Annotated in this window: 43 protein-coding genes and 1 rRNA gene (1 of these 44 running past the window's edge); 25 read left to right on the top strand and 19 right to left on the bottom strand. The window is 36.8% G+C overall.

Features of this window, described 5'->3' with window-relative positions; genetic code table 11:
- Window positions 1-1,740, top strand: the 3' portion of a protein-coding gene (locus C1631_RS07460) for a methylmalonyl-CoA mutase family protein (protein ID WP_109711531.1). The gene continues 1,608 nt to the left of window position 1, outside the view; 1,740 of the gene's 3,348 nt are visible here — the last part of the coding sequence; its start codon lies off the left edge, out of view; the stop codon is at window positions 1,738-1,740.
- 143 nt (window positions 1,741-1,883) lie between these two features.
- Complete coding sequence (locus C1631_RS07455; protein WP_103247959.1) at window positions 1,884-2,594, top strand: Dph6-related ATP pyrophosphatase; 711 nt, start codon at window positions 1,884-1,886, stop codon at window positions 2,592-2,594.
- 36 nt (window positions 2,595-2,630) lie between these two features.
- Here C1631_RS07455 and C1631_RS07450 read toward each other — a convergent pair whose 3' ends face one another.
- Window positions 2,631-4,040: a pyridoxal phosphate-dependent decarboxylase family protein gene (locus C1631_RS07450; RefSeq protein ID WP_109711529.1), complete on the bottom strand. Its 1,410-nt coding sequence runs from the start codon at window positions 4,038-4,040 to the stop codon at window positions 2,631-2,633.
- A gap of 166 nt (window positions 4,041-4,206) precedes the next feature.
- Here C1631_RS07450 and C1631_RS07445 point away from each other — a divergent pair, with 166 nt between their 5' ends.
- Window positions 4,207-5,316 carry a serine hydrolase domain-containing protein gene (locus C1631_RS07445; protein ID WP_103247961.1) on the top strand — a complete coding sequence of 370 codons (1,110 nt, stop codon included), beginning with the start codon at window positions 4,207-4,209 and terminating at the stop codon, window positions 5,314-5,316.
- 28 nt (window positions 5,317-5,344) lie between these two features.
- Complete coding sequence (locus C1631_RS07440) at window positions 5,345-5,872, top strand: 2'-5' RNA ligase family protein (RefSeq protein ID WP_103247956.1); 528 nt, start codon at window positions 5,345-5,347, stop codon at window positions 5,870-5,872.
- Between the two features lie 36 nt (window positions 5,873-5,908).
- Here C1631_RS07440 and C1631_RS07435 read toward each other — a convergent pair whose 3' ends face one another.
- Both C1631_RS07435 and C1631_RS07430 read right to left on the bottom strand, forming a co-directional pair.
- Window positions 5,909-7,270 (bottom strand): T9SS type A sorting domain-containing protein, encoded by a 1,362-nt coding sequence (locus C1631_RS07435; protein ID WP_103247955.1) that lies wholly within the window; start codon window positions 7,268-7,270, stop codon window positions 5,909-5,911.
- Between the two features lie 2 nt (window positions 7,271-7,272).
- Window positions 7,273-7,764 carry a hypothetical protein gene (locus C1631_RS07430; protein WP_123966622.1) on the bottom strand — a complete coding sequence of 164 codons (492 nt, stop codon included), beginning with the start codon at window positions 7,762-7,764 and terminating at the stop codon, window positions 7,273-7,275.
- Window positions 7,765-7,866: 102 nt separating this feature from the next.
- Here C1631_RS07430 and ruvC point away from each other — a divergent pair, with 102 nt between their 5' ends.
- Entirely contained in the window at window positions 7,867-8,421 is a 555-nt protein-coding gene (gene ruvC / locus C1631_RS07425) for a crossover junction endodeoxyribonuclease RuvC (RefSeq protein ID WP_103247951.1), read from the top strand.
- A gap of 30 nt (window positions 8,422-8,451) precedes the next feature.
- Here the strand turns inward: ruvC and C1631_RS07420 are convergent, their stop codons facing one another.
- Entirely contained in the window at window positions 8,452-10,374 is a 1,923-nt protein-coding gene (locus C1631_RS07420; protein WP_103247950.1) for a zinc-dependent metalloprotease, read from the bottom strand.
- Window positions 10,375-10,594: 220 nt separating this feature from the next.
- Here C1631_RS07420 and C1631_RS07415 point away from each other — a divergent pair, with 220 nt between their 5' ends.
- From C1631_RS07415 to C1631_RS07395, 5 genes are all read left to right on the top strand, one after another.
- Window positions 10,595-11,665, top strand: a complete 1,071-nt coding sequence (locus tag C1631_RS07415) for a DUF4407 domain-containing protein (protein WP_103247357.1) — start codon at window positions 10,595-10,597, stop codon at window positions 11,663-11,665.
- Window positions 11,666-11,679: 14 nt separating this feature from the next.
- Complete coding sequence (locus tag C1631_RS07410; RefSeq protein ID WP_103247356.1) at window positions 11,680-13,542, top strand: AAA family ATPase; 1,863 nt, start codon at window positions 11,680-11,682, stop codon at window positions 13,540-13,542.
- 132 nt (window positions 13,543-13,674) lie between these two features.
- A complete protein-coding gene (locus tag C1631_RS07405; protein ID WP_103247355.1) occupies window positions 13,675-14,268 on the top strand; it encodes a phage tail protein in 594 nt (197 codons plus the stop codon).
- Between the two features lie 6 nt (window positions 14,269-14,274).
- Window positions 14,275-14,958, top strand: coding sequence for a T9SS type A sorting domain-containing protein (locus C1631_RS07400; protein ID WP_103247354.1), 684 nt, complete (start codon window positions 14,275-14,277; stop codon window positions 14,956-14,958).
- A 55-nt stretch (window positions 14,959-15,013) separates the two neighbouring features.
- Window positions 15,014-15,211 carry a KTSC domain-containing protein gene (locus tag C1631_RS07395; RefSeq protein WP_103247353.1) on the top strand — a complete coding sequence of 66 codons (198 nt, stop codon included), beginning with the start codon at window positions 15,014-15,016 and terminating at the stop codon, window positions 15,209-15,211.
- Window positions 15,212-15,262: 51 nt separating this feature from the next.
- Here the strand turns inward: C1631_RS07395 and C1631_RS07390 are convergent, their stop codons facing one another.
- From C1631_RS07390 to C1631_RS07350, 9 genes are all read right to left on the bottom strand, one after another.
- Window positions 15,263-17,146, bottom strand: coding sequence for a zinc-dependent metalloprotease (locus tag C1631_RS07390; RefSeq protein ID WP_103247352.1), 1,884 nt, complete (start codon window positions 17,144-17,146; stop codon window positions 15,263-15,265).
- A gap of 327 nt (window positions 17,147-17,473) precedes the next feature.
- Window positions 17,474-18,934 carry an IMP dehydrogenase gene (gene guaB, locus C1631_RS07385; protein WP_103247351.1) on the bottom strand — a complete coding sequence of 487 codons (1,461 nt, stop codon included), beginning with the start codon at window positions 18,932-18,934 and terminating at the stop codon, window positions 17,474-17,476.
- Between the two features lie 197 nt (window positions 18,935-19,131).
- Window positions 19,132-19,836 carry a hypothetical protein gene (locus C1631_RS07380; RefSeq protein ID WP_103247350.1) on the bottom strand — a complete coding sequence of 235 codons (705 nt, stop codon included), beginning with the start codon at window positions 19,834-19,836 and terminating at the stop codon, window positions 19,132-19,134.
- A gap of 28 nt (window positions 19,837-19,864) precedes the next feature.
- Window positions 19,865-20,365 carry a DUF4252 domain-containing protein gene (locus C1631_RS07375; protein ID WP_103247349.1) on the bottom strand — a complete coding sequence of 167 codons (501 nt, stop codon included), beginning with the start codon at window positions 20,363-20,365 and terminating at the stop codon, window positions 19,865-19,867.
- An 11-nt stretch (window positions 20,366-20,376) separates the two neighbouring features.
- A complete protein-coding gene (locus C1631_RS07370) occupies window positions 20,377-21,657 on the bottom strand; it encodes a DUF4252 domain-containing protein (RefSeq protein WP_103247348.1) in 1,281 nt (426 codons plus the stop codon).
- Window positions 21,658-21,717: 60 nt separating this feature from the next.
- Window positions 21,718-22,392 carry a hypothetical protein gene (locus tag C1631_RS07365; RefSeq protein WP_185144654.1) on the bottom strand — a complete coding sequence of 225 codons (675 nt, stop codon included), beginning with the start codon at window positions 22,390-22,392 and terminating at the stop codon, window positions 21,718-21,720.
- The gene (locus C1631_RS07360; RefSeq protein ID WP_027375401.1) at window positions 22,367-22,876 is read right to left on the bottom strand and encodes a GFO_1088 family ECF-type sigma factor; all 510 of its coding nucleotides are present in this window, start codon (window positions 22,874-22,876) and stop codon (window positions 22,367-22,369) included. The genes C1631_RS07365 and C1631_RS07360 overlap by 26 nt, the downstream gene beginning before the upstream one ends.
- Before the next feature lie 98 nt (window positions 22,877-22,974).
- Entirely contained in the window at window positions 22,975-24,135 is a 1,161-nt protein-coding gene (locus tag C1631_RS07355; protein ID WP_109711525.1) for a putative sugar nucleotidyl transferase, read from the bottom strand.
- Between the two features lie 287 nt (window positions 24,136-24,422).
- A complete protein-coding gene (locus C1631_RS07350) occupies window positions 24,423-24,674 on the bottom strand; it encodes a type B 50S ribosomal protein L31 (RefSeq protein WP_002976190.1) in 252 nt (83 codons plus the stop codon).
- A gap of 184 nt (window positions 24,675-24,858) precedes the next feature.
- Here C1631_RS07350 and C1631_RS07345 point away from each other — a divergent pair, with 184 nt between their 5' ends.
- From C1631_RS07345 to C1631_RS07325, 5 genes are all read left to right on the top strand, one after another.
- Complete coding sequence (locus C1631_RS07345; protein ID WP_103247346.1) at window positions 24,859-26,268, top strand: hypothetical protein; 1,410 nt, start codon at window positions 24,859-24,861, stop codon at window positions 26,266-26,268.
- Window positions 26,268-26,594 carry a nucleotide pyrophosphohydrolase gene (locus C1631_RS07340; protein WP_034731670.1) on the top strand — a complete coding sequence of 109 codons (327 nt, stop codon included), beginning with the start codon at window positions 26,268-26,270 and terminating at the stop codon, window positions 26,592-26,594. Before C1631_RS07345 ends, C1631_RS07340 begins: the two co-directional genes overlap by 1 nt.
- 166 nt (window positions 26,595-26,760) lie before the next feature.
- On the top strand, window positions 26,761-27,984 hold the full coding sequence (locus tag C1631_RS07335; RefSeq protein WP_103247345.1) for a 3-phosphoshikimate 1-carboxyvinyltransferase: 1,224 nt from the start codon (window positions 26,761-26,763) through the stop codon (window positions 27,982-27,984).
- A gap of 83 nt (window positions 27,985-28,067) precedes the next feature.
- On the top strand, window positions 28,068-28,748 hold the full coding sequence (locus C1631_RS07330; protein ID WP_103247344.1) for a hypothetical protein: 681 nt from the start codon (window positions 28,068-28,070) through the stop codon (window positions 28,746-28,748).
- 240 nt (window positions 28,749-28,988) lie between these two features.
- Window positions 28,989-29,960, top strand: a complete 972-nt coding sequence (locus C1631_RS07325) for a phosphatidylinositol-specific phospholipase C (protein WP_103247358.1) — start codon at window positions 28,989-28,991, stop codon at window positions 29,958-29,960.
- A gap of 89 nt (window positions 29,961-30,049) precedes the next feature.
- Here C1631_RS07325 and C1631_RS07320 read toward each other — a convergent pair whose 3' ends face one another.
- The 3 genes from C1631_RS07320 to C1631_RS07310 all read right to left on the bottom strand — a co-directional run bounded on the left by C1631_RS07320 (window position 30,050) and on the right by C1631_RS07310 (window position 36,406).
- Window positions 30,050-31,876 (bottom strand): alkaline phosphatase, encoded by a 1,827-nt coding sequence (locus C1631_RS07320; RefSeq protein ID WP_109711523.1) that lies wholly within the window; start codon window positions 31,874-31,876, stop codon window positions 30,050-30,052.
- Between the two features lie 109 nt (window positions 31,877-31,985).
- Window positions 31,986-33,491, bottom strand: a complete 1,506-nt coding sequence (locus C1631_RS07315; protein WP_103247470.1) for a RagB/SusD family nutrient uptake outer membrane protein — start codon at window positions 33,489-33,491, stop codon at window positions 31,986-31,988.
- A gap of 26 nt (window positions 33,492-33,517) precedes the next feature.
- Entirely contained in the window at window positions 33,518-36,406 is a 2,889-nt protein-coding gene (locus tag C1631_RS07310; protein WP_103247471.1) for a SusC/RagA family TonB-linked outer membrane protein, read from the bottom strand.
- A 319-nt stretch (window positions 36,407-36,725) separates the two neighbouring features.
- On the opposite strand from C1631_RS07310, the gene C1631_RS07305 reads away from it, so the two are divergent.
- The 10 genes from C1631_RS07305 (at window position 36,726) to C1631_RS07255 (ending at window position 52,270) form a co-directional block, all read left to right on the top strand.
- Window positions 36,726-37,514 (top strand): SDR family oxidoreductase, encoded by a 789-nt coding sequence (locus C1631_RS07305; RefSeq protein WP_103247472.1) that lies wholly within the window; start codon window positions 36,726-36,728, stop codon window positions 37,512-37,514.
- A gap of 146 nt (window positions 37,515-37,660) precedes the next feature.
- Window positions 37,661-39,265 (top strand): autotransporter assembly complex protein TamA, encoded by a 1,605-nt coding sequence (locus tag C1631_RS07300; RefSeq protein ID WP_109711521.1) that lies wholly within the window; start codon window positions 37,661-37,663, stop codon window positions 39,263-39,265.
- 373 nt (window positions 39,266-39,638) lie between these two features.
- Window positions 39,639-42,797 carry a SusC/RagA family TonB-linked outer membrane protein gene (locus C1631_RS07295; protein WP_109711519.1) on the top strand — a complete coding sequence of 1,053 codons (3,159 nt, stop codon included), beginning with the start codon at window positions 39,639-39,641 and terminating at the stop codon, window positions 42,795-42,797.
- Between the two features lie 17 nt (window positions 42,798-42,814).
- Complete coding sequence (locus C1631_RS07290) at window positions 42,815-44,335, top strand: SusD/RagB family nutrient-binding outer membrane lipoprotein (RefSeq protein ID WP_103247474.1); 1,521 nt, start codon at window positions 42,815-42,817, stop codon at window positions 44,333-44,335.
- A gap of 82 nt (window positions 44,336-44,417) precedes the next feature.
- The gene (locus tag C1631_RS07285) at window positions 44,418-46,763 is read left to right on the top strand and encodes a phosphocholine-specific phospholipase C (protein WP_109711516.1); all 2,346 of its coding nucleotides are present in this window, start codon (window positions 44,418-44,420) and stop codon (window positions 46,761-46,763) included.
- 196 nt (window positions 46,764-46,959) lie between these two features.
- Window positions 46,960-47,538, top strand: a complete 579-nt coding sequence (locus C1631_RS24350) for a hypothetical protein (protein ID WP_103247476.1) — start codon at window positions 46,960-46,962, stop codon at window positions 47,536-47,538.
- Window positions 47,539-47,632: 94 nt separating this feature from the next.
- Entirely contained in the window at window positions 47,633-48,433 is an 801-nt protein-coding gene (locus tag C1631_RS07270) for a WxL protein host-binding domain-containing protein (RefSeq protein WP_103247478.1), read from the top strand.
- The gene (locus tag C1631_RS07265; RefSeq protein ID WP_109711510.1) at window positions 48,426-51,170 is read left to right on the top strand and encodes a COG1470 family protein; all 2,745 of its coding nucleotides are present in this window, start codon (window positions 48,426-48,428) and stop codon (window positions 51,168-51,170) included. The genes C1631_RS07270 and C1631_RS07265 overlap by 8 nt, the downstream gene beginning before the upstream one ends.
- Entirely contained in the window at window positions 51,167-51,688 is a 522-nt protein-coding gene (locus C1631_RS07260) for a hypothetical protein (protein ID WP_103250084.1), read from the top strand. Before C1631_RS07265 ends, C1631_RS07260 begins: the two co-directional genes overlap by 4 nt.
- A gap of 9 nt (window positions 51,689-51,697) precedes the next feature.
- Complete coding sequence (locus C1631_RS07255; protein WP_109711508.1) at window positions 51,698-52,270, top strand: hypothetical protein; 573 nt, start codon at window positions 51,698-51,700, stop codon at window positions 52,268-52,270.
- Window positions 52,271-52,354: 84 nt separating this feature from the next.
- On the opposite strand, the gene C1631_RS07250 is transcribed toward C1631_RS07255, so the two are convergent.
- From C1631_RS07250 to rrf, 3 genes are all read right to left on the bottom strand, one after another.
- Window positions 52,355-54,250, bottom strand: coding sequence for a SusD/RagB family nutrient-binding outer membrane lipoprotein (locus C1631_RS07250; protein WP_109711506.1), 1,896 nt, complete (start codon window positions 54,248-54,250; stop codon window positions 52,355-52,357).
- Window positions 54,251-54,265: 15 nt separating this feature from the next.
- A complete protein-coding gene (locus C1631_RS07245; RefSeq protein WP_109711504.1) occupies window positions 54,266-57,166 on the bottom strand; it encodes a SusC/RagA family TonB-linked outer membrane protein in 2,901 nt (966 codons plus the stop codon).
- Between the two features lie 433 nt (window positions 57,167-57,599).
- Window positions 57,600-57,671, bottom strand: a 5S ribosomal RNA gene (gene rrf / locus C1631_RS25095); the annotation flags it as partial.

Here is a 57,671-nt window from a genome sequence, read left to right as displayed (position 1 = left end):
TATAACGATTGGGGTGATTTGATCAAATGGAAAGGACAGGAAAATCTTCCGGGAGGATTCCCTTATACAGCAGGAATTTATCCTTTTAAAAGAACAGGTGAAGACCCTACAAGAATGTTTGCCGGAGAAGGAGGTCCTGAAAGAACAAACAGAAGATTCCATTATGTTTCTGCAGAAATGGACGCCAAACGTTTATCTACAGCCTTTGACTCTGTAACTTTATATGGACAAGATCCTGCTTTACCACCTGATATTTATGGTAAAATCGGAAACGCGGGAGTTTCTATTGCTACTTTGGATGATGCTAAAAAGTTGTATTCAGGATTTGATTTGGTGAATGCAATGACTTCAGTTTCTATGACCATCAACGGACCTGCTCCAATGTTGTTAGCATTCTTTATGAATGCTGCCATCGATCAGAATGTTGAGAAATATATTGCTGAGCACAACCTTGAAGCCAATGTTGAGAAAGCTTTAAAAGCAAAATTCGATGATAAAGGTTTAGAAAGACCAAAATATAATGGGGAATTGCCTCCATCAAATAATGGATTAGGTTTAAAATTATTAGGTTTAACGGGAGATGAAGTAATTCCTGCTGAAGCTTATGCTGAAATTAAGGCTAAAACCATCGCAACTGTTCGTGGTACGGTTCAGGCAGATATTTTAAAAGAAGACCAGGCTCAGAACACTTGTATCTTTTCCACTGAATTTGCCTTGAGATTGATGGGTGACGTTCAGGAATATTTTATTACTGAAAAAGTAAGAAATTTCTACTCCGTTTCCATTTCGGGTTATCACATTGCAGAAGCCGGAGCCAATCCAGTTTCGCAGTTGGCGTTCACACTGGCTAATGGATTCACCTACGTGGAATATTACTTAAGCCGCGGAATGAACATCAATGATTTTGCACCCAACTTATCTTTCTTCTTCTCCAATGGGATTGACCCTGAATATTCAGTAATCGGGCGTGTAGCGAGAAGAATCTGGGCAAAGGCCATGAAGTTAAAATACGGAGCGGACGAAAGAAGCCAGATGTTGAAATATCATATTCAGACTTCGGGACGTTCTCTGCATGCTCAGGAAATTGATTTCAATGACATCAGAACTACTCTTCAGGCATTATATGCGATCTACGACAACTGTAATTCGCTTCACACCAATGCATATGATGAAGCTATTACAACCCCTACTGAACAGTCTGTAAGAAGAGCAATGGCCATTCAGTTGATCATTAATAAAGAATTAGGATTAGCTAAAAATGAGAATCCACTTCAAGGTTCATTTATCATTGAAGAATTAACAGATCTGGTAGAAGAAGCTGTATATGCTGAATTCGACAGAATTACAGAAAGAGGTGGCGTTCTTGGTGCCATGGAAACCATGTATCAACGTTCAAAAATTCAGGAAGAATCTATGCATTATGAATGGTTGAAACACACTGGAGAATATCCAATCATTGGAGTAAATACTTTCCTTGGAAAAGATGGTTCGCCGACGGTTCGTCCGGGAGAAGTTATCCGTTCAACTGAAGAAGAAAAGCAGGTTCAGATTGAAACGCTTCATAATTTCCAAAAATCTAATGAAGAGAAATCAGAAGCTGCCTTAAAAATGTTACAACATGCAGCAATCAATCAGCAAAATTTATTTGCCGTGATGATGGATGCTGTAAAATATTGTTCTCTGGGACAGATCACCAATGCTTTATTTGAAGTGGGTGGTAAATACAGAAGAAATATGTAGGAAGGTTATATCCTCTAAATATGTACAAACCTAACAGGATTCAGAACAGAATCTTGTTAGGTTTTTTTATTTATCTTCACAGCAAATAAATTTTGCCTGTACAAATATTCTAGCTTACAGACATTCAAAGTCGTAAAATTTAAATGAGACCAAAAGCCCTATTCAACTGGAGCAGTGGAAAAGATTCTTCTCTTGCCCTTTATAAAATATTACAGGACGATCAATATGATGTCGTCACCTTATTCACAAGCATTAATAAGGAATTTCAAAGGATCTCTATGCACGGTGTTCATGTATCTCTTTTAGAACAACAGGCTTTCAGTCTTGGCATTCCTCTCATCAAAATGGAACTTCCCAAAGAACCCTCCATGGAGGACTATCAGGAAATAATGAGCAACGCAATGTCCGGAATAAAAGCCCAGGGAATTACTCATTCCATTTTTGGAGATATCTTTCTGGAAGACCTGAGAAAATATAGAGAGGAACAACTCAATGCTATAGGCATTCAACCCGTATTTCCTCTGTGGAAACAAGATACATTAAACCTCATCCATGAGTTTCTGGATCTTGGTTTTAAAACCATTGTAACCTGTGTCAATGGTTCTTATCTGGATAAAAGTTTTGCAGGTCGTATTATTGATCAAGATTTCATTAAAGATTTGCCTGAAAATGTAGACCCTTGTGGCGAAAACGGTGAATTTCATACTTTTACTTTTGATGGTCCTATTTTTAAATCTCCTGTATCATTTAAAATTGGAGACACCGTGAAGAAAACTTACCCCAAGCCAAAAACAAGTGCTGATGAAGATACAGAAGAATATGTTTTCTGGTTCAGCGATCTGATAGCAAAATAAGCCTGGGAATACCATTCCAACGGGCTTTATAATGCATTACTTTATTTCTTTTACAACTTCATTCATCGTATCAAAAATCAGTTGAATATCTTTTTCGGTGCTCATCCAATTCACAAAGGCAGCACGAATACCCTTCTTTCCGTTATAAAAAGTAGGAGTCATGAAAACCTTTCCGGTATTATTAAGAGCCTCCAGGAACTTTCCGACCTCATCCTGCTTTTCATCATCCTTTAATGAGAAACAAACGGTATTCAGACGTACCGGAGCCAATAGTTTAAAATCATTACTGTTTTCAAGCCAATGCCCTAATTGTTTTGCTAATGATATATTACCATCAATAATAGATTGATACCCTTCTTTACCATATGCCATAATTGAAAACCATGCCGGAAGAGCTTTGAGTCTTCTTGAGTTCTCCGGAAGAAAATTCAAATACCCAAAGTTCTCCAGGGGATCACCCAGATAAGGAGCATTGGAATTCTGGAAAGTTTCGACCTGCAGCATTTTATATTGTTCTTTGATCAAAAACACCGCACTTTCATAAGGAACGTTGAGCCATTTATGACAATCTACGGTAATACTATCCGCATACTCCCAGCCTTCCACAAGATGTTTATAAGCATCTGAACAAGCTGCGAATCCTCCGAATGCAGCATCAATATGCCACCAGAAATTATAGATTTCTTTCAATCTTTTGATTTCTTTAAAATCATCAAAGTCCACAGTATTTACCGTCCCTCCGCTGGAAATTAAAATAAATGGGAGCCCGTTAAGCTGAGTAATTTCATTTTCCAGATCCATCACATCAATAGCCTCACGATCACCTTCAATAGTCTTAACCCTTATAATATTATTGCTTCCCAGCCCTAAAACCGATAAAGACTTTATTGACGAGGAATGCGGAGTAGCACTAAGTATCTTCATCGTTCCGGAAATTCCTTCTTTAGCAATATCCCTCCCCTGCTGTTTACCCAGCCATTGTCGCGCAACCGCCAGACACGTAAAATTAGACATGGTCGCTCCCGTTACAAAACCACCCAGAAAACTATGAGGAAGTTCTAAAAGCTCTAATATTAAATGTATCGATTCTAATTCTATGTTAGCTGAAATGTCCCCCTGCCCTTTTGTTGACTGAGTATTCTGGTCATAAATCGTAGTCAGCCAGTCCCCCGCAATGGAGGCGGGAGTGGTTCCCCCGGTTACAAATCCCAGATATCGCGGACCTGATGATCCTACTATGGTTGGTTTAAATCTTTGATTAAAAATTTTCAGGGCCTCTTCAGTTCCATGACCAGACTCAGGTAATACTTGTTTTTCCCAAACCGGAATATCATTCACAGATGTTGGCTGTTCAGCTATAGAATTCAGATATTCAACCCCTTGCTTCTTTATAAGATCTAACAGATAGTCAATTTGAGCTAAGTCGCTTTTCAGATGTTCTTTCATGATTTTTGATGATAAATAATCAATATCAAAATTATCAAATACTCTTTTACGACGTATTGCCTATTTATCATGATAGAAAAAACCTATTCTAGCATGGATTTTGCATATTTTAAGACTTTTTAAGATTTCATTATCTTTAAGAGTACAACTTATTAATAAAACACCCGTGATTAAAAATTTAGCGTTCCTACTGTTTTTTTGTGTATTATTTTCATGTAAAACCGAAACACCTCAGGCCCCTCCCGTTGATAAAAATACAATTATTGACTCTACGATTACTGCTTTTCAAAAAACGTTGTTACAACAACAACTGGATTCTGTATTTAAAAAGTATCATTTTAACGGAAGTATTGCGGTATTTAAAGATTCATTACAGCTTTACAAGAGAGAGAATGGTTATTCGGATTTTAATAAAAAAACAAAAATTGATAGCAGTACCATTTTCGCCATAGGCTCTGTCAGTAAACAGTTTACAGCGGTCCTGGTTCTTCTTCAGATGGAGCAGGGAAAATTGAGTATTAATGATAAAGCTTCAAAGTATCTTAAGGAATTTCGAAACAAGGAATATGAAAATATCACTATTCATCAACTTCTGAATCATACTTCAGGACTAAACCTGATGGGTGGTAAGCTCATGTTTAAAAGCGGGGCAGATTTTTTCTATTCGAATGACGGGTTTAATACTCTAGGCAAAATTGCAGAGACCGTAACCGGAAAATCATATGATGATAATGTAACTGAACTCTTCAAAAAAGCCGGAATGTCCAATTCATATACAGGAGACACCTTCAACGGATCTCATTTTGCAAGTGCTTATCTTGGAAATCCGGCAAAATTTCAGGAGGTATCCAATATGCCCAAAAGATTAGGCGGAAAAGATATTGGAACTCCCGCGGGAGGAATACTCTCTACCATCCAGGATCTTCATACATGGAACAATGCTCTTTACGGAGGAAAAATTATAAAGCCAGAAACCCTGAAGCAATTTATGGCTAAAAGTGCTGAGAGGCGGCATGCTATTTTTGGAAAGATGGGATATGCCTATGGAATCATGTTGAACATTGGTAAACCCGGTTCATATTTTCACAGTGGATATATAAAAGGATCCCCTTCATTAAACATTTATTATCCGGACACAAAAACATCCGTGATTATCTTATCTAATATTGCTGATGAAGAAAAAGGTAAAGCTTACATCTTCAAACCGCATATTGAAGTAAAAAAGATTACCGATCATCTTGAAAACACATTGACACAGATGAAGGAAAAAAAATAAGTACCTTTACGCTGATCATTTAAAAAGCATGAAAAAATTATATTTTATTGCCATTTATCCCCCAAAGGAAATCATAGAAGAAGTCAAGGTTTTCAAAAGGGATCTGGCAATTTATTATGATAATTCAAAGGCTTTAAAAAATGAGGCACATATTACACTTTTTCCTCCCTTCTCACGAGAAGTTGAGCTGGAGAGTGATATTCACATTGCTTTTCAGAAAATCAATACCGCAATGGATCCTTTTGATATTGAACTGAATGGCTTTGGAAGTTTTCCCAATCCTAAAAGTCCCGTACTATTTATTCAACCAGAAGAAAGTATACATTTGACAGAGCTTTATCACAGCGTAAAGCAACAGTTTAATTTTGCAAAATATTCTTTCACGCCCCATATGACGGTAGGATATAGAGATTTGACCTGGGAAAATTATCTCAAAGCCTGGGAAAAATATAAAGAACAGGAATATCAAACTAAATTCTTAGTTGATAAAATTTTATTGCTGCGACATGAGGGAAGGTGGGTTCCTATTGCGGAAAAGAAATTAGGAGCTAATTAAAAAAAATCGGCCTTATGAGCCGATTCTAAATAAAATTTATTCCTTTATGATTTTCTGCGAAATAATCGGTTGATCATCCTCTACAACATTCAGTATATACGAACCTGAGGAAGCACTTTTGATATCGACCCATAAAGTGGAAGAATCCTTTAACTCAGACCTTGCGGGAATCAGTCTACCAGAAGCATCATAAATTTCAATTTTGATATTTTTTGAAAAATCCTGTTTTCCTCTGATATAAAATACCCCGTCTGTAGGATTAGGGTAAATACTGAATCCTTTTTCTCTGGCAACAACTTTAGAAACTTTAAGCCCTGATTTATTAAGCGTCCAGCTAATATTGGTAAAGTGTAGCGTACTGTGATTATTTACTTTTAACAGAGGGCTGTTATCTGTTACCGAAAAAAGCAATGTATTATTTCCACTGTTAAGCTGACCGGGAGTGATCGTTATGGTATTAGCCGTTGCGCTCAGAGCGGTTCCGTTCAGTTTCCATGAATTAACAAGCGTATTGGGATTGGGGAGAATTTCATTCACGGTAAAAGTGATATTGGAATTGGCATTTAATGTTGCATTATTAGCCGGAGTATAAGAATCTACCGGAGAAACTAAGGAATGAATTTTCTCCACAATAGCTTCTTTACAAACTGAACAAAACTGTTGATTAAGATATCTCATCTCACAGCTCTGATGTGGTCTGAACCAGCTGGGGCTTTCCGTGTAAGGATATACTCCAACACTGTTTACTCCAACCCAGTTTTTCCATTTTACAGTGGCAGTATTAGAGTTCTGTGTCTTATTGGGAGATTCCCCGGAACCCGCGAACCAATATTCATCGGCCAGTTTTCCAAAAGAATGTCCCAGCTCATGCACTACAATTTCATTGGAAGAACTATTAAGAGAGGCAAAGGCATATGCACCACCACAACCTCCATATTCAGTAGAATTTCCCAGAACATAGGTAATGTCATAATCCGGAACATTAGCCGCTAATACTTGCCCTACTTTATTTGTTGTACTGCTGTAAATACATCTGTGAACGCCAGTATCAAAACTCGACCCGAGATAATTAGTGGGATTAGAAACCGGTATTACAGGCTCTGTAACATCTGTAGCTGTCCCCGGATGCTTCACTCCGGATTGAGTAGAAATCACTTTAACCGCATAAGCATTAAAATAATTTTTATATTCTTTGTAAGGCGTTTTTGTAAAAAGATAATTAACCGTTGACTGAGCTGACGAAACAAAAGATGCTTGTTGTGCACTTGTAAAGCCATCTCCTAAAACAGCAATAATGATCCTTTTATCATTCGCACCACTTTGTAAAAGAGAAACTTTGTCAAATACCTGTGCGAAGCAGTTGCTACCGATAAGAATGGATAATAAAATTTTTTTCATGATTATAGTTTTTGAGTGAATAATAATTGTACACCGTCTTCTGCAACTTTTTCAATTTTTACAGATTGGATATTTTCAGAATAAGCAAACCTGATACTGAATTCAGCATTCGGAAGCGAAGCTTTTTGCCTGGAAATACCTTCCTTCTCGTACACTTCCAGCTCAGGATGTAAAGGGTCTTTGATAAGTTGTTTGGAAATTTCTTTTCCACCTGCTTCCTCAACAGTTACAATAAAATCTCCTTTTTGGACTTCATCTCTGTTAAAGGAAGGAGTAACTTTCAGTCTTCCGTTCAGAATTTTGCTTTCCTGCAGAACAATTTTTTCACTTCCGAACCGGTCTTTATCTGCCTTAAAAAACAAATACATAATCCGATCTCCTTTGTATACGCTGTTTTCTATGGCCACCCGCTCATTTTGAGTTAATTCACTCTCTTTCTGAAAACTACAAAACAGAAAGATGGGAACACTTAATACATTAATTAAATTTTTCATGATCATTTTTTATTAAAATTAAGAAAGATTTCAACACAAATCACCATTCTTTGATTTTTTTTCATTATTAAAAAAGATTTAGAAAAACCTATCTTTGCAGCAATGATTTCAGAGAAAATAATTTTAGGTATTGACCCAGGCACCACCATCATGGGATTTGGTATTATTTCCGTTAAAAGAGGTAAAATGGAGATGGTATCCATTCATGAACTTATATTAAAGAAGTATCCTAACCATGAAACAAAACTCAAGTATATTTTTGAAAGAACACTATCACTTATAGATGAGTTCCATCCTGATGAGGTAGCATTAGAAGCTCCTTTCTTTGGTAAGAATGTACAAAGTATGTTGAAACTGGGACGTGCCCAGGGGGTAGCAATGGCCGCCAGCCTTTACAGAAATATTCCCATCACAGAATATTCTCCGAAAAAAATCAAAATGGCAATCACCGGCAATGGTAATGCCAGTAAGGAACAGGTGGCAGGAATGCTCCAAAACCTCCTCAATCTAAAAGAGTTCCCAACAAAATATTTAGATGCATCCGATGGGCTTGCTGTTGCAGTATGTCATCACTTTAATTCCGGAACGATCACTGATACAAAATCTTATTCCGGTTGGGAAAGTTTCCTGAAACAAAATCCTGATCGGTTAAAATAAAAAAAGCCCTTTTTCAAGGGCTTTCAAATTTTAGTTATTTAAGAATTTCTTGGATTCTTTTTTAGTTTTATCAGAGTAATTGATAATAAATGCTCCCTTAGGAAGCTCTCTTTCTATCTGAACTTCATTTGTTTTCGAATTTCCTTTTTGGATGAGCTTACCACTCAGGTCATAGATTTGGTAATCTCCAAATATCTCATTTTTATTTCCGCCCAATTTTAGTTTATTCTCAGATTTAAGGTATACTAATTTTGACTCTGCAGCATTGTTTTTACTATCTGAAGTCCCCAAAGAACCAACAAGTTTTACAGCATAATCTTCCATTTGTCCATATTGCAATTGAGAGCAAGGAGTAATGTCGGGAAGAGTTGTACCACCATATGTAGCAGCATCTACAGCAACTCTCATTCTTAGGTAAGTATCAGTAACAGCCCCGGCAGGAGGCGTAATAGCAGCAGTGACAGTAGTTCCTGCTCCCGATGCCATGGCGGTCGCTGAAGTATTATTGATTACCAACTCAGCTTCTTCAAAAGATCCGTTGTTATTGTAATCTATCCAAACTTTTGTTTTGAATTTTTCAGCCTGTGAAAACCCGTTTTCAAGATATACTTTCAGATCTGTACTGGTATTCATCGGAATGTCAGTATAATAAGCAGGTCTTATACAAGTCGCCGCAGCATAATCTTCATAAAATTTCGGAGCCGGTTCATCTGAGTCATATCCGTTTGTCATACTGGCAATTCCTCCAAACTGAACTTTTGTTGGTCCGATGGCAAAATTATTATTGGTAGGATGCGCAGTTCCTGTCGGATTACATTGTGAGGCTGCAATAGTAACAGGAGATGGTACTACCACAGACGGATCCTGACCGGCTGTAGAGTTTAGCAAATTCTTTCTGTATTCCATCATCAGCATAATGGCTCTGTCTCTTTGCCCTGCTGTGAATTTTCTGTTTGTATTGGAATAGTTCATAATATTATACTGAACTCCCTGATAATTGACCCCTGTACATGGATTGATAGCCGAATTTGACGGTGCCGGGAACTGATAATAAGCAGCACCGGACACTTCTGTATCACAAACCTTATCATTATCTACAGTACAATCGGTCTGCGCTGGTGGGCAATATCCCGTCGTTCCACTCTGAGCAGCATAATTTCCTCCCTGAAAAGTATGATATAATCCAAATGAATGTCCTAACTCATGGGTAAGCGTGGTGTCATTCTGATTGGTAATCGTTGCCACTTTCATGAAACTTTCATAAAAATAATCATAGGTCTCCGGAAATCTTGCGTATCCCATCAATCCACCTGAACTTTGTTGCTGACCATTAAATCCAATAACAACGTAAATATTAAAATATGAAGTTTCCGGCCAATGGGGTGCTAATGTTTTAATATCAGCATCACTTGCACCGCTTCCACTTGCTCCCTGTTTTACCCCACTTGTATCATAAGAAGTAAGAGTACTTCCATTATATCTCACAATACCTGTAGTGGCAGTACATTGTGGATTTCTTTTTGCCAGCACGAGCTTAAAGGGAACAACATTTCCCCCATCAACCCCGGGGCCTTCCGGATAAAATCCGTTTCCATAAGTCGTTGCATACATTTTATTAGCCCTGTCAATCCAATCTTTAATCTGCTGATCGGTTAATTTCAAATTGGCATTAGCTGTAGCGTTGGATTCAATAACATGTACAACTACCGGTATTTCGTACACCTGACCGGCATATAATCCGTTCCAGGAAGTTCCCCCGCCTACTTTATTCAGATAAGACTGCTTATCAATATTTCTCAATTTTTGTTCTACTTCTTCTCTTCTTTTCTTCAACTCAGGGAATCTTGCGTCCATACTTCTTAAGTCTTCATCAAAACCACAGTAACGTTCCTGAACCTGAGAAAAAGCATTAATACATAGTAAAACTCCTAAAACAGTAGTAATTCTTTTCATTTTTAATATTTTTTTTAATTAGAATTCAGCAAAAGTATTATTTTGCAATCAGATCATCAAAGAAAAATATATTTTTTTTTGATTTTTTAATGATTTGCTTTAGTTTAAACAACATTTTACACAGTTGATTAAACTCATCAATATAGTTACTTGGTAAAACATATTACTATCTTTTACATTGGTATGATTTTTAATGCTACCTTTGTATAAATTTTCAATTATGAAAACAAACCAACAAACTATAAATCAAACGAATCATAAAATAAACTGGTTCCAGAAGTTTCTGATGGTATGTTCCGGAGGAAACATTCATATTTTACGAAAAACACCAAGCGAATGGAATAAATTTTCAGGGATTGGGGGAATTGTACTTTTTACGGCAGTTTTTGCAACTCTTTCTGCAGGATATGCCATGTACACCGTATTTGATAATATTTGGGCAGCCACCGGGTTCGGAATCCTCTGGGGATTAATGATCTTTAATCTGGACAGATATATTGTTTCTTCAATAAAAAAAACCGGAACATGGTGGAATCAAATCCTGATGGCTATTCCCCGTTTGGTATTGGCCACATTTTTAGGAATTATTATTTCTAAACCTCTGGAGCTTAAGATATTTGAAAAAGAAGTCAACAAACAATTGAATACGATCATTCAAAGGAATAAAAAACAACTTCAGGGTGAGATGAACGGAAGAATTCTCCAACAAAGCGGACCGTTTGAAACAGAAAAAAAACAAATATCTGAAAAGATTGCCCAGTACCAGATGGCCTACGACTCTGCTTCTGTAGAACTTGAAAAGGAAATCCTTGGGAAGCAGTCAGGATTAACCAGTGGTAAGGAAGGATTCGGCTCGAATGCTAAACGTAAACAGGAATTAAAAGAACAACGAAGACAGGATCTTGAGAACTTCAGAAAAGAATCTGCCCCCCGATTGGACTATCTGGATAAAGAAATTTCTAAGGTATACACCAACCTGGAAACAGAAAGAAAATCTACAGAAACTTTTGAAGATAAGTTTAATGGATTTGCTGCAAGGCTCCAGGCTTTGGATGAGCTTGGCAAAAATTCGGCAATCATAGGTCTGGCAGCTGCATTTATCATGGGACTATTTATTTGTCTGGAGATTTCCCCTGTTTTGGTAAAACTGATTTCTCATGTGGGACCTTATGACTATCTCCTTGAAAAAACAGAAAACGATTTCAGGTTATATTCTAAAGAAAAAATTGAAAAAGGAAATGTGTTAACTGATTTCCGCATTGAAGATTTTAAAGATAATTTAAAAAAATAGTGTATTTTTCACACATGATTATTAACAAAGAAGAAATCAAGAAGAAAAAGAAGAAACTGGATGATTGCAAAACCTTTCTGAAGAAGGAATTCATCGGGATTGATAAGATCATTGATGATATTATGGAATACACTCAGATTTGGTATCTTATGCCTGAGATCCTGACACGTCCGGTTGTGATCAATCTATGGGGAATGACAGGTGTAGGAAAGACAGATCTGGTAAGAAAACTGGTTCGTTTTCTCGAGTTTCAAAATCGTTTTGTAGAAATTGAACTCAGTAATACAGATGAAACTTCCTGGAGCAAAAGTGTTGCAGACATATTCCAAAGCAATGGCCTGAGTGACGAAAAACCCAGTATTGTTCTTTTTGATGAAATTCAACGTTTTAATACTATTGATCCTGATGGTCTTCCGGTTCCTCAGACCAAGTTCACAGACTTCTGGGAACTTTTGAGTGACGGACGTTTAAGCAAGCGGGAACGAGAGGATCTTGAACATTATCTTTTCTCTTATCTTTTACGTAAAAAGGAGAATGACAGACGCAAATTAGGTGGTGAAACAGGGCTGGACGAAAATCCTTATCTTAATCTATGGGATGCAAAAGAGCTCAAAAAATACCTCAGCATGGAAGATGATGTGATGAGCATTATCGACATGAAAGAGGAAGATATGATTAAGTTGATCCGTAAAAAACAAAAAGAGAAGAAAATTTACGAGCCTGTGAATTACAGCAAAATGCTGATCATCATCAGTGGAAATTTAGATGAAGCTTTTCAAATGTCTAAAGAAACCAGTGAAGCAGATATCGATGCCAATATCTATCACGCTTTTACTAAAAAAATAACGGTTGTAGATATTAAGAATGCCTTATCCAGAAAATTCCGCCCCGAGCAGGTCGCCCGATTTGGTAATATTCATTTGATTTATTTTTCATTAAAAACAGAAGACTTTGAAAAGCTTATCCAAAGGGAGATTAATAATCTGAAACATAGTACAAAGACAAAGTTTGGGGTAAGCTTAAAAATAACCAAGAATATCAATCACCTTATTTACAGAAATGGTGTCTTTCCTGTACAGGGAGTTCGCCCTGTATTCAGTAGTGTTGTTGATATTCTGGATACCAACTTAAGTAAGTTCCTTTTTGAGGCAATTATTCATGAAGACTTGTCTATAGAAATTGATTATTCTGATACTCAAAAAGTCATTTCAGGAAAAATCGGAACCCGGGTTATTGAAATTCCTTATCTCGGAAAGATTGATAAAATACGTCAATCTAACCTTGAGGATGCAGTCGCCAACATCAGTGTTCATGAATGTGGCCATGCCGTTTCATATATGCTGTACACAGGTTTTGTTCCCTTACAGCTTAAAAGTAAAGTAGCCAGCAGCTATGCAGCGGGATTTACATTTCCACACCAAATCCACGACACTAAAGAAAGTATCCTGGACAGAATCAAAATTTACCTGGCAGGAGGAATTGCCGAAGAGATTATATTTGGTGAAAAACATGCCAGCATCGGGAGAAGCCATGACCGTGAACAAGCCACCGCACTTGCTATAGACTATATCCGAAAATATGGCTTTGAAGATGTTTTTCAAACTACCTATAATCTTGAAGACTATGCCCACAGAATGCAGCAGCATATCACTGACGAAAGCATTGAAAATTTAATGCAACAACTTGCCCGAAAGACCAGAGAAGACCTTATTCTTCATTTTGATTTATTAAAAACCATGAGTAAAATACTTAGTGAAAAAGGTAGTTTACAACCTAGAGAAATATATGATATAGCCACTAAGCATCAATTAAAAGTAAGTATTAAAGAAGAAGGTTTTTTGCATATTTCCAACTATCGTTCCTTACTTAATGATTAGAGAAAAAATCTATAATAAAAAGAATATCCATTAATAAAATCTAACCTTTTAGTTAAAACTAGAAGGTTTTTTGTTTTTATTTACTATTATATATGAATATTTCATAATTTTATAGTACTAAAACTTCCCATCATGAAAAATTTACTTTTTGCATGCACGCTGCTTATCTGCAGTGCATTTGCCCCTACCCTAAAAGCTCAGGGATCAGATCCTTTCTTAGGACAAATTGCATTCGTTCCTTATACTTTTGCACCAAAAAACTGGGCAGAATGCAATGGACAGATACTTCCAATAGCACAGAATCAAGCACTTTTTTCTCTATTAGGAACCACTTATGGCGGAAATGGCACCACAACATTTGCCCTGCCGGACATGAGAGGCAGAGTCCTTATTCACAATGGCCAGACCTCCGGAGGTGGAACAACCTATACCATGGGAGAAATTGGAGGTATTGAAAATGTAACTCTAACGATAACACAAATGCCAGCCCACAGCCACACTGTAAATGCTGTAACCGCTGAAGGAAATCAGAATTCACCGACAGGAAACCTTCCTGCAGACACTAAAGCTCTTGATAAGGAATATTCAGACACTGCAGGGAATACCACCATGAAAAGCACCATGATCAATCCTGCAGGAGGAAGCCAGCCTCATGAAAACAGACAACCGTTTATCACCTTGAAATGCATTATTGCATTAGCAGGAATCTTTCCATCCCAAAATTGACAGGCTATGAAGCTATTTTACCTCTTAAGTCTGATTTTCGGAAGCTCAGTTTTCGGACAGACTATAACGTTTAACGGATGTCATAATTTATTTGATAATCAGAATTTTATCTTCAACAAAACAGGCGTTGACGCTAACAATAAGAATATCTATATAACGACACCTATCGACGGGCAGCCTTGTGGAGGGTTAGGAACCTGTGAATTTAAAATTCAATGGAATAATACATTAACAAGGTGGGAATTTCTTGCTGATGAAGGCAATGGAACATTCACAAGCCCCTATCTCATGTATTACAATTCTACAGGAACCAATACTCTTTCAATACCTCCGGGTAATAATGTGGGATTATGGGTTGAAAACACATCAATTACCACGGGACAATGTGGAGGCAACCTTAGTATTGGCAATTCTACCATGACAGGCGATGTACAGAGTCCTTCTCTGGGAGTTTCTGAAATCAGCAAAAGTAAAATCCAGATTTTCCCTAATCCTGTTTCAGAGATCATCCGGATTTCAGGAATCGAAAACGGACAGACTGTTCAGATTTTTGATGCCAATGGACGGCTTATATTATCTGAAGCATTCGATTCTAAAATTAATGTTTCACAACTTACATCTGGAATGTATGTTATGAAAGTTACGACTAAGGATCTTCAGCATCATGAATTTAAGTTCATAAAAAAATAAATTCCGAAAGCTTATTCATAAAATTTTGGGGAATATTTTTTGCTGTCATTTCAATATGCCATCAAGTGTAGTTAATCATTTTATCTATTTTCCTCAAACTGAAATATTAAGGATTATATATCAGTCTGGATCTGTTTATGATTATCTTCAAGTACCAGCTGATATTGTTGAAAAATTTGCAAAAGCAAGATCCAGAGGTTCTTTTTTAAATAAAGTAATCAAGCCCGGATATAAATATATCAAAATATCATAAAAAATGCCTCCATTTTTTGGAGGCATTCTTGTTTTATTGTATGATCAGAAATTACTTAATAATCAATTTAGAAGTTTTGTTTTCTTTTCCGTTAGAAACCTGAACCATATAAACTCCTTTTTCAAGTTGTTGGTTTACTTTGAAAATTCCGTTTCCTTCTTCAGTTACAGACGGGCTTGCTACTAATCTTCCTGACATATCAGAGATAGAAACTTTTAAGTTTTTAGCATTTTTAGCCTTAATGAAAACTTTATCTCCAGTAGCTACCGGGTTAGGATAGATTACCAGATCATCCTTATCCGCTTTCACTTCAGTTGTCGCAAGGTTTTGTACTAATCTTACAGAATAGTCTTCGATCTGTCCGTACGTCAATTGTCCACATGCTGCATTTGCACCTCCCATATCAGCAGAAACTCTCATACGAAGTGGAGTATCCTGTACAGCCGTTACCGGAGGTATAAAGTTAGCGGTGAAGTTTCCATATCCTCCTGCTCCAGCCGGAACGTTATCACCTGAAGCTACTAATTCATTTGCTTCAAAAGCCCCGTTATTGTTATAATCGATCCATACTCTTATCGATTGATCTGCGTTGGTAGCTTTTAAGAATCCAACCTGAACAGTTTGTTGTTGCCCTACTACTAATGGTGTATAAGAATTAGCAAGACAAGCTTTGGTAGTATAATCTACATAGAATGCAGGAGCCCCCGGCCATGTTGCGGCAGAAGAATTATTGATCTCGCCTAATTTAACAAATGTAGGTCCTGCAAGATATGCGTTTGCAGTACTAGGGTTAGCAACTCCTGTAGGATTACATGTAGCAGCAATAGGAGTAGTTGATACTGATGTTCCAGAAGGGGCAGTAGCTCCTTTAGAAGTTGTTAAGCTGCTTCTGATGAGCATGAAGAAATCTTCAATTCTATTTCCTTGTCCGGCAGTAAACTTCTGAGCAACGGTATTTGTATAGTTCATCATATTATACTGCACTCCCTGATAATTTACACCAGTACATGGATTGATAGTCGAATTGGAAGGAATAACAGGCCAGAATGTATAAGCACTTCCTGCTCTTTCAGTATCACATACCTCATCATCATCCTGGTCACATTGTCCTGTTGTTGGTGGGCAATAGTCGTTATCACCCGGAACAGCGTCATATCTGCCTCCGTCAAAAGTATGATATAATCCCATCGCATGTCCAAATTCATGGGCGAATGTCGTATCATGAAGATTGGTTACAACTCCTGTCTTCATAAAAGATTCGTACCCTGCATCACTACTGTTCGGGAATGCAGCAAACCCCATAAGACCTGCATTGGGAGTATTACTTGCGTCAAAGGTAGTAATTACATAAATATTAAAGTATGATGTCTCCGGCCAGTGAGGTGCTAGTCCTTTGATAGCCGCTCTGGTCGCTCCATTTGTTGTCTGATAAGCCATCCCGGAAGTAGTATACCCTGGTAATGAAGTACCATTGTATCTTACAATACCGGTAGATGCATTACAGTTAGGATCTCTTTTTGCTAAAACAAGTTTAATCGGGAAAACTGCTGAAGTTCCAAAATCAGCGGGAGTACCTGCTGCAGGCCAAGGATATGTACCTGCGTACATTTTATTAGCATTGTCCAACCAGGTCTGGATCTGAGCATCTGTTCTTGTATAAGAGGCATTATTCCCTTCAATTACATGAACTACAACAGGAATTTCATAAACTCCATTTACATTTTTACCTGTAGCAGATAGCGGATTCGCTTTTTTTTCAGCTTGTATTTTTTTGATTACTTTATCAAAAACCTGTCTTAGGCCAGGATTTTCCCGATCCTGTATTTTTAAAGCTTCATCAAAACCACAAATTTTTGACTGTTGTTGCTGTTGTTGTGCAGTCAGAGAAAGCGAAAGCGATAATAGCGCCGCTCCATAAAGGAAAGTTTTCTTCATTTCATTAATTTTTAAAAAGTTTTTAAATTTTCAATATTTTTGGTTTTCCCTATACTTGCTTTTATTTCATCACACATAAAAAGCAAATAGAGATTAAAATTTCAATAGTTAGTCGAATAAACTACATTTTCGTTACATACATAGATTTATTTTTTTTATAAAATTTCAAATCACCAAGCTTAAATTCATCAACTAAAAAACTAATTTAAATCAAAATACATAATTTCACCACATTCCAACTTAGCCATAAGTATGAAAAAGACAGCATTATGGCTAATAAAAAAAGCCATACACGTATGTATGGCTTCTTTATTATTTTAGTATTGCTTATAAAGAATAATTCGGAGCTTCCTGTGTAATGATTACATCATGAGGGTGAGATTCTTTCAAACCGCTTCCTGTAATCATAACCAATTTGGAATCTTGTTGCAGAGCCTGGATATCTTTAGCTCCACAATATCCCATACCAGCTCTTAAACCTCCTGTTAACTGGAAAATCACATCTTCCAATTTTCCTTTGTGAGGTACTCTTCCTTCAATTCCTTCCGGAACAAATTTTTTAGCCTCACTTTGGAAATATCTTTCTTTTCCTCCTCTCTTCATGGCAGAAAGACTTCCCATTCCCTGATAAGACTTGAATTTTCTTCCCTGGAAAATAATTTCCTCACCCGGGGCTTCATCAGTTCCTGCCAAAAGTGACCCTAGCATTACTGCTCCTGCACCACTGGCAATTGCTTTTACAATATCACCTGAAAGCTTGATTCCTCCATCAGCAATTACAGTTACATTTTGAGACTTCGCATACTCATATACATTATAAATAGCGGATAACTGAGGAACTCCTACTCCGGCAACAACTCTTGTTGTACAGATAGAACCAGGTCCGACTCCTACTTTCAGAACGTTTGCACCTGCTATAATAAGGTCTTTTGCAGCTTCAGCCGTTACAATATTACCTCCTACAATATCCAGATCCGGGTATGCTTTTCTGATTTCAGAAATTTTGTCTAAAACTCCCTTAGAATGCCCATGTGCAGAATCAATTGCTACAATATCTACTCCAGCTTTCACAAGAGCTTCAATTCTATCTAAGGTATCTTCACCAACACCTACTCCGGCACCTACAATAAGACGACCATTTTGATCTTTATTGGCATTAGGATACTCTAACTGATTGTCGATATCCTTGATGGTGATTAAGCCTACAAGTTTGTTGTCTTTATCTACAATAGGTAATTTTTCTACTCTGTTTTTAAGAAGAATTTCTTTTGCTTTTTCAAGATTGGTATCTTTATCAGAAGTGATCAGATTATCTTTGGTCATGATCTCTTCTACTTTCATACCAAGATTTTCCTGATATTTTACATCTCTGTTGGTGATGATTCCGATTAAAACGTTATCAGCATCTACAACCGGTAAACCTGAAATTTTATATCTTGACATCATCTCTTTAGCCTCTCCTAAAGTATGATCTTTGGAAAGGGTTACCGGATCAGAGATCATTCCGTTTTCGGAACGTTTAACTCTGTTGACCTGAGCAGCCTGCTCAGCGATTGTCATGTTTTTGTGAATGAAACCTAAACCACCTACTCTTGCCAGAGCAATCGCAAGATCTCCTTCAGTAACTGTGTCCATCGCAGCAGAAACTATCGGAACATTCAGCGTGATTTTGTCGGTAAGTCTTGATTTTAATGATACCTGATTAGGTAAAACTTCTGAATAAGAAGGGACTAGAAGAACGTCATCGAAAGTGATGGCTGTCTCTACAATTTTGTTATGAATAGACATCTTTACTTTCTTTGCAAAATTAGGTTATTTTGACGACATATGAAAATCCTTTTTAATAGTTTACATAAAATTTAATAATCAATAAGTTAAATCGAAAAAACCGTTCATTTTCATGAACGGTCACTGTACAAAATAAATTTAGTTGTATAGAAACTACTTATTAGGTTTTAGTTTTTATCCTTAGTATATATGATTGGTTATTGAACCGGATTGCCATTTTCATCCAATTTCTCGATGTGAGTCTGGTTATTTTTATCAACGTATAATTTTAATCTTACTTTTCCTTTGGTATCGCGGATGAATACTCCTACATCTCCATTTGCTGTTTTTCCTGCGAAAAATCTTTCATTTCCAAGCTTTCCTTCCTCTCTCAGTTTGGCATATGCTTTTTTACTTATATCGGGATTATTAAGCTTCTTAAGCGAATCATCAAACTTAATAAGGGTCTCTAAAGGAAAATCGTCCGGACGATCCCAAAGTTTTAGGCCGTAAACTCTGTTTTTTTCCTTTCCGGATTTTTCAAAATATTGCAGCTGCATAATCTGATCAGTTTTTCTTTGATCTACAGAATATACCATTCCGGATTCTTTTTCATTGGCATCATAGACAAGTCCTCCACATTCATCACCTAATGAATTGAAAAAAATAAGCCCTGCTTCTCTTTCCCTGGGTTTCAAATCTTTATGATTGAGACTTCCCGGATGTTGGCGTTCTTTATTACTAATTACCATTTTTAGGGTACCATCTTTTTCAACAATATTGATTCGTTCTACGTCTATTTCTTTAAAACGCTCATTGGAATACTGATTTTTAAAGGCAAGAAAAAAAAACAGAATGCACACGAATGTAAGCGAAGCTGCATATATTTTAAGAATTCGTACTTCTCTTACTAGTTTTTCCATAGCAATATTAGTTTTTATTGTTGGGAGATTATTTATCTGAAACGGAATTGATCATTTGGGAAATATCGTTGGCCGTGAAATTTCCCTTCACATCTACAAATACCAATTCTTTATTTGAATTGACCGTGATCAGCATATTTTTAATAGCGTCACCATCTTGTTTTACCCGTACATTTACATTATCCCCGTCATGTTTTATAGTAGCCCAGTCTTCGTAATGATTATTATTAAGATATCTGGCATAATCACTCAACATTTCCCTGCTTCCATTTTCAACGGTGAGAATTTTTATTTTTGAAATTTTCTTTACAAGAGCAATGAGTTCCTCACTTTCTCCATCTTCTTTTAAAGCTTTCTTAATATAGGGCTTAGCCAGAAGCATAGGTACATTAAAACTTGTAAATTTAGCTCCTTTGAAATCATATTCTGAGTCAGAGAAAAAACCCATATTCGGCTTTTCTGAAACGATACAGGATTGAATCATACTGATCATCAGAATAGCAAGGAAAATGCTTTTTAAAGTTTTCATGGTACGTTTTTTTATTCAATTGGCCTTAGACTTCCTCCTGAAGTTTTACTGATATTGGATTCTATCTCCGGTCTTCCTCTATATTTTACCAACCCTCCTGAAGAGGCTCTTACTTTTAATTTATCCGATACGCTTATTGAAAGATTCCCTCCAGATGTTGCTTCTGTTTCAAGATAGCTCAACTTCAGATCTTCAGCTTTACATACTGCTCCACTGCTGATATCAATAGTTCCGGAATCAGCTTTCCCGTTCAGACTCATACTGGAACCGCTTGAACTTTTCACTGCAATATTTGCTGTTGTAACTCCTGCTCTGATATTTGCCCCTGAAGATGCAGAAATTTCGGTAGCTCCGGCAATTTTAAAATCACCTGTTACATTTGCTCCTGAGGAAGCTTCAATTCTCATATCTCTTTCTGAAATAGAATTCACTACAGTAAAGTTTGCACCGGATGACACATCAACACTGCTCATTCTCGGAGAAGAAACATTAACGCTTAGATTTTTAAATCTTAAATTTCTCACTCCTTTATTATCGATATAAATTCTCAATATTCCGTTTTCTACTTTTGTAATGATGTATTGCAGCTTATCAGAATCTGCAATAACTTTTACAGTGGTTGGATCTTCCTGCTTGAATACTACATTCACTCCTGTGCTCACCTGAATTCCTGAAAACTTTCCAACATTTCTCGCTTCACCATTCAAATAGGAAGAATGTCCTTCTGATGTCACACTGCTTCGTGTAGTGCTAACGATATTCTTTTTAGTTTCACTGGAACTGATAATTTTACTCACATCATCCATCGAAAGTTTTCCGTCAAGCATTACAAAAATGCTTTCTCCGCCTCCACCATCAATACTTAGCAGGAGATCATCTAAAATACCATTCTTTGCTTCTGCGGAAAGGAATTTTATTTTGGCACCTGAATTATTCACAGACATGATTTCGTTATAATTGAGATTTTTCAGATAGGAAGAAATATCCTTGCTTAGCTGAGATAAATTACTCTGAACTCTACGCCCATCAGAAGTATTTGATTTTTCAGGATTTTCTGTAATCAGAATTTTCAATCCGTTAATTTTGGATAACAACGGTTTAATCTGATCAAGTTGTGAATCATCAATATTCAAACTGCTTAACATACCGAACATCGGCTTGGCTATTTTAATAGAAGTTACACCTTCTACTTCCTGATATTTTTCGAAAAGCTGGTCAAATTTATCTTTTTGCCCATATACATTAAAGAAATGGGAAAAAGCGAGTGCGAATATTATGAATAGTTTTTTCATGAGTCAATTTTATTTTTTTAAATGATGATGGTTTACAGATCAGATGGGTCTCTTTTTCTGCTAATAATCATCGTCCACCACTTTAGGTTGTACCAATTTTTCACTAACGTTATTTGCAAATATCTGGAATGAATACTTAGTCACATTGATTGCTTCTTCTACGTTATCGATTCTTTTGCCATTTACTATAACATAAGAATTTTCATATCCTGTAGAATCTTTTGAAGTTTTATTTTTAAAAGAGGAATTATCCACATATCTTGGTTTTCTCTCTTTTTTCAGTCTTCCTCTTTTGGGAAGAATCTCATCCAACACATCTTTTTCAGCGACATGATTCTCCTGGAAGATTGAGTCTTTTTTAGTTCCTGAAATGGAATCGGTATGATTAACAGCTACCTGAACCTGATGATCATTATTCTCTTTTATAAAATCAGATTTTTGTCTCAACACCTCATCTTTTACCAGTTTTTCTGTCCCCTGAGCGCCTGTTTTCGTATCGTTATTGTAAAAGAGAAAACCGATACTGAAAAGCAGCAATACGCTGGCTGCCATCCAGAACCATTTAGGGAAGGAGGGCCTTTTATTTTCTTCTAATGGAATAATTGGGGTAGCATCATTTTCAGATTCTTTACCTTCTGTCTTCTGAAGAAAGTCTTCGAAGCTCCAATCCATTTTATCTTCCCTGATATCCCGAAAGATTTCATCGTATTTATCTTGTAATTGATCTTTTTTCATAGCTCATCAGTTGTGAGATTTGTTCTTTTACTTTTTGTCTTGCCCGCATAAGGTTTACCCTTACTGCATTTTCCTCCATTTCCAGCATTTCAGAAATTTCGGAAACATCGTACTCTTCTACATCTTTCAAATGGATAACCATTTTCTGCTTTTCCGGGAGCTGATTGATAAATCCTACAATATGTTCTTTAAGGTTATCCACTTCCATACTATAAAGCTCTGACCGGTGAAGCTGCATATCTGCAAAACCTATCTTCACATCGTGATGTTTCAGCCGGTTGAGACATTCGTTCTTAACAGATTTAAGCGCATAGGATTTAAAATTTCCGAATTGCTCTAATTCATCTCTCTTCTGCCAGAATTTCATCATCAGATCCTGCACAACATCTTCTGCTTCATCACTGCTCATGACGAACCTTTTCGCAAAACGATACATCTCGTCTTTGAGAATAAACACCGTATTCTTGAAAGTTTCTTGGGTCATGAGTTTTGTTTCTTATAGGTAAGACAACTGCTGTTTCAAATCTATTACATCAAAAATAAAAAAAACTTCAATTTTTTTTGAAGTTTTTTATTTTTCGCTTAATAGGTATCAAAAATATGTTTCAGAATCGCTTTATCCTGCTCTGTTAAAGCCACTTTCCTTCTGGCCATTGCCCGCTCTGCTACTTCATATACTTTATCGAGTCTGAATCTTTCATCATCCTTTAGCCCACCCCATGAAAAGTTTTCTACAAGATTGGGTGGAAATCCCGGTTTGAAAATATTGGAAGCAACTCCTACAACAGTTCCTGTATTTAACTGGGTATTGATTGCCGTTTTGGAATGGTCCCCCATAATCAGTCCTGCAAATTGCAATCCGGTATCTTCAAAAGCTTTGGTCCTGTAATTCCAGAATTTCACATGTGCATAATTATTTTTCATATTGGAAGAATTGCTGTCTGCTCCGAAATTACACCATTCTCCGATCACGGAATTCCCGACAAAACCTTCATGTCCTTTGCTCGAGTAACCAAAAATAATAATATTATTCACCTCTCCCCCTACTTTACAGTGAGGTCCCACCGTAGTGGCTCCGTAGATCTTAGCACCTAAATTAAATTTAGATTCATCACACAATGCGATAGGACCGCGAAGGTGACAACCTTCCATAATTTCTGTATTTTTTCCGATATAAATTTTACCGGTTTTTGTATTGATTGTTGAAAATTCAATAGAAGCACCTTCTTCAATAAAAAGATCTTTTTTATCACCTAAAAAGCCATTTGTTGAAGACAATTCCTGTGAAGTTTTCCCCTGAGTCATCAAATCAAAATCAAAATTGATAGCATGGTGATTATAGGTAAAAAGGTCAGCCGGTTTTTTAAAGAAAATAAGATCTTCTTTAATATCAGTCATTTTTTCAATCTGATGTAAAGAAAACCCTTTCATATTAATCTTTGCTGCTACTAATTCATCTTCATACACCAATGCTTCTCCCTGCTTCAGCTCTTTAATTTGTTGAATAACGGTTTCTGTAGGTAAGAAATTAGGAACCAGAAAAAGGCTTTCTTTTTCTTCAGGAGCATTGAATTTATCCTGAAGATATGTTTCTGTAAAATAAGAAACTTCTGTGTTTTCAAGAATTTTTTGCCATCTTTCAGAAAATGTCAGAATTCCGCATCGCATCGCAGCAACGGGTCTGGTAAAAGTAAGCGGAAGAAAATCTTCCCAATATTGTGCGTCTGAAAATACTAATTGCATTTTTTGATTTTTTAACTGGAGATTTTATACTCCGGGAGTTACATTTGGTTTCTAAATTGTGTCTTGAACAAAAATACAAAAAGATGGGAGAAGTTGAGATAGAAGATAAGAGATAATAGACAGACAACTCTCAATATCTATATTCCGGCAAAATACTAGGTTTGGGCTAAAGCCAGTGGAATTTTTATTTATTGTAAGTGGACTAAAGCCCATTTCTATTGAATTTAAAACAACAAAAAAGTCTTCCAGAAAATTGGAAGACTTCTATATTTTTAAGTTACAAAAAATTACTTAGCGAACTTTTTGTATTTGTTCATGAACTTATCAACTCTACCTGCAGTGTCAACTAACTTAACTTTACCAGTGTAGAAAGGGTGAGAAGTTGAAGAGATTTCCATTTTGATTAGTGGATACTCTTGTCCTTCGTACTCGATAGTGTCTTTTGTTTCTGCAGTAGACTTGCAAAGAAACACCTCGTCGTTACTCATATCTTTGAAAACAACAAGTCTATAATTTTCTGGGTGAATTCCGTTTTTCATAATACTATTTTTAAAAAAATTAAAGTTTGCTTTCGAAATAGTAATGGATATTTCTCTGCTAATTTTAGGTTGCAAAAGTACAACTTTTTTTCTAATTTCCAAATATGGATTTCAATATTTTTTTAAAGATAAGAAATTCAAAGTATTTTCGTTAAATTTGGAACTTACTTAAACTTTAATTTCAATGAAATTCAAATTATTACTGGCTTTTTGTTTCTGGATACTACTTGTAACAGTATCATGTAATAAGGATGATATTACTTTTGATGCGCCTTCACAGCAATTAAGATTTTCAAAAGATACGGTATTTTGTGATACGGTATATCATCAGGTACGTTCAGAAACCTACGTTGTAAAAGTATATAATAATGAGGATAAGGATATTCTGATCCCAAGAATCAATCTTGAACAGGGAGCTACTTCATTATATAGAATCAACGTAGACGGAAAACCTGGATATGATTTTAAAGATGTTCCTTTAAGAAAAAAAGACAGTCTTTTTATTTTTGTTGAAATTTCTCCTCAAGCTACAGGACCTGAAGCGATTGCTGAAGACAAAGTTGTTTTTTCCGGCCCTGCCGGACAACAGCATGTGACGTTATTTTCCGTAGTTCAGGATGCGGAGTTTTTTATTCAGACCCCTACAAATCCTAATGTCATCAGTAGTTCCACCACCTGGAATAACAATAAGGCTAAGATCATCTATGGGAATCTTACCGTCAACCCTAATGTAACATTGGATGTAGACCCGGGAACGAAGATATATTTCCACAAAAACAGTGGGATGAAGGTAGCCTCCGGAGGGGTTTTAAACCTTAATGGAACAATGGATCAACAGGTTATCATTCGCGGAGACCGAAATGATACTAAATATGATACGGTTCCTAAAAACTGGAATTCTATCAAAATGGAGCCAAGTTCTATCCTTAATATGAATCATACGAGACTTTTCGGAGGAACTAAAGGACTTGAGATGAAGCAAACCACGGCAACCATTACCAATTCATTTATCCATACGTTCCTTGATTACGGAATCTATGCGGTAGGATCTACTGTAAAAGCCAATAATTTAGTAATGAATAATTGTGGATTGGCATGTATAGGTATATTCCGAGGAGGAAATCACACGTATACGCATGCGACGATAGCGAACTATTCTAAGTCAATGAGCCAGTTTGACAGAAATGGAGTTTTTGCTACCAACGAATGGAAAAATGATGCAGGACAAATAGAGCAAGGGGCTTTACAACAATTGAGTATAAAAAACAGTATTGTATATTCTGACAGAGATAATGCAGTACAGGTTGAGCCGACTTCCGGTCAGCAATTTGAGTTTTTAATTCAGAACTGCCTTATTAAATATTCAGGAAAATCGGAATCAGGTTATACTTTTGATAACAGCAGCAACGTGGTACAAAGTATTAAAAATGAGGATCCGCAGTTTGTCAATTATTTCATGGCTAAAATGAATCTTCGGGTAAAATCAACTTCTCCGGCAAGAGGAAAAGGAAATGTGGGGATAGCAGGAACGGTACCAGTTGATATCGTAAATGTATCCAGAACAACCAATCCAACTCTGGGAGCTTATCAATAATGGAAATTACACAATTACAGCAACAGGTCGATGAGTGGATCAAGACCATCGGCGTACGATATTTTAATGAACTCACCAATATGGCGATGCTGACAGAAGAAGTCGGTGAAGTTGCCAGAATCATAGCGAGAAGATATGGTGAACAAAGTGAAAAGGAAAGTGATAAGAGCAAAGATTTGGGAGAGGAACTGGCAGATGTACTTTTTGTAACCTTATGTCTGGCCAACCAAACCGGAGTGAACCTGCAGGAAGCTTTTGATAAAAAAATGAAAATAAAAACTGATCGCGATAAGGAACGTCATCAGAATAATGAAAAATTGAAGTAGAGACTTCAGATACCAGAGATCAGACATCAGACTTTGACAGCTTGTAATCTGACATTTAAACACTGGATCTTAAAAGAATAATAAAATTGAAGCAGAGATTACATTGCTGATTACAGACAATGACCGTCTGGAATCCTATGTTTGAAATCTGAAATCTAAAGAAATAATGAAGCTAGAAAAATCAACATTACTTGGAAATAAAACAGTACAGATCAGCGGTTCGAAGAGTATTTCGAATCGTTTATTGATTCTGGAAAGTCTGTTTAGCAATATAAAAATCGGGAATTTGTCTAATTCTCAGGATACGCAGTTACTGAAAAAAGCACTGTCTGAAAATACAGAAACTGTAGACATTCATCACGCGGGAACTGCTATGCGTTTTCTTACTTCTTTTTATTCTATTCAGCAAGGAAAAACGACAATTCTTACCGGATCTAAAAGAATGAAGGAAAGGCCGATTAAAAATCTGGTTAATGCTTTAAAGGATCTTGGGGTAGACATCGAATATCTTGAAAATGAAGGATTTCCTCCTTTAAAAATTACCGGAAAAAAGATCACTCAAACCTCAGTGAATGTTCCGGCCAATATATCAAGCCAGTTTATCACTTCTCTTTTGCTTATTGCAGGAAAGCTTGAAAACGGACTGGAAATTAATCTTGTGGGCGAAGTAACATCAAGGTCTTATATTGAAATGACTCTTGATATTTTGACAAAATTTGGAATTATAAACAGTTTCGTAGGTAATACCATTAAAGTAGAACCTTTCAATTCTGAAGACCAACCTTCCGCAATGTCTTATGAGGTAGAAAGTGACTGGAGCTCTGCTTCTTATTTCTATTCAATCTCCGCACTGGGAAGAAAAACAATTCATTTGAAAAGCTTTTATAAAGCATCTACTCAGGGGGACTCTGCGATTGCAAAAATCTATGAGGATTTCTTTGGGATTACCACTACTTTCTCTGAGGATGAGCATAAAATCACCTTAGAACCTCAACAGAATTTTTCTTTCCCTGAAAAAATCATTCTGGATATGAACAACTGCCCGGATATTGCACAAACATTATGTGTTACTGCAGCTGCTTTACAAATTCCTTTTGAAATCTCGGGACTGGGAACCTTAAGAGTAAAAGAAACCGACAGACTTCTTGCTTTATACAATGAATTACAAAAACTGGGAACTGAAACGGAGATCACAGATTCAACGATCAGGTCGATCAGTTTTGGAGAACCACAGGATCATATTTCCATTAAGACGTATCAGGATCACAGAATGGCCATGAGTTTTGCTCCTTTCTGCCTGATCAAAGAACTTACTATTGAAGAGGAGGAGGTTGTTGAAAAATCTTATCCGATGTTTTGGAAAGACCTTGCCAGTGTGGTGACGAATTAATTTGAAAACTTGAAGACTGGGTAATCTGAAAATGAGTTGATGAACCTTTTTAGGGTACCCTGTCTTTCCTATATATTGTTTCCATGAAATCTCCTTTTTCTTTTCTTGTTCTTTTATCCGTTACAGGACTTTATGCTCAAAGTCTTAAAGATTTTTCAATACCGAAAGGATATACAAAGATTGCGGAAGTAAAAGGGGATCTGGATAAAGATGGAAGGGACGAAATTATCCTGGCATTTGATACTAATATAAAAGTATCTGAACAGGAAAGCTCTCCAGGTCAAAAAAATAAGCAGCGAGTTTTTTATATTTTGAAAAATGAAAATAATCATCTCAAGGCCTGGAAAGAGAACTCTACTATCCTTTTATCTAGTGGAACAGGCTTTTCTCCGGAATACAACAGGCTTGAACTTTCCATTAAAAACAATTGTCTGATTGTTGTACAGGAGTATTCCACCAATTCTCGGCATACACAAGGTTATAAACATACTTTCAGATTCCAGAATGGTGATTTTTATTTGATAGGTTCTGAGGATATGTTTGAAGATACCTGTGAATTTAATTTCATACATGTCATCAATTTTTCGACTGGTAAAGTATTGATCGACAAAGAGTATTCCTCTTGTGACGAGGAAACAAAAGTACCTTCCAGTGAGCATAAGGAGTTCATCCATAAACTCAAGCCTCTTATCAAGATGAACGATTTCAAAATCGGAGAGCATCAATTCAGGATTCCCGGTTCAAAAGAGAATTTTGTTTTTTAAAGATGAAAGATGCATGCTTGATGGACTATCATGTAAGCTGTCAGTTTTTACAGAATACTTACTGAAATACTGATACCTATCTTGGGATTGCAAGAACTCTCTGTTTCCATCTTCTGACTTCCCACCTCCTATGCTCAACAACTTAATCATCTCTTAAAATTAAATTAACTCCTTATCATTTGATATATTCTTATTTTTAGATTACAATAAAAATATGAAAAAACTATGTTCAAATTAAACATGAGACGTATAACGTCCATTACTCTTGGTATTGCTACCGCAAGTCTATTCTTTTCCTGCTCAAACGACAGTATCATTGAAAGAGATTCTAATGAGGTTTCTTCAAGGTTTAGCAATAAAGCTTCTTTGCTTCCTATTGAAATGAACAGCTGGATGTCTGGTCTTCAGGATAACATTTCAATTTCAAAAATTTCAATTCCCGGAACGCATGATTCAGGAGCACGTATAGATGCCCCTGTTGTATCTGGTACAGCAAAAACACAAGACCTCAGCATTGCTGAACAGCTGAACGCCGGTGTTCGTTTTCTGGACGTCCGTTGCAGGCACATTGATAATTCTTTTACCATTCATCATGGAGCAATCTACCAAAAATTAAATTTTGATGATGTGCTTAATGCATGTTATGCTTTTTTGAACAGTCATCCATCAGAAACAATTATCATGTCTATAAAGGAAGAGCATGATCCTTCAAATAATACCAGAAGTTTTGAACAGACTTTTGATTCTTATATTCAGAAAAATCCATCGAAATGGGATCTGGGTACCAACATTCCTACATTGGGAGATGTAAGAGGAAAAATTAAACTATTGAGAAGATTTTCTGCAGGAACTGCAAAGGGAATCAATGCTACTTCATGGGCAGATAATACAACGTTTGATATCAACAATCCGGGAGCTGCATTAAGGGTTCAGGATTATTATAAAGTAACCAACAATGATGATAAGTGGAGCGGGATTTCCACCCTTCTTAACGAAGCTAAAAATGACAGCAGTAACAAACTTTTCATCAATTTTACCAGTGGATATAAACCGGGGATCTTTGGAATTCCAAGCATTCCTACGGTTTCCAACAATATTAATCCAAGACTTAAAACATTCTTTCAGAATAACACAAGGGGGTCTTTTGGGATAATGCCGATCGACTTTGTAAGCGCAGAATTATCTGAGCTTATTGTGAAAACCAATTTCTAAGTTAATTAATTGCTAGATATTTTCAAACACAGGCTACCTCATTTCTGGGTAGCCTGTTTTATTGACAATACGCTTGAGTAAATAGGTTATTATTTCTCAATCCCGTAAGCAGCAAGGATTTTATTAAAGATTTCTGTGTTTTCAAATAGTCCTGTAAATTCTTTAGAATTTGGCCCATAGGCGAAAACACTTGACGGGATTGAAGTATGGTCATTGGTGCTGAAATTTCCAAACACCCAACCTTCTTTAAGGCTTCCGTCGAGAAGGGTTAGACCTCCTGTTTCATGATCTCCAACAACCACTACCAGCGTTTCTTTATTTTCATCGGCAAATTTCATTGCTTTTCCTACTACATGATCGAAGTCTAACAATTCGGTAACCAGTTGCTCTATATTATTGCTGTGTCCACCACCATCGGTTTGGGAAGCTTCTATCATCATAAAGAAGCCTTTTTTACTAGATTTAAGATCATTGAGAGTAAGATCAAAAGCGTCAGCCAGCCAGTTTCCTCTTCCATTGCTTACTCTTTGTGAGGCTAAAGGATCAATGATCAGAGTACGGTTATTTATTTTTGCTGCAGATTTCAGATCATGAAGAATCTCTACTTTGGATTCTTTCAATTTTTGTTCAGTTTCCGGAGTCAACCCGTTTGTTGGACCGCCGATCAGAATTTTTGTTTTGGAAGTGGCAAAATCTTTCAGAATAGGTTCTGAACTGTTTCTGTTGTCTGAGTGTGCATAGAAGTCCGCGGGAGTAGCATCTGTAACATCTCCGGTTGAGATTAATCCTGAAACCATACCTTTAGCAGCAATAATATCTGGAATTTGTGCTAAAGCTTTCCCCAAATTATCTACTCCTACAAACGTGTTTTTGGTTTTCACCCCGGTTGCAAATGCCGTAGAACCAGGTGCAGAATCTGTAATATAGGCATTAGATGAATTGGTTTTAGACAAACCTGTAGCCTTCATGTTGAATACATTTAATTTTCCTTTATTGGCTGTAAATGCAGCATAATATTGTGGTAAAGAAGTTCCGTCGGGAATCAACAATATTACATTTTTCACTTTTTTGCTTACACCATCGGTCTTATAAGTGGGAGTATATGTCACATATTCCTTAGTATTCTTGTAGAAATTCTTTGGAATTGTGTTCATGAATTTTTTAAGATCCGGGATATGATCTGTATTGATGTAGTCTACTCCCATATCCATGAGATTTACCCATGCATTGGGAAAATCAGGAGCTCCATAAAAACGCATTGGTTTTTGCTGTGTATGAGCCCGCTCAACAAATGCTTTTATTTTTGCGGTTTCTTCATCTCTTGGAATTCCTTTTCCGTTCCATTTGACTATTCCAGGTAAATCGGCACTGAACATTCCGATTCTTTTCAACTCATTAGCGCTGTAGTTTTTATCAAAATCTCCATCAAAATACAGGTAATTAGGATAGTTTTTAAAATCAACCGGCTGAGGTCTTCCTCCGGTTATCACAATTTTAATTCCTGAATTTTCTGTAATCTCAGGATACTTTTTTAAAGTGGCGACCAATGCAGCCAGCGATGTTTTATAATCCTGTTTGATATCAATCAGCAATTGCAGTTTTTTTGTCTTGTCAGGATATATACTCCCCTTATTCAGTTTAATCTGCTTTGAGATATTGTCCAGATAAAGACTTTCCAATGTTCTGTCCGGTGAAAGTTCCTTTTCGGTATGAGCCACCCATAATTTCCCTTTTACAAGAAAAACATCTGCCTCGATAGATCCGAAATTAGCATAGTAAGCTTGCCAGAAAGGGATTTCCTGCATATAATCATTGTGGGAATGTGCATTTCCTACATGGTAATTCAAATAATTCTGTGCCTGATTTTCAGTAAAAACGGCTAAGGCCAGTACCGTTATTATTTTTGATAATTTCATTCGTTTATCTTTTATTGTCTATATGCTCTAATGCTTTATAGTACCAAAAAAACTATATCATCACAGAGATTCTGCAATGATATAGAGGATAATATATTGGGCTAATTTTTTACCAACCTTCGTTTTGTTTAATAATTCCGTAGCTGTTTACAATTTCTGCTTGTGGCACTGCCCAAACATTATGTACGGTAGGATTAAAGTTTCTCGCCGCCCATACTATCTGGCCGTTAATACCGTGTAAAGGTTTTGCATAAGTAGCCTGAGCATCGCCCCAACGTACAAGGTCTCTGTGACGATCCGCCCATTCACCGGCCAGTTCGCAACGCCTTTCGTGCTTCAGGTCTGCCATAGTACATCCGGTTTTGGGAGTCAAGCCTGCACGGATTCTGATTATATTAATTTCCTGATCAGCATTTCCTCCCGACATTAACAAGGCTTCGGCTTTGATAAGAATGACCTCAGCATAACGCATAATCGGAACGGCAAGATCCGTACACGGATAATCTCCATTGGCACTTACGTGGCCACTGCTCAATGGATATTTGAAAGCATCCATATATTTATTGAACTGATATCCTGTCAAAGAATTAGAAGAGGCATACGTTCTTTCAGTTCCATTAAACGTAAATTTATCACCCAATTTCAGGATCGTTGCACTTCTTCTAAGGTCTCCGGTTTCATATTCATCATATAATTCTTTTGTTGGCTGGAAATATCCCCATCCGTTATATTCTCCCCAGCCTTTGTTTTCTAACATTACTCCAGGAAGGATGCTTCCTACAGAATTAAATTTGGGGGTACTCGGAACTGACCATATATATTCTGAACTATAGTTATTTTCAGCTTTGAAGACATCCGCATAATTGTTCAACAGATTTCGGTTTCCCTTAGTCATAACTTCATTCGCCCAAAAAGCAGCATTTTGCCAGTCTTTCATGAATAAATATACTTTTGCTAAAAGTGCCCAGGCTGCGGCTTTATGAGGTCTTCCGTAATCTTTGGCAGGAAGTTCTGCCTGGTTTGGTAATAACTCTGCAGCTTTTTTAAGGTCTTCAACAATGTATTTATAGTTTTCCATGACGTTGGCTGCTCTCGGAGCCGGACCCTCCGGTTCTTTCGTACGGTCTATAATAGGAACACCAGCTTTTTCGTTCCCGTAGCTGTATGCCAGCTCAAAGTACATTCTGCTGCTCATAAACAACGCTTCCCCTAAATACTTATTTTTGACAGCCTGTGAAGCCTGAATATTATTCACGTTACGAATAACACGGTTTGCGACTCCAATCACCGTATATCTTTTGTTCCATTGGGTTTCCAGATCTCCTGCTGCAATATAGTTGCTGCTAAAGTTCTTTACATTATCAGCTTCGCTCTTTGATCTTCCTGTTACCATATCATCACTGGCATTGATAAACCAGAAAAAACCTCTTCCGTAAAACTCACTGTCGGAAAGGGGCTTGTACATCGCATTAGCTCCGGTAATCAGATCATTTTCAGTTTTCCAGAAACTGGCTTCAGTAGGTGTACCTTCCGGTTGAATATCCAATTCGTTTGTGCATGACAACGCAGAAATAGATAATCCTGTTATTAATAGTATTCTATTGAAAATTTTCATCTTTTTACTTTTAAATTTATATTAGATTAAAACCCGACTTCAAGACCGAAAATAAATGAACGGGCCTGAGGATATCTTCCGGTGTCCACACCATAGGTTTCCATTCCTACTTCAGGATCAAAGCCTGTATATTTGGTAATGGTAAACAGGTTATTGCTGGTCACATACACTCTGATTTTATTCACATCAAGCTTCTTGTAAAGTTCCTGTGGTAAAGAATATCCTACGGTAAGGTTTTTCAGTCTCAGGTAAGAACCGTCTTCAACATAGAAATCTGATACCTTGGAATAATTACCACTTGGATCCCCTTGCACTACTCTCGGAATATGGGAATTTGTATTTTGAGGAGTCCAGGCATTAAGGATATCCCTATCCATATTGTAATTCTGTCCTGTTCCCCCCGGATTTAATGAAATAAATTTCAATCCGTTAAATATTTTGTTTCCATAAACTCCCTGGAAGAATATGTTAAGGTCAAAGTTCTTCCAAGTCATATTGTAGGATAATCCGTAAGAGAATTTAGGATATGGATTTCCAAGATTTACGAAGTCATTGTTATTCAATGGTCCGGTATTTCCGTCTTTCTTAAGGAATTTAATATCTCCAGGCTTAGCGTTGGGCTGAATAAGATTTCCATTGGAATCTTTATAATTATCAATTTCCGCCTGAGTCTGGAAAATTCCGTCAGTTCTATATCCATAATATGAATACAGAGATTCACCTACTTTTATACGGGTAGGCTTCAGGACTCCTCTTACATTATTGCTATTGACAAAGATCTCATCCACACCAGCTAATTGCTTCACCGTGTTTTTTAGTTGACTAATAGTCGCTCCGATCGAATAAGTAAAATCGCCTTTGCTTCTGCTGTTATAATTGATTCCCAGCTCAAATCCTTTATCCTGAAACAACCCGGCATTGACATATCGGTCGATATAGGTTTCGGTGCTTGAAAGGTTGACATTAAAAATCTGATCTGTTGAATTTTTAACAAAATAATCAAATTGTAAGGAAAGGCTGTTATGCAGAAAAGAAGCATCTACTCCAAAGTTGGTTTGCTCTGATTTACCCCATTTCAAATTAGAATTAGGCTTTGTTGTGGCGTAATAAGCAATATTTTGTGTCGGATCCTGTCCAAAAATAATATTATTGTCCCGTACCATCAATGGATTCACTGCCTGATAGGATATCCCACCAAGGTTTCCTAAGATTCCGTAGCTGCCCCTCAATTTCAGATTGGAAAGCCATGAAATTTCATTCAAAAAATTTTCTTTGGAAACCACCCATGCTCCCGAAACGGAATAATAATTGGCAAACTGATTTTGCTTAGAAACCAAAGAGGTCCCATCTCTTCTTCCCAGCAAACTGATGATATACTTTCCTGCATAGTCATAATTAACTCTTGCCAGATAAGATATCAGAGCTTGTCTGTATTTGTAGCTGTATACTTCTTTATTGGTATCTGCGGCATTTTGAAGATACCTGAAGGCTTCCGCTTCACTTCTGAAATCAAAAGCTTTTGCTCTGAACCCATCTTCGGTTGTTTTCTGAAAGGTAAAGCCTGCAAGGGCATCAATATTATGTTTACCAAACGCAAATTTGTAGGTAAGGAGCTGCTCGGCAAGAGAAGTAGATATGTTGTTGGACTGATATTCTAAACTATTGGTATCAAATATTTTTCCTACTTCTAATACTCTGGATGTAAATTCCTTGATATTTCCCAGTTTAAATGTCTGGGAAAAATTGGAACGGAATTTTAAATCTTTTGCCAAAGAAACTTCGATGTAAGGATTGATCAAAATCTCATGAGTAGGATTCTGAATGCTAATCCTTTTAAGATAAGCAACAGGATTGATCATATCTCCGTATCCGCCTGCCACATCGATCGGAAGACCGGAAAAAGCACCTGTTGGACTATATACAGAAACATTCGGCGGATAATACATGGCTGCTACCAGAGCTCCTGTATACCCGTTCTTTGTATTTGCAGTATTTCCATCAGAGTAATTGTAGTACATATTCTCCCCGATGGTCAACCAGTCTTTCACTTTATGTTCAGAATTTACTCTGAAATTATATCGTTTTGCCTGAGTATTTAACAGGATACCTTCAAGATTTCTGTGATTCATTCCCACGAAGAATCTGGATCTTTCACTTCCTCCACTCAGATTTACATTGTATTCCTGAATGGTTCCCGTACGGAAAATCTCTTTCATCCAGTTGGTGCGGGTAATTCCTCCATCAGAATATTTATCTGCATTGAAAGCTAGTGGAAGGCTGCTTAGTTTTCCAGCATTTTCATAGGCCTGACGCATTACATCCTGGAATTCTGCTGCATTCAAAGACTCTTTTAACCTCCAGGCCTGGTTAATTCCGTATTTAACATCGAAATCTACTGTTAAAGCTCCTTTTTTACCTCTTTTTGTGGTAATAAGGATAACCCCGCCTGAAGACCTTGCTCCATAAATTGCTGCTGAAGCATCTTTAAGTACCGAGATATCCTGAATATCGTTAGGGTTAATATTCGGTGTTCCGTTAAAAACCACCCCATCCACGACATATAAAGGAGTTTCTCCATTTACTCCTCCGAGACCGCGGATATTCACTTTGGGAGAACCGTTTGGATCCCCACCTTCGTTTACCACCGTTACGCCGGGAGCTTTGCCCTGAAGGACTTCCCCCACTCCGGATAAAGATCTTGAACTGAGCTTATCTAATGAAGCCTCCGCAACAGCACCGGAGACCTTACTTTTTTTCTGGGTTCCGTATCCAACAACGACAACCTCATCGATGGATTTTTCTTTAATACTGTCTTTTTTTTGAGAGAGGAACATCGGTGAAACTGATATTGCACCAATAAGTAATACCCTGCCAGTGAGATAAGTCACTGAGACCGGGACTTTAAATACATTCATGACATCCTGTTTAGATTAGGTGCAAAATTAGAACAGCCTCTCCCCGGACTTCATTAAGGTTCTCTTATGTTTTTATTAAGAAATTTTAGCTTTGTTCAAACAAAACCTACCACTTTACAAAAATAAATAACTGTATTTCAATACGATAAACAAATAAAGTAATCATTCTTATTTGATCAGGTATTTTATTTCATATTAAGTTTGTTTTAAGTTTATAATCAACTGGGATAATAATGAAGAGTATATTTTCAGATATAATAAATAACAGAGTTCATTTTTCTTTTTTTACATTTGCTGAAATTAAAATCATACAGATTACATGACCATTATCATCACAGGAACCTCATCAGGAATCGGATTTGTGCTCGCCGAATATTTTGGTAAAAAAGGGCACCAAGTATATGGTTTGAGCAGAAAGCGTACGGAAAGTCAATATTTCAAATCTATCCCTACAGATGTGACCGACAATACGGCTGTTCAGAATGCCATTGCAGAAATTTTACAAACAGAGACCAGAATTGATGTTCTTATCAACAATGCCGGTATGGGTATGGTGGGCGCCGTGGAAGATTCTAGCAAAGAGGATATTTTAAAACTATTTAGCCTGAATCTGGCTGGTTCCGTTCAGATGATGAGTGCGGTAATGCCTAAAATGCGAGAACATCAATTTGGAAAAATCATTAATATTTCCAGTATCGGAAGTGAAATGGGATTGCCTTTCCGTGGATTTTATTCAGCCTCTAAATCAGCTTTGGATAAAGTGACGGAAGCCATGAGGTATGAAGTTTATCCATGGAATATCGAGGTGTGCTCTCTTCATTTGGGTGATATTAAAACCAATATTGCAGAAAATAGGGTAATTGCCAAGGTTTCTGAACCCTATAAAAATATCTTCAATAAGGTATATTCCCTGATGAATTCTCATGTAGACGACGGAACTGATCCCGTTGAAGTAGCTGTATATATTGAAAAGCTTTTATCAAAGAATAAGTGGAAAGCCCATTATTATTTTGGTAAATTCGGGCAGAAAATCGGAGTTCCTTTGAAATGGATTCTTCCGCAGGGAACCTATGAGAATTTAATGAAGAAATATAATAAACTGGACTAGTTTCAGTTATTTAAAAAATTATTAACTGTATTTAAACCATTAAGGGATATTAAGCAGTGAAGAATAGTAAGGATGGCTTCACTTTTAAGCTCAGAATGATTAATCAGAATGCAACTTAATTCTTAATGATTTAAATAAATTTAGCCTTGAAGTTATTTCTGAAAATATTTTTTGTTTTCCTCTGCGTTTTTGTACAAGCGCAGAAAAAACAGTATTGGCTCATTGACACTGAAACCAAGGTCAGAAAAAAAGCTAAAGACTCTATCTCTGCTGTCAAGTTTCTGGATTCTCTGGCTCAAAGTAATTACTTCTTTACCCAATTGAAAGAGGTAAAGGTAAAAGGTGACAGCACAGAAATATTTTATGATAAAGGAAAAAATTTCAACCAGACCTATGTTGATCTTTCAGAAAGTATTGTTCAAAAGCTAAAACTTCAGAAAGATTTTTTCACTAAAAATTTAGACTCTACCAAGAAAAGCATCAACAAAAGTTATATTGATGATGGATATTCTTTCAGCCGGATTAAATCTAAATACAAAGGTCAAAAAAATGGCTTTCCCGTTGTAGAGCTGGATATCAATAAAAATGATAAAAGAACAATTGACGGGTTTGTGGTAAAAGGTTACGAAAAGGTTCCCAAAAGATTTATCAAAAATCTGGAGAAGGAATTTAAAGGTAAGACCTATGATGATAAAAACCTTCTGGCCATTAATAAAAACTTTCAGAGTCATCCTTTCCTGACACTGGAACGACAGCCACAAACATTATTCACCAAAGACTCCACAAGTATTTACTTATTCCTTGAAAAGAAAAAGACCAATACATTTGATGGGGTTATTGGTTTCGGAAATGATAAAAAAGACAAATTTACCCTCAACGGTACAATGAATGTCAATTTCAGGAATATGTTTAACGGCTTTGAAGCGGTAAGCTTATATTGGCAAAGAAATCCGGATAGAGGCCAGACTTTTGATCTGCAGGTCGATATCCCGTATCTTTTCAAATCGAATGTCGGGATGAATGCAAAGGTGAATATTTACAGACAGGATTCTACTTTCGCCAATGTAAAATTCCTTCCTGCATTTTATTACCATATCAACAACCGAAACAAAATAGGCTTTAGAGCTACGTTGGAAACCTCAACGATCATGGATTCATTGTATGCTGCCGGAAAAGATTATAACAAAAGAGGAATCGGGATCTGGTACCAAATGACTGAACCAACGGATATTGATCTGTTCATGTATAAAACAAAAATTAATGTTGGCTATGACTTTTTAACAACGACGTATACGAAAGGGAATATCAAATCTACACAAAACCAGTTCTACTTCTTCGGGGAACATAACTATCATATCGGGGGCAATCATTTCCTTAACATAAAGGGTGAAGGTGCTATGATGGATTCTAAAATGGAATTTTCAGCCAACGAATTATATCGTTTCGGAGGATGGAACTCTATGCGGGGTTTTAATGAAAACTCACTCGCTGCTGATTTCTATTATTATGGAAGTCTTGAATACCGTTATCTCATCGGTAGCCAAGCTTTTTTTGATCTCTTTGGCCAATATGGGCAGCTTAATAATAAGTCTCTTAACGTCAAACCTAAACTTTATAGTGTAGGGCTGGGTTTCAACTTCTTTATTCCCATTGGCCTGATGAGTTTCCAGCTATCTAATGGTAATGAATTTGGAAATCCTTTCAAGTTCAATGATATAAAAATACATTGGGGAATCCTGAGTAGGTTTTAAAAAGAAGGGAAGCCGGATGCAGGAAGCCTGAAGTTACTATAGTATTACTCTATTTAGTGGTAATCTTATTATTAAAAGCTAATGGAATGTATTTCAGTTGTTTTAAATTTCAAACCTCTGGTTTCCAGCTTCCAGTCTTAACAAATAGTTGTTACGATATGCTTCAGTCGTTTTCAAATACTTCAAAAACCTCCATCCTCTGGTTTCCAGCTTCCAGTTCCATATAATAAAGCAAAAACACCTTTACACAAGATATTTCTGACTTTATCATTGTGTTAATTATTTCTGTTAAAAAATGCTTAAATCGTATTTTTATTTTAATATGTCCTTAAAATTTAGGTAACAATGTCCCGCTAAATTTGCCTTCAAAAAAATGAAGAGAACTTTAGCTACTTTTGCCGTTTTTTTGCTACCCCTTTATTTTACTGCTCAGGAGATCAATATTTCCGGGAATGTAAAATCCGAAAATGGCTCAAGTGTTTCAGGTGTCAACATCACCGATAAAAACACAGGTAAGACAGCGACAACAGATGACAATGGAAATTTCACCATCTCTGCCAATCCGAAAGACATTCTTGAATTCATTTCCCCTGAATTTTCTGTTTACACTGTGGAGGTTTCTTCAAAAAGACAGTATTTGGTTGTCTTAAAGAAAACGAATGAAAAGCAAATCGAAGGCGTAGTCATTACTGCATTAGGTATTGCTAAAAAGAAAGAAAAAATCGGATATTCTACTCAGGAAGTAGGAACCAAACAATTTGAAACCATTACTACCCCAAGTATCGGAAACCTTTTTTCCGGACAGGTTGCTGGTCTGAATGTATCCAATCCAACGGGAATGCAGCAGGCACCTCAATTTACTTTGAGAGGAAACTCAAACCTGGTTTTCGTGATTGACGGTGTCATCGTAGAAAAAGAAGTTTTCCAAAACCTGGATCCGAATAATATTGAAAATATCAACGTGTTGAAAGGAGCCACCGCTTCTGCACTATATGGTTCAAGAGGAAGGTATGGAGCTATTCTGATCACTACAAAAAGTGCTAAAAAGAAAGGTTTTTCTATCGAATTTTCTCAAAACACAATGATTACAGGAGGGTTTACCAACCTTCCGAAAACACAGACCGAATACGGAAATGGTTCTCATGGAAAATATGAGTTCTGGGACGGAGCCGACGGTGGTGTGAATGACGGAGATATGATCTGGGGTCCAAAGTTTACTCCCGGATTACAGATCGCCCAATGGAATAGTCCCATCAGAGATAAAACAACAGGACAGGTAATCCCTTGGTATGGTGCTGTAACAGGTACACAGTATAATGACAAATCTAGATATGAAAGGGTTCCTATTGACTGGAAGTACCATGATAACTTAAACACCTTCCTAAAACCTGCCGTGATCAATAATAACAACTTTGCGATCAGCTATAGAAATAATAAAGATGTCTACAGGCTATCAGGAAATTTCATGAATTATGATGATAGGGTTCCTAATTCTTATTTGCAGAAATATGGGGTCAATTTTTCCTCGGAAAATCATTTTGGAGATAAATTCGTTTTTGATACTAAATTCAACTTTAACCAGACTTTTACTCCTAATATTCCCAACTACGATTATAATCCCAGCGGGCATATGTATACGATCCTGATATGGATGGGTGGTGATGTGAACGGAAAGGATCTTAAAAATCACATGTGGGTTCCGGGACAAGAAGGAAGACAGCAAGCCAACTGGAACTATGCGTGGTACAACAACCCATGGTTCGGAGCGGAATATTACAAAAATCAGAACAGAACCAATATCATCAACGCCCAAACAGGACTCGAGTATAAAGCCACACAGGACTTCTCTGTAAAAGGAAAAATTTCCATTGTTGAAAACCATAATAAACAGGAAATATTCAGTCCTTATTCTTATTTCAATTATAGTGCACCAAGAAGTGGTGGATATATCGTAAATGATTCCAAGACATGGAATCTCAACTATGATGTATTGGCAACTTACAAAAAGAAAATATCAGAAAACTTTGACTTTACCATCAATGCCGGAGGTTCTGCATTTTATTATAAAAACAATAAGAATGAAAGATCTACCGATGGATTAAAAGTTCCGGAACTGTACTCTTTCGATAACTCTATCGGAGCGCTTAAAAATTATACATATCTGAAGGAAAAATTGATCTACAGCGCCTATTCAACGATTGATATCGGCTTGTATAATGCATTTTTCATTAACTTCTCCGGACGTAACGACTGGTCTTCTACACTTCCTAAGGCCAACAGATCTTACTTCTATCCTTCGGCTTCTATCAGTACCGTAATTTCTAATCTGATAAAAATGCCTGAGGCTATCAATATGTTAAAAGTCTCTGCTTCATGGGCAAAAGTGGCATATGACTTCCAGCCATATTCTATCAGAAACTATTATTTGAACAATAAGGGAATTACTTTTAACGGTAATCCTACTTTTTACTATCCTACCATCCTTAACGTAGAAAATTCTTTGAAACCTGAGCAAACAAAATCCTATGAATTGGGCTTAAGCGCAGGCTTCCTGAAGAATAGAATTACTTTAGATGCCACGTATTTCAGAACATTAGATTATAACAACATCTTGCAGTTTCCTAGTGCTGAATCTTCCGGCTTCGTTTCTCAATATGTTAATGGGAATGAGTATACAACAAAAGGATTTGAGATCTCCCTTGGTTTGGTTCCTGTAAAAACTTCTGATTTTACGTGGAAAGCTTTAATCAACTGGAGTACATATGAACAAAAGCTGACTTCCATTTATGATAATATGCCCAATTATAACAACATCAAGTTGGGCGAAAGAATGGACAGCTACTATGATTATGAATGGCAAAAATCTCCGGATGGAAAAGTTATTCTGGATGCCAATTCAGGAATGCCAACCCGAGCGAATACACAAACCAATTTAGGACACTTTAACCCTGACTGGACTTTTGGAATCAACAACTCGTTCAAATATAAAAAATTCACTCTTAATATCGGAATCGATGGAAGCATCGGTGGGATTATGAGATCTCAGGTTGTCGAAAAAATGTGGTGGGGAGGAAAGCATCCGAACTCCGTAGCTTACAGAGATCAGGAATATGCCAATCCGGGAACCTACTATTTTGTACCGGATGGGGTAAATTACAATCCTGCAACAGGCCTATATACTCCGCATACTAAAGCCATAAGCTTCCAGGACTGGGCACAGAACTATCCGTACCAGGCCAGAGTAACACAAAGTGAAAGTGAAGAGTTTGCGAATGTTTTTGACAGAACTTTCATCAAGCTAAGATCTGTAGTTTTGGAATATGATTTTTCTTATTTATTGAATCCCAAAGGAATGGTAAAAAGCTTCACAGCCAACATTTCTGCTTATAATCTGGCCATGTGGAAAAAATCGAAAAACCTTTATTCCGATCCTGATTTCCAGATCAGATCCGGAAGAACGGGAGATATAGCTAATGACATTCAGGATCCTTCAAGCAGATGGTTCGGAATCGGATTTAATCTTAAGTTTTAATTTAAAGTCGACATTACATGAAAAATAATATATTCAATACAAAAGAACAAAAAAGTAAAAAAGCAAAAAGGCTTTTCACAGCAGTATTCACTGCAGGAGTACTCGCATTGACATCATGTGAATCCAACCTTGATACAATCAATGAAAACCCTAACGATCAGGCCAGTATTGATCCTAAATATCTACTGACTTATGTTTCAAGATATACATTCCAGGTAGATGGAGACAATATGTATGCTTCAAGAATGATGATTGGTACTGATGGAGAAAATAAATATCAGTATATGAAATGGAATGATGCTTCCTTTGAAGTGTATACAAGAGAGCTTTTGAATACCGTAAAAATGATGCAGGAGGCAGAAAAAAGAAATAATAAAAATTATGTAGCCATTGGTAAATTTTTAAGAGCTTATCATTTCTTTAATACGAGCTTAAAAGTTGGAAGTGCTCCCTATTCTGAAGCCGTAAAAGGAGAATCCGGAATTACACAAGCAAAGTATGATAGCCAGGAAGCTATCATGTCCGGAATTTTATCAGAATTAAAAGAAGCCAATGATCTGATCAATACCAATGATAAAATTGAAGGCGATATTATTTTCAACGGCGATGCTTCAAAATGGAAAAAGCTGATCAATTCATTCCGTTTGAAAGTTCTAATTACTTTATCTAAAAAAACTACAGTAGGAAGTTATACCATCGCAACAGAATTTGCTTCAATTGCAGGCAGCCAACCTTTAATGACCTCAATTTCGGACAATGGGGAGCTTAAATTTGCCGATGCAGCAGATAGCAGATATACTATGTTTAATAATAGTGGATATGGATCTAGTTTATACATGGCCGACTATTTCATCAATCTATTTAAAGACCGAAAAGATCCAAGATTATTTACCTTTGCAGCACAGACTACCGGAGCTAAGGAAGCAGGAAAGGCAATCACGGATTTCAGCGGATACAATGGTGGAAATCCTACTTCTCCTTATTCTGATAACGCTGCACTGATTACAGCAAAAAACATTTCAAAGGTCAACGACCGTTTCTACAAAGATCCAACAAATGAACCTTCTTCCATCTTAAGTTATCCGGAACTTGAATTTATCCTTGCAGAAGCAACAGCCAGAGGGTGGATTTCAGGATCTGCAAAAACGCATTATGACAACGGAATCAAGGCCAGCTTCACTTTTTACCAAACCTATGTAAAAAATCCGGGACAATATTTCACAGGATTTGATGTAAACCAATATCTGACAACACCATTGGTAGTGTATGATAATGCGGCTTCTTTACAGACACAATTGGAGAAAATTATGACTCAAAAATACATGACGATGTTCCACCAGTCACAATGGACCTCTTATTATGATTACCTGAGAACTGGATATCCTAACTACCCACTGAAAGCAGGGGTTCCGGCACCATTCAGATTCAGATACCCTCAGTCAGAATACAATTATAACAGCACGAACCTGAAGGCTGCTCTTGCTGCTCAATACGGAGGAAATGATAATATCAACGCTAAACCCTGGTGGCTACAATAAAAAACTGATTATTTTTATATAAAACAAAGAAATCGCAGGAAAATCCTTTTAACTTGCGATTTCTTTATTATTACGATTGAACATGAACAGAAGAGAATTTTTAGAAAAATCAAGTCTTTTATTAGCCGGATTAGGAACTTCAAGCGTTCTTCACCCGTCTATTTTAAAAGCTTTAGCTATTGAACCCACTGCTCATTCCACTTTTTATGACGCAGAACACGTTGTTATTCTGATGCAGGAAAACCGCTCCTTTGATCATGCTTTTGGTACGCTTAAAGGAGTCCGTGGCTTTTTAGATAAAAGAGCTTTTGTAAAACAGGATGGTCATTCCGTTTTCTTCCAAAAAGGAGACAACGGAAAATATGCTTCTCCTGCCCGATTGGATCTCCGAAACACAAAATCTACCTGGATGAGCTCACTTCCCCACTCATGGGACAATCAGCAGAAAGCTTTAAATAAAGGTAAATACGACCAATGGCTTCAGGCAAAAGCTTCCGGAAATAAAGATTACAAAAATATCCCCCTTACATTAGGCTATTATAACCGTGAAGATCTTCCTTTTTATTATCAACTGGCAGATGCCTTTACTATATTTGATCAGTATTTCTGCTCTTCACTGACCGGAACAACGCCAAACAGGCTCTTCCACTGGTCGGGAACATTAAGAGAACAACAGAATGGAAAGGTAAAAGCGAATGTTTATAATGACAATATTGACTATGATAAAGCTCGTCAGGCAAAATGGAAAAGTTTCCCTGAAATCTTAGAAGAACAGAAAGTATCATGGCGTATTTATCAGAATGAAATAAGTCTGCCAAAAGGAATGTCCGGAGAACAGGAAGCCTGGCTCAGCAACTTTACAGATAACCCTATTGAATGGTTTTCAAAATATAACGTCAAATTCTCAAAAGGATATTATCAGAATATCCCGAATATCATTGCTTATCTGAAGCAGGAAATCACAAAAAATCCAAACCGGAAAGAAAAAATTGAAGCGATGATTTCCGAATTGCAGGAAGATCAGGTGATATACCATCCGGATAATTACTCAAAACTTTCACAAACGGAGAAAAATCTTCATGAGAAAGCTTTTACCACCAATGCCAATGATCCCGACTACTGGAATCTTGAAACCGGAAAAGATGAAACCGGAGAAAGACTGGTAGTCCCTAAAAGTGATGTCTTATTCCAGTTCAGAAAAGATGTGGAAGAGAAAAAACTCCCCTTGGTTTCGTGGCTGGTAGCTCCTGAACATTTTTCAGATCATCCAGGATCTCCATGGTATGGAGCATGGTATATTTCAGAGGTTTTGAATATTCTGACCAAAGATCCTGAAATTTGGAAAAAAACCATATTTATCATCAATTACGATGAAAATGACGGATACTTTGATCATGTTCTTCCTTTTGCACCACCGATGAACCCAAGTCAACCTGTGGATATGAACGGGAAAGAAGGAGTAGAATATGTGCATAAATCTCAGCAATATATGTCTGATCCATCATTACAAAGTCATGAAAAAATTGAAGGAACAGTTGGTCTGGGTTATAGAGTACCCATGATTATTGCTTCTCCATGGACAAAAGGAGGTTTTGTAAACTCTGAAGTGTCTGATCATACTTCAGTATTACAGTTTCTGGAAAAGTTTATCATGAAAAAATTCAAGAAGGATGTTCATGTAGATAATATCAGTGACTGGAGAAGAGCAATATGTGGTGACCTTACTTCTGCTTTCAATTCTACTGATGTGAAAGCTCCACAGATGGATTATTTAAATCAAAAAGATTTTGCTAAAATCATCAATGCAGCAAAAAATAAACCTGTACCTGATCTGAAGTGGTATACAGAAAATGAACTGAACAACCAGCTTCTCTACATTCAGGAAAGAGGGACAAAACCATCTAATCCTCTTCCGTATAACTTCCATGTGAATTTAGAGAATGGCAAGATAAGGATGACCAACCTGAAAGATAATGGAGTTCCTTTACTGCTTTATGACAAGAACCAGCTGAATTCCAATAATTATCATTTTTCTTATGCTTTGTATGCTCAACAGGAATTATCACATACTGTACATTCAGATATTTACGATTATGAAGTTTTTGGGCCTAATGGATTTTTCAGGAAATTTAAAGGAAATACAACCCCAGATCTGGAAGTAATGTTGGTGAATAAACCAGGCAAAAACCAGGTTGAACTGATCTTTAAGAACCATAAAAAAACAAATGCCTTCATTACCATAGAAGATCTGTACGAAAAAAGCAAAAAGACAATCTCTCAGCAAAAGCATGAAGAGAAAATAACAATTGATCTGAACAAAAATAAGGGCTGGTATGATTTGAAAGTAAGCTTTGCAAGCCATATCTGGCACTTTGCCGGACGGGTAGAAACCGGAAAAATCTCAGTTTCCGACCCTCACTGGAATTAAGTGAAATTATATAACTCTACAAAAGATCCTGTACAAAATGTACAGGATTTTCTTTTAAATAAAGGAAAACACACTTAATAATTCATCAATCATATTCAAATACAAGGTATTTATTTTTAACAATATAAAAAATAAAGGATATTTTTTTCATAATATATCGAATTTTGTTATATTCACTTAACTAATCATCAGTATCATGAAAAAATTAAATTTAACGATTGCATTGTCATTATTCGCAGTTGTCGTATCCGGAAATATTACTGCACAGGATACAAATACAGACAATCACACAATCACTATTTCTGTTCCCGAAGTTGCATTGGTAGACATTGAGCCTGCCGCTACAAAAAACCTTACTTTAGGATTTACAGCTCCGACTGAAGCTGGGAATCCGGTTGTTGCAAGTGCTGCCAATACTACCCTTTGGCTGAATTATTCCTCTATCAAATCTGTTGCAGATCCAACCCGTAATGTTACAGTAAAAATGAACGCTATTATTCCGGGGGTTGATATCCATGTTACAGCGGCTGCAGCTACGGGCTCAGGAGGAGGTACTTTGGGTACATCTGCAGGACTTTTAACATTAAGTGCAGCTGATCAGACCATCATTTCAGGTATTGGAAGTGCTTACACAGGTAACGGTGCCAATAACGGCCATAATCTTACGTATGCACTGGCTGCAGGAAGTGGTCCCGGTGGCGTAGCCGCTTATGCTGATTTACAGGCAACGGCAACTACAGTAGCTACAGTTACTTATACTATATCAGATAACTAGAAGAAATTTACCTTAAAAACCAAATGAGAAGAAATTGTCTATCAGTTTCTTCCGGGTTTTTATTACCATCTATTTAATTAAACTTTACATGAGTATGATAAAGCGTATCCTTATTTTGACCTCCCTGATCTTGCAGTTTTGTTTTTTACATGCCGGTATAGTGGTGCTCAATGGTCTTACGCATTCCTACAAAGTAGAAAGCGGAAAAGTTTATAAAGGAAAAATTGCGATTGAAAATACAAGTGTCAATCCTCAGAATGTTAAAATATATTTGCAGGACTTCACGTATCAGGCCAATGGAACAACCCATTATGCAGCCCTTCATACCAATAGCAGAACCAATGGAGACTGGATCAAACTCAACACGAATCTCGTAACGCTTAAAGGGAAAGAAAAAACAGAAATTTTTTATGAAATTACAGTACCTGATAAGTCTGTAGATCCCGGTAGTTATTGGAGTGTGATTATCGTGGAACCTGTAGAAGATATAAAACCCACCAATGATAAACCAGGAGTAAATATTACCTCTGTTATCCGTTATGCCATTCAGGTTATTACAGATTATGATGCAGAAAAAGCCAAACCTGATCTAAAATTTGAAGGGGTTAAAATAGAAAAACAAGACAAAAAGCAGGTAGCAAAAATTGCGATTGCTAATCAAGGTAATCTGTATTGCAGACCTACAGCTTCTATTGAAATATACAACCGTAATACGGGTGAAAAAATCGGGAATTTCTCAGGTTTGGCTATGGGCTTATTACCTCAGACATCCAAAACATTTGATATAGATATCAGCAAAGTACCACCCGGCCAATACAAAGCCGTCATCATAACTACCGATGAGGATGAAAATGCTTTTGCACTGAATGTGGAACTAGAAGTAAAAAATGATTAAAACCTGGACTATATATATAATCCTTTTCTTATCTCCGGTATGTATTTTTTCCCAGCAGCAAATGGCGGGTAAAAAAGATAGTTTAATACCGGGAACATCTACTTCTATTTCTTTTGCATTGGCAAATAGCTATGATGAAGATAAAACCTATGATATTTCAGTCGCTACCTCAAGCCCACATATTATTCCTATTCTGGCCAGAGGAGAATTTCAGATCATTGCCCACCAAAATACGACTTATATTATTCCATTACGTATTTCTTCCGAAGCATCTCAGGGAAATTATTCAGTGACTCTTCAGGCAACTGATAAAAGTTCAGGAATAGCGTTCACCAAGACCACCACAATCAGAGTTCTTGGAAACAGAAAACTTTCTCTTACTCCTCTTGAATATCCCGATTTTATAAGAGCCGGGGAAACAATACGGGCTACATTTCTTTTGAAAAATAACGGAAACGTTACAGAAAATTTGGTTCTCGAAAGTAAAAATGGGGTTGTGGATGACAATACTACAATTACCCTGGCCCCCAATGAGACAAGGACAATATCCATCCATAAGATCACGAATCCGGAACTCGGACAAAATGAATTTCAGAACCTAAATCTTTCGGTATACTCTTCAGAGAACCCGAAAGAAAATCAAAGTGTATACATAAGTACTCAAATTATATCCGTTAAACCTCAGGATACAGACATTTATCATAGACTTCCTATTGCCGCTTCCTTATCTTTTGTCGGAATGAAAAATATGGGAGAATACCATGACGGGTTCCAGGGCGAACTCTATGGAAAAGGAAGCCTCGATAAGGAAAATAAGGACCAGATTGAATTTCGTGCGGTCACTCATAATCCTGTTGAGCTCAATACTTTTACTCAATATGAAGAATATTTTGTGAATTACCGACGTGATCATCTTTTTGTTCACCTCGGTGACAAAACATATTCCTCTTCTTATTTAACTGAGTTTGCAAGGTATGGACGTGGTGCGGAGATCCGGTATGATTTTAATAGAGTAAGTTTAGGAGGTTTTTACAATCATCCCCGATTTTTCAGAGATATTAAGGATGAATTTAATTTTTATTCAGCGTTTAAAATTCGAAAAGAATCGGAAATAGCTGTAGGATACCTTTACAAAATGCCAAGAAAGGAAGAATCCAACTTTGGAAATGTCAGATTAGGCTCTGAAGCTCATCTTCCTTATGTCAAAGGAAAATTTAAGATCTCTAAAAATATTAATCTTTCTGGTGAATTTGCATATAGTACGACAGAAAAGACTGATGGAAGTGCTTTTTTGGTTCAGGCTGAAGCTAATTTTAAGAAACTCACGGGAAATTTCATGTATATGAAAGCAAGCCCGCATTTTGCCGGATATTTTACCAATACCAGTACATTCAGTGGAAATATTCAATATAAACTAACTGAAAAGATTAGCCTTGTTGCCAACTATATGCAGGACGCCCAGAACTTTCAGAGAGATACTTTATTTCTGGCTGCTCCATACAGAAAATTTTTACAATATGGTATTCAATATAAATATCTGCCAAGCGGTTTTATTGTAGCAACTAACGGATATCAAAAGTATCAGGATCGTTTAGAACCTAGACAGTTTGATTATTTTGAGCGGTTTTTCAGAGTGACTGTAGATCAGCGCATTGGTTTATTTCAGGTAAATCTTGAAGGACAATTTGGAAAAACAGATAATTATCTGACCGGATTTAATGGAAATTCAAGTTTATATTCGGCGAACATATCATTTGAAAAATTCAGGACTTCTTTTAATGTCTTCGGAAGTTATGGTACTACTTCAAGATATCAACTCCAGAATCAAAAGCAAGTGTATTATGGAGCAAGGATTATAAGCCGTTTCTCTGATAAAACGAGCCTGAGTGTTTTTTACCAGAACAATTATATTCCTGAAGATTATTTTAAAGATAGAAATTTATTTGAACTTCTGTTTCACCAACAGTTATTTCCCGGAAATGAGCTTGATCTTTCCGGCAGATACTCATTGCAACGGGGGCAAATCGGGGATAAAGATTTTATATTTTCATTGAGGTATACCTGGCGTCCCAATATTCCTGTGCAAAAAACTGCAGAATACACCTCTTTATCCGGTAATATCAGCAACCTTGGAATCAAAAAGACTGAAGGGGTAAGATTAATGCTGGGAAGCTATTTGTCTGTTACGGACCAAAATGGAGATTTTATATTTAAAAATGTAATTCCCGGAAATTACTTCCTGGAACTCGACCGTTCAACCACTGAAATCAATGATATCCCGACACGTGTTTTTCCGGCGCCCGTTTCTCTTATTAATAAAGAGAACACCTTTAATTTCGGATTAACAACCGCAGCCAGTGTACAAGGACATATCCAATTTATGGAAACAGAAGAAAAAAGCCAGACAGATATTGAAGCATTACAAGCCAGAAAAAAGAAAAATAAAAAAGAAAGTATCGTTATAGAAGCTGTTAGTCATAATCAGACCTATCGTAAAATCTGTTTTATAGGTGAAGATTTTGATTTCACCTACTTAAGACCAGGAGATTGGACGGTTAAGCTTTATCGAAACGGGCTTGATAAGCGTTACAAAATTTCAACCGACAAATTTCAGTTTACTTTACAACCAGCCGAAACAAAAAAATTGAGCATTACTATTGTCAAACAACAAATAGAAATCAAGTACCAACAGGAATCTTTAAAGGTTGGATATAATGAAATAAAAAATAAGAAATGATTCTGAATCGCTCCATATTGTTAGTCTCTCTTGTGCTGTCCTGCTTGTTGTATTCTCAGGCCAATATTACTTTTAGCTTACCTGTGGTTACCTTAATGGACATAGAACCCGCCGGCAATATCACGTTAAACTTTACAGCACCTACCGAAGCAGGAAATGCTCTCGGAAATCCGACTCCCAACACCTCAAAATGGGTCAACTACACATCTGCAATTGCTTCCGGAGGGCTTTCCAGGAGAATTACAGCATCTGTTAGCCAGCTTATTTCCGGAATAAATATAAGAGTACAGGCAGCGGCAGCTTCCGGATCAGGTGGTGGCACATTGGGAACGCCGGCGGCGCAAGTTACCCTTACAACCTCGCCAGTTACAATTATAAGTGGTATAGGAGGGGCTTACACAGGTAATGGAGCCAATAACGGACATCGCCTTACCATTTCATTAGTTCCCGGAACATATGCCAATTTATCTGCCCAGGCGAATACAACTGTTTCCATCATTTATACCATCACAGAATAAAACTGAAACATGAAAACGAATAGCCCTTTTCTCAGAGGAATTTCTCTAAAAAGATATCTATATACTATTCTTATAGTGATCAGTGGTTTTGTGGAAGCACAAACAGTAACGGTTTCAGGAAACTGGGCTCCAACTATTGCTTCTATTACTGAGGCCGGTAATAATTATGCAGGAACGTATGATAATATTACCCCCAGCAACCCGATAACAATGTCCGGTTCTTTACCGGGCTCTTTCCTAAACCTTCTTTCAAGCTCAGGTGCCAAAATTACCATGCATCATACCCCCACTGTCTGGAATAGTTCTTTAGCTCTTTCCGCAAAAAGAACAGGTGGAACAACAACCATTAATGGACTTTGTGTTGCCTGTACTGCTACAATCAACGGTGGAACCACCTATACTTCAGTACCACAGGCAACGGATGTAACATTTGTGACGATAACCTTTACCGGACTTTTAGGATTGGGGAATAGTGTCAATTTTTCCAATATTAATCTTCAGTTACAGCTAACTGGCGTCTCTGTTACCGTTCCGGCTGCTGCATATAGTACACGGGTTGTTTTCACAGTGGCAGCAAACTGATACAACTGATTATTTAACAGATCCCTATAAAAAAATAAATCCTTTTCAACACTTGAAAAGGATTTATTATTCTATGTTATATACTTAATGTTTTGCCCACCAGAGAGGTGTCAATACAGCATCTTGACCTCCAAGCAGCTGAATTGCCTTATCATATCCGGCTTGATCAGTATTTCTAAAGGTACTTGGATATCTTAATCTTTGAGGGAAATTCTGGATAGAATTGGTCATATAATTTCCTGAATTCAGATTAGGAAGATTCACCAACGGAGTTTCTATAGCAGGATTTTCAAAGAACGGTAATCCCAGCCTTCTCTGATCATTCCATGCTTCTAGTGGAAGCCACGGTGTATTGGCCAGATATTTCTGAGTAATAATCTTCGTTAATTTATCATTTTTAACTGAACCATTCTTATAAATCGTATTTACAGGGTATTTGATATTAACAGAAACAAGATTCCCGGTAGCCGGATCTTTATATTTCATGGTATGGCTCACACCCGGTTCAGCGATATGGCTATAAGAAACAGAGGTTCCATCTCTGTTATAATCTGTAGAAGCTATATATTGCCCGTAGAACTGAGAAACTCCATTATAGGCGAAGCTATCCTGAATCCCTTTATTATAGGCAGCTTCGTCACTCATTGGAACCACCCAGCCCTTTAAAGCTGCTTCAGCCATCAGGAAATAGGTTTCCCAGCTTGCAAAGAATATTCTTGAGTTCTTGCTTTCTCTGTATTGCTTTCCTAAAGCAGGCATACATCCCACTACATTTCTCAAGGCATTCCTTTGCCCTTTTACACCCCAGTTACCAACAGTATAAGCATTCCAGGTATTTACAGCGTTCACCGTAATTTTAGAATTATCGGCAAAAGTAAGATCACCATAATTTGTTGTTGCCTGATTGGTATAAGTTGGATACAATGAATATACCGGACTTGTCAAATCTCCAGGAATATAGAATGTTTTGTAGGCCCTTGGATCTATTTTGTTGGGAAGTCCATCCAGCCAATATCCCGCACTTGGATCATTAGTCATCGTAGTAAACTGCTCGTCATATTTAATTCCTATATAATCTGAATTTTTGACTGACGCATGTTGGGTTGTAGGTAATTGATCTGTAGAATTGATCCCTCCTAAACCAATATACATATTATTCAAAGTAGCAGATAAAATCTGAGAATTCCACTCTCTGGACATAACGCCTGATAGGGGACTCCAGCCGTCTTTTTCAGCCACTGTAAAGTTCTCTGAACTATTACTGATATACATATTGGAGTTTGCTGCAGCCTCAAATTCGGCTTTTGCTTTTGCCGGATCAACTTCAGCAATTCTCATGGCGATTCTCATTCTCATGGAGTTTGCGTATTTCACCCATTGTCCCCATTTAAATCCATAAACCATATCATAAGCATTGGTATTGCTTGGAGCCGGTTGATTAACATCCATTTTAGCCGTAGCATCCTTGAGCTCTTCCAGAATATAATAATACACATCCTTTTCAGAATTGAAAGTGGGATTATTTCCCTGGAACGCATTAATTGGCTGAGGTCCAAAATTATCGGAAAATTCACTCATCAAATAAGCTCTCCAGATTCTTGACATCTGAATAAGGTTATCATAATAAGGCTTGCCCTGCCCCAGAGACTTCTTTTCATTAGCCACCTGAATAGCCGCGTTCGCATTATTAAGCCATTCAGAGATATATCTCCAATATTCGGATGTCCACGAATCATCATAAGTACCTCCGGCAATACCCGTAGACAAATGTTGTCTTCCCGCAGTTTTCCAATACAGTACGAATACACGCTCTGCTATATTCGGGTCTTGCTGTGCTCCAAGAATAGAATTATTAAGAAAGTATTCCGGTTCAGACTTATTAAGATCGACAGCATACGGATTATTATTAATATCTTCAAAATCCTTGCAGGCCGTACATAATGTAACTAATGCAATGCAAGATAAAATATATTTTTTCATAACGTTATTTGAGTATTAAAAGCCTAGTGTAATTGTGAATAAATAAGATCTTGTCGTCGGAAATGCCATATTTTCAAATCCAACAGCATTTGAATTAATAGCAAATACAGACTCAGGATCTATCCCTTTTGCTTTACTATATATCATCCAGACATTATTAGCTGTAAATGAAACCTTGGCACTTTGTAATGCCATTTTCTCAAATATACTTTTAGGAAGATTGTAAGACAATTGGATATTTCTCAATCTGATATTGGTAGCATCATAAATATTTTGTTCTGTAATTCCAAGGTTTCCTGCTGTTACAGCTGCCCAATAATCCTGCTGGGTAATTTCCTTTGTATTGGAGCTGTATCCTCCATTTTGTTGTACTACAGCATCCAGAACAAAGTTATCTCTTCGTCCTCCGGGAGCAGTATCTGATGCGAGTCCCGCTTTTTGCAATGCCAACTGGGTTGCTGAAAAGAATTTGCCCCCAATTCTTCCGTCAATAAGGAAGGACAAGCCTATATTTTTATAAACAAAGCTACTGGTGAATCCAAATAAAGATCTGGGAGTCTGGTCTCCCAAATACTGCATATCAGGAGTTCCCTGAGGCAAACCGTTTGATCCTACAATAAGTTTTCCAAAATAAGGACTGTTTGGATCTTCAACCTTTAGAAACTTCGTACCATATATTGCCCCATATGGCCTACCTACCTCAGTATAAAATGTTACATTATCAAATCCTCCGATCGGATACTTTGAGACATTTCCGTTAATTTCCTCAACGTTACTTTTTAACAATGACAAGTTTGCATTCACATTCCATGTAAAGTTCTCCTTTCTTAGAATATCGGTATTCAAAACAAATTCAAATCCACTATTGCGAAGTCCTCCAGAACTGATTTTCATTTTTTCATAACCTGAAAGCGGGTTCATCGGTAGATCGATAAGCTGCCCTGTAGCACTATTATTGAAATAACTTACATCTAATGATATCCTGTTAAAAAACTTAAGATCAGTACCTACTTCAAATGTTTTTAGTTTTTCTGCTTTAAGATTAGAGTTGTATAGAATTTTTTGTCTGCTAAGAGTAATATGTCCATTCGGATCTGTAGAAAGCGTATAATTGTTATATAACTCATAAGGATCCAAGCCATTTCCTGTTACGGCATAAGCAGCACGTAGTTTTGCAAATGTCAGGAATTTGGAGTTAAATCCATTCATTTTATTCAGCATATCAGTTAATACTAAAGATGTGCTTATAGAGTTATAAATGTAAGATCTGTTCTCAATAGCTAATGTCGATGACCAGTCTGTTCTTGTGGTTGCATTAATAAACCAATATCCATCATAATTAACTTCCGCTGCCGCAAATACTGAATTGATCTTTTTCCACAAATCTACTTCAAAATTTGCCGCCGCCGCATTATCACTTGTATTCTTTACATTAAAAGCATTAGGAATAATAAGATTCTGTGTAGTAAAATATAGAGCTTTGGTTCTTGTTTCCATCATTTGCCCATACACCGAAAGAGATCCTCCCCATTTTCCAAATAAATTATCTTTTTTGGCCGTAATACTTGCGATATAGTTATTTTCGTAAAACTTTTCATTGCTGGTTGAATATGAGTTTCTTCGGGAAGAGCCTGTCCACACCCGAGCATCTGCGTTTAAAGAATAAAAGTCCGTTCCTAATCTTACATCCGAACTTAGCCAATCATTGAACTGATACTTCAAATAACCATTTAATAAAAAACGATCTTTTTTATCTGCATTCAGGCTATTATAGGCAGACCAGTAAGGGTTAATACCATTGGGGGTAATCCAACGCGATGTTATATTATTTTGTGTTTGCCCCTCACGGTAATCTGCAATATTAATATTCTGTGGCATTAATAAAATAGCAGGATAAAAATTACCATCTCCCTGACCGCCGGAAGGTCTGTTATTAGCCTTTGTACTGATGTATTGAGCTTTTATTTCAGATGTCCATCTTTTATTGGCACCAAAGGTAGAATTCATCTTTGCCATAAAGTTGAATCTCTCATATTTAGAATTGGGGATCTGGCTGTTATCATGCAGATATCCTGCAGAAGTATATAAACTTGTTCCTTCTCCTAAATTCGACTGAAAGCTAAGATTGTGTTGTGAGTTGAGGCCGGTTTTGAAAAAACTTTTCAGATTATCATATCTTTTCATTGATTCATCAAGTGCAGGTCCCCATGAAGTAGTATTATCACTGTTAGCAGGATTAGCTACCCCATTACTTCCCTGAGAAAAGCTCTTCTGCATATTAGGTTTCATAAAGATAGTTTCAAAGCCTAAACTTGTAGAATAAGAAATTCCAAGCCCACCTTTTTTCTTTCCACTCTTTGTAGTTATCAAAACTACCCCATTTCCCCCTCGGGATCCATATAACGCTGAAGCAGCACCACCTTTAAGTACGGATACAGACTCAATATCTTCGGAGTTAAGATCACTTAAACCATTCCCCATATCCAGATCCGGATTCCAGAAATCATTGTTAAATGCTCCATCATTCTGCTTAGGCTTAGTACCCAGACTATTACTCAATGGAACACCATCCACTACAATTAATGGTTGATTATCTCCTTTAAAAGAATTAAAACCTCTCAGGTTTATCTTTGATGAAGAGCCCGGTCCAAAGCCTCCTTTGATCACCTGAAGCCCAGCTACTTTACCTGCTAACGCATTCGTAACATTCGTTTCTTTAGCATCAACAAGTGTTTGTCCTTTTACATCCTGGAAAGAATATCCCAGTGATTTTTTCTCCTTTTTAACGCCATAAGCCGTTACAACGATTTCATCAATTTTCGAGGCCTTCGTAGAATCTGTATTTTGCCCATACAGTCCATTGAGACCAAAAAACAAAGATGGGAGAAGTCCAATCTTAACTATTAATTTGTTCATATTTATACACGATGGTTTAGAGCAAATATAATATTTTAACAGTATTTAATAATAAAGCACCAAAAAATAAATAGAAACACTATAAATACCATTGATACAATGTAAGTTAACGTATCAAATTCTTATAAAATAAAAACTGATACTTAAAAAATTAATATTTTGGAATACCAAAAATATCCACTACAATTGAAATAAAGGAATAATCCCATCAAGTGATATGATATAATTAATAAGAAACTATAAGGTTGATATATTTCGGTAAAATAAAGAATACCGGAGATAAAAATAATTGAGAATTGAGAATTGAAAGTTGAGAGTTGAGAATGGATAATGACGTGTGATTCATTGCTCATTATTCATTTCTTAGGGGTAGGGATAAAAACAAAAAAAGTCCTTTATCATTCGATAAAGGACTTTTTAAAAATAAAATAAAAACTGGCGGCGGCCTACTCTCCCGCGTTAGCAGTACCATCGGCGCTGGTGGGCTTAACTTCTGTGTTCGGAA

It is taken from the genome of Chryseobacterium phosphatilyticum, from assembly GCF_002899825.2.
Taxonomy (GTDB): domain Bacteria; phylum Bacteroidota; class Bacteroidia; order Flavobacteriales; family Weeksellaceae; genus Chryseobacterium; species Chryseobacterium phosphatilyticum.
Note: the sequence above shows the minus strand (reverse complement) of the source record. Positions and strands in the feature narration are given on the sequence as shown.

What these genes read in the sequence shown, in the direction of transcription:
- C1631_RS07455 (WP_103247959.1), top strand. Translation starts at nt 1,884, where the DNA reads ATGAGACCAAAAGCCCTATTCAACTGGAGCAGTGGAAAAGATTCTTCT.
- C1631_RS07450 (WP_109711529.1), bottom strand. Translation starts at nt 4,040, where the DNA reads ATGAAAGAACATCTGAAAAGCGACTTAGCTCAAATTGACTATCTGTTA.
- C1631_RS07440 (WP_103247956.1), top strand. Translation starts at nt 5,345, where the DNA reads ATGAAAAAATTATATTTTATTGCCATTTATCCCCCAAAGGAAATCATA.
- C1631_RS07435 (WP_103247955.1), bottom strand. Translation starts at nt 7,270, where the DNA reads ATGAAAAAAATTTTATTATCCATTCTTATCGGTAGCAACTGCTTCGCA.
- C1631_RS07430 (WP_123966622.1), bottom strand. Translation starts at nt 7,764, where the DNA reads ATGAAAAATTTAATTAATGTATTAAGTGTTCCCATCTTTCTGTTTTGT.
- ruvC (WP_103247951.1), top strand. Translation starts at nt 7,867, where the DNA reads ATGATTTCAGAGAAAATAATTTTAGGTATTGACCCAGGCACCACCATC.
- C1631_RS07420 (WP_103247950.1), bottom strand. Translation starts at nt 10,374, where the DNA reads ATGAAAAGAATTACTACTGTTTTAGGAGTTTTACTATGTATTAATGCT.
- C1631_RS07415 (WP_103247357.1), top strand. Translation starts at nt 10,595, where the DNA reads ATGAAAACAAACCAACAAACTATAAATCAAACGAATCATAAAATAAAC.
- C1631_RS07410 (WP_103247356.1), top strand. Translation starts at nt 11,680, where the DNA reads ATGATTATTAACAAAGAAGAAATCAAGAAGAAAAAGAAGAAACTGGAT.
- C1631_RS07405 (WP_103247355.1), top strand. Translation starts at nt 13,675, where the DNA reads ATGAAAAATTTACTTTTTGCATGCACGCTGCTTATCTGCAGTGCATTT.
- C1631_RS07400 (WP_103247354.1), top strand. Translation starts at nt 14,275, where the DNA reads ATGAAGCTATTTTACCTCTTAAGTCTGATTTTCGGAAGCTCAGTTTTC.
- C1631_RS07395 (WP_103247353.1), top strand. Translation starts at nt 15,014, where the DNA reads ATGCCATCAAGTGTAGTTAATCATTTTATCTATTTTCCTCAAACTGAA.
- C1631_RS07390 (WP_103247352.1), bottom strand. Translation starts at nt 17,146, where the DNA reads ATGAAGAAAACTTTCCTTTATGGAGCGGCGCTATTATCGCTTTCGCTT.
- guaB (WP_103247351.1), bottom strand. Translation starts at nt 18,934, where the DNA reads ATGTCTATTCATAACAAAATTGTAGAGACAGCCATCACTTTCGATGAC.
- C1631_RS07380 (WP_103247350.1), bottom strand. Translation starts at nt 19,836, where the DNA reads ATGGAAAAACTAGTAAGAGAAGTACGAATTCTTAAAATATATGCAGCT.
- C1631_RS07375 (WP_103247349.1), bottom strand. Translation starts at nt 20,365, where the DNA reads ATGAAAACTTTAAAAAGCATTTTCCTTGCTATTCTGATGATCAGTATG.
- C1631_RS07370 (WP_103247348.1), bottom strand. Translation starts at nt 21,657, where the DNA reads ATGAAAAAACTATTCATAATATTCGCACTCGCTTTTTCCCATTTCTTT.
- C1631_RS07365 (WP_185144654.1), bottom strand. Translation starts at nt 22,392, where the DNA reads ATGAAAAAAGATCAATTACAAGATAAATACGATGAAATCTTTCGGGAT.
- C1631_RS07360 (WP_027375401.1), bottom strand. Translation starts at nt 22,876, where the DNA reads ATGACCCAAGAAACTTTCAAGAATACGGTGTTTATTCTCAAAGACGAG.
- C1631_RS07355 (WP_109711525.1), bottom strand. Translation starts at nt 24,135, where the DNA reads ATGCAATTAGTATTTTCAGACGCACAATATTGGGAAGATTTTCTTCCG.
- C1631_RS07350 (WP_002976190.1), bottom strand. Translation starts at nt 24,674, where the DNA reads ATGAAAAACGGAATTCACCCAGAAAATTATAGACTTGTTGTTTTCAAA.
- C1631_RS07345 (WP_103247346.1), top strand. Translation starts at nt 24,859, where the DNA reads ATGAAATTCAAATTATTACTGGCTTTTTGTTTCTGGATACTACTTGTA.
- C1631_RS07340 (WP_034731670.1), top strand. Translation starts at nt 26,268, where the DNA reads ATGGAAATTACACAATTACAGCAACAGGTCGATGAGTGGATCAAGACC.
- C1631_RS07335 (WP_103247345.1), top strand. Translation starts at nt 26,761, where the DNA reads ATGAAGCTAGAAAAATCAACATTACTTGGAAATAAAACAGTACAGATC.
- C1631_RS07330 (WP_103247344.1), top strand. Translation starts at nt 28,068, where the DNA reads ATGAAATCTCCTTTTTCTTTTCTTGTTCTTTTATCCGTTACAGGACTT.
- C1631_RS07325 (WP_103247358.1), top strand. Translation starts at nt 28,989, where the DNA reads ATGAGACGTATAACGTCCATTACTCTTGGTATTGCTACCGCAAGTCTA.
- C1631_RS07320 (WP_109711523.1), bottom strand. Translation starts at nt 31,876, where the DNA reads ATGAAATTATCAAAAATAATAACGGTACTGGCCTTAGCCGTTTTTACT.
- C1631_RS07315 (WP_103247470.1), bottom strand. Translation starts at nt 33,491, where the DNA reads ATGAAAATTTTCAATAGAATACTATTAATAACAGGATTATCTATTTCT.
- C1631_RS07310 (WP_103247471.1), bottom strand. Translation starts at nt 36,406, where the DNA reads ATGAATGTATTTAAAGTCCCGGTCTCAGTGACTTATCTCACTGGCAGG.
- C1631_RS07305 (WP_103247472.1), top strand. Translation starts at nt 36,726, where the DNA reads ATGACCATTATCATCACAGGAACCTCATCAGGAATCGGATTTGTGCTC.
- C1631_RS07295 (WP_109711519.1), top strand. Translation starts at nt 39,639, where the DNA reads ATGAAGAGAACTTTAGCTACTTTTGCCGTTTTTTTGCTACCCCTTTAT.
- C1631_RS07290 (WP_103247474.1), top strand. Translation starts at nt 42,815, where the DNA reads ATGAAAAATAATATATTCAATACAAAAGAACAAAAAAGTAAAAAAGCA.
- C1631_RS07285 (WP_109711516.1), top strand. Translation starts at nt 44,418, where the DNA reads ATGAACAGAAGAGAATTTTTAGAAAAATCAAGTCTTTTATTAGCCGGA.
- C1631_RS24350 (WP_103247476.1), top strand. Translation starts at nt 46,960, where the DNA reads ATGAAAAAATTAAATTTAACGATTGCATTGTCATTATTCGCAGTTGTC.
- C1631_RS07270 (WP_103247478.1), top strand. Translation starts at nt 47,633, where the DNA reads ATGATAAAGCGTATCCTTATTTTGACCTCCCTGATCTTGCAGTTTTGT.
- C1631_RS07265 (WP_109711510.1), top strand. Translation starts at nt 48,426, where the DNA reads ATGATTAAAACCTGGACTATATATATAATCCTTTTCTTATCTCCGGTA.
- C1631_RS07260 (WP_103250084.1), top strand. Translation starts at nt 51,167, where the DNA reads ATGATTCTGAATCGCTCCATATTGTTAGTCTCTCTTGTGCTGTCCTGC.
- C1631_RS07255 (WP_109711508.1), top strand. Translation starts at nt 51,698, where the DNA reads ATGAAAACGAATAGCCCTTTTCTCAGAGGAATTTCTCTAAAAAGATAT.
- C1631_RS07250 (WP_109711506.1), bottom strand. Translation starts at nt 54,250, where the DNA reads ATGAAAAAATATATTTTATCTTGCATTGCATTAGTTACATTATGTACG.
- C1631_RS07245 (WP_109711504.1), bottom strand. Translation starts at nt 57,166, where the DNA reads ATGAACAAATTAATAGTTAAGATTGGACTTCTCCCATCTTTGTTTTTT.